At 32.7% G+C, this 57671-nt stretch carries 42 protein-coding genes, 1 tRNA gene and 16 pseudogenes (1 of these 59 running past the window's edge); 25 read left to right on the top strand and 34 right to left on the bottom strand.

Annotation, left to right across the window (positions count from 1 at the left end; all coding sequences use genetic code 11):
* Both AAIE21_RS25270 and AAIE21_RS25265 read right to left on the bottom strand, forming a co-directional pair.
* Nucleotides 1–3, bottom strand: partial view of an N-acetylmuramoyl-L-alanine amidase family protein gene (locus AAIE21_RS25270; RefSeq protein ID WP_343269268.1) — the 5' portion only. 606 nt of this gene lie to the left of the window's left edge; the window shows 3 of its 609 coding nt (coding positions 1–3); its start codon is at nt 1–3; the stop codon falls past the left edge of the window.
* A 330-nt stretch (nt 4–333) separates the two neighbouring features.
* Nucleotides 334–1974 carry a S8 family peptidase gene (locus AAIE21_RS25265; protein WP_343269267.1) on the bottom strand — a complete coding sequence of 547 codons (1641 nt, stop codon included), beginning with the start codon at nt 1972–1974 and terminating at the stop codon, nt 334–336.
* A 630-nt stretch (nt 1975–2604) separates the two neighbouring features.
* On the opposite strand from AAIE21_RS25265, the gene AAIE21_RS25260 reads away from it, so the two are divergent.
* Nucleotides 2605–2817 (top strand): hypothetical protein, encoded by a 213-nt coding sequence (locus AAIE21_RS25260; RefSeq protein ID WP_343269266.1) that lies wholly within the window; start codon nt 2605–2607, stop codon nt 2815–2817.
* 144 nt (nt 2818–2961) lie between these two features.
* Here AAIE21_RS25260 and AAIE21_RS25255 read toward each other — a convergent pair whose 3' ends face one another.
* Nucleotides 2962–3342 carry a BA_1872 family lipoprotein gene (locus AAIE21_RS25255; protein WP_343269265.1) on the bottom strand — a complete coding sequence of 127 codons (381 nt, stop codon included), beginning with the start codon at nt 3340–3342 and terminating at the stop codon, nt 2962–2964.
* A 351-nt stretch (nt 3343–3693) separates the two neighbouring features.
* Here AAIE21_RS25255 and AAIE21_RS25250 point away from each other — a divergent pair.
* Nucleotides 3694–3880: pseudogene (locus AAIE21_RS25250) on the top strand (hypothetical protein).
* 122 nt (nt 3881–4002) lie between these two features.
* Here AAIE21_RS25250 and AAIE21_RS25245 read toward each other — a convergent pair.
* The 5 genes from AAIE21_RS25245 to AAIE21_RS25225 form a co-directional block, all read right to left on the bottom strand.
* Nucleotides 4003–4284 carry a hypothetical protein gene (locus AAIE21_RS25245; protein ID WP_343269264.1) on the bottom strand — a complete coding sequence of 94 codons (282 nt, stop codon included), beginning with the start codon at nt 4282–4284 and terminating at the stop codon, nt 4003–4005.
* A 591-nt stretch (nt 4285–4875) separates the two neighbouring features.
* The gene (locus tag AAIE21_RS25240; protein ID WP_343269263.1) at nt 4876–5187 is read right to left on the bottom strand and encodes a heavy metal-binding domain-containing protein; all 312 of its coding nucleotides are present in this window, start codon (nt 5185–5187) and stop codon (nt 4876–4878) included.
* A gap of 608 nt (nt 5188–5795) precedes the next feature.
* Nucleotides 5796–6290 (bottom strand): DM13 domain-containing protein, encoded by a 495-nt coding sequence (locus AAIE21_RS25235; protein WP_343269262.1) that lies wholly within the window; start codon nt 6288–6290, stop codon nt 5796–5798.
* A gap of 99 nt (nt 6291–6389) precedes the next feature.
* Nucleotides 6390–7448 (bottom strand): sensor histidine kinase, encoded by a 1059-nt coding sequence (locus AAIE21_RS25230; RefSeq protein ID WP_343269261.1) that lies wholly within the window; start codon nt 7446–7448, stop codon nt 6390–6392.
* Complete coding sequence (locus AAIE21_RS25225) at nt 7445–8158, bottom strand: response regulator transcription factor (protein ID WP_343269260.1); 714 nt, start codon at nt 8156–8158, stop codon at nt 7445–7447. Before AAIE21_RS25225 ends, AAIE21_RS25230 begins: the two co-directional genes overlap by 4 nt.
* A 212-nt stretch (nt 8159–8370) precedes the next feature.
* On the opposite strand from AAIE21_RS25225, the gene AAIE21_RS25220 reads away from it, so the two are divergent.
* Entirely contained in the window at nt 8371–8916 is a 546-nt protein-coding gene (locus AAIE21_RS25220) for a helix-turn-helix domain-containing protein (RefSeq protein ID WP_343269259.1), read from the top strand.
* Nucleotides 8917–9176: 260 nt separating this feature from the next.
* Here the strand turns inward: AAIE21_RS25220 and AAIE21_RS25215 are convergent, their stop codons facing one another.
* The 4 genes and pseudogenes from AAIE21_RS25215 to AAIE21_RS25200 all read right to left on the bottom strand — a co-directional run bounded on the left by AAIE21_RS25215 (nt 9177) and on the right by AAIE21_RS25200 (nt 14530).
* Nucleotides 9177–10028, bottom strand: a complete 852-nt coding sequence (locus tag AAIE21_RS25215) for a phospholipase C (protein WP_343269258.1) — start codon at nt 10026–10028, stop codon at nt 9177–9179.
* Nucleotides 10029–10269: 241 nt separating this feature from the next.
* On the bottom strand, nt 10270–11031 hold the full coding sequence (locus tag AAIE21_RS25210; protein WP_343269257.1) for a hypothetical protein: 762 nt from the start codon (nt 11029–11031) through the stop codon (nt 10270–10272).
* An 802-nt stretch (nt 11032–11833) separates the two neighbouring features.
* Nucleotides 11834–13263 (bottom strand): annotated as a pseudogene (locus AAIE21_RS25205) (MBL fold metallo-hydrolase).
* 67 nt (nt 13264–13330) lie between these two features.
* On the bottom strand, nt 13331–14530 hold the full coding sequence (locus AAIE21_RS25200) for an NAD(P)/FAD-dependent oxidoreductase (RefSeq protein WP_343269256.1): 1200 nt from the start codon (nt 14528–14530) through the stop codon (nt 13331–13333).
* A 319-nt stretch (nt 14531–14849) separates the two neighbouring features.
* On the opposite strand from AAIE21_RS25200, the gene AAIE21_RS25195 reads away from it, so the two are divergent.
* The 3 genes from AAIE21_RS25195 to AAIE21_RS25185 all read left to right on the top strand — a co-directional run bounded on the left by AAIE21_RS25195 (nt 14850) and on the right by AAIE21_RS25185 (nt 16953).
* A complete protein-coding gene (locus AAIE21_RS25195; RefSeq protein ID WP_343269255.1) occupies nt 14850–15092 on the top strand; it encodes a DUF3937 family protein in 243 nt (80 codons plus the stop codon).
* Between the two features lie 507 nt (nt 15093–15599).
* The gene (locus tag AAIE21_RS25190; RefSeq protein ID WP_343269254.1) at nt 15600–15731 is read left to right on the top strand and encodes a hypothetical protein; all 132 of its coding nucleotides are present in this window, start codon (nt 15600–15602) and stop codon (nt 15729–15731) included.
* A gap of 211 nt (nt 15732–15942) precedes the next feature.
* Nucleotides 15943–16953: an IS1595 family transposase gene (locus AAIE21_RS25185; RefSeq protein WP_343269253.1), complete on the top strand. Its 1011-nt coding sequence runs from the start codon at nt 15943–15945 to the stop codon at nt 16951–16953.
* A 40-nt stretch (nt 16954–16993) separates the two neighbouring features.
* Here the strand turns inward: AAIE21_RS25185 and AAIE21_RS25180 are convergent, their stop codons facing one another.
* Nucleotides 16994–17416 (bottom strand): SpoIIAA family protein, encoded by a 423-nt coding sequence (locus tag AAIE21_RS25180; protein ID WP_243763903.1) that lies wholly within the window; start codon nt 17414–17416, stop codon nt 16994–16996.
* Between the two features lie 111 nt (nt 17417–17527).
* Here AAIE21_RS25180 and AAIE21_RS25175 point away from each other — a divergent pair, with 111 nt between their 5' ends.
* The gene (locus AAIE21_RS25175) at nt 17528–17680 is read left to right on the top strand and encodes a hypothetical protein (protein ID WP_343269252.1); all 153 of its coding nucleotides are present in this window, start codon (nt 17528–17530) and stop codon (nt 17678–17680) included.
* Between the two features lie 242 nt (nt 17681–17922).
* On the opposite strand, the gene AAIE21_RS25170 is transcribed toward AAIE21_RS25175, so the two are convergent.
* From AAIE21_RS25170 to AAIE21_RS25150, 5 genes and pseudogenes are all read right to left on the bottom strand, one after another.
* Nucleotides 17923–21276, bottom strand: a complete 3354-nt coding sequence (locus tag AAIE21_RS25170; RefSeq protein WP_343269251.1) for a trifunctional glycoside hydrolase family 18/polysaccharide deacetylase/glycosyltransferase family 2 protein — start codon at nt 21274–21276, stop codon at nt 17923–17925.
* 124 nt (nt 21277–21400) lie between these two features.
* Nucleotides 21401–21595: pseudogene (locus AAIE21_RS25165) on the bottom strand (IS6 family transposase); the annotation flags it as partial.
* The gene (locus tag AAIE21_RS25160; protein ID WP_343269250.1) at nt 21591–22829 is read right to left on the bottom strand and encodes an anti-sigma factor domain-containing protein; all 1239 of its coding nucleotides are present in this window, start codon (nt 22827–22829) and stop codon (nt 21591–21593) included. The gene AAIE21_RS25160 and the pseudogene AAIE21_RS25165, both read right to left, overlap by 5 nt.
* Nucleotides 22822–23544: an RNA polymerase sigma factor SigI gene (sigI, locus tag AAIE21_RS25155; RefSeq protein WP_343269249.1), complete on the bottom strand. Its 723-nt coding sequence runs from the start codon at nt 23542–23544 to the stop codon at nt 22822–22824. The genes AAIE21_RS25160 and sigI overlap by 8 nt, the downstream gene beginning before the upstream one ends.
* Before the next feature lie 78 nt (nt 23545–23622).
* Nucleotides 23623–24705: a DUF5667 domain-containing protein gene (locus AAIE21_RS25150; protein ID WP_343269248.1), complete on the bottom strand. Its 1083-nt coding sequence runs from the start codon at nt 24703–24705 to the stop codon at nt 23623–23625.
* A 944-nt stretch (nt 24706–25649) separates the two neighbouring features.
* Here AAIE21_RS25150 and bla point away from each other — a divergent pair.
* Nucleotides 25650–26591: a class A beta-lactamase gene (bla, locus tag AAIE21_RS25145; protein ID WP_343269247.1), complete on the top strand. Its 942-nt coding sequence runs from the start codon at nt 25650–25652 to the stop codon at nt 26589–26591.
* 572 nt (nt 26592–27163) lie between these two features.
* Here the strand turns inward: bla and AAIE21_RS25140 are convergent.
* Complete coding sequence (locus AAIE21_RS25140) at nt 27164–27307, bottom strand: hypothetical protein (protein WP_343269275.1); 144 nt, start codon at nt 27305–27307, stop codon at nt 27164–27166.
* Between the two features lie 83 nt (nt 27308–27390).
* Nucleotides 27391–28791 (bottom strand): MocR-like pyridoxine biosynthesis transcription factor PdxR, encoded by a 1401-nt coding sequence (pdxR, locus tag AAIE21_RS25135; protein WP_343269246.1) that lies wholly within the window; start codon nt 28789–28791, stop codon nt 27391–27393.
* A 119-nt stretch (nt 28792–28910) separates the two neighbouring features.
* On the opposite strand from pdxR, the gene AAIE21_RS25130 reads away from it, so the two are divergent.
* Nucleotides 28911–29822, top strand: coding sequence for a DMT family transporter (locus AAIE21_RS25130; protein WP_343269245.1), 912 nt, complete (start codon nt 28911–28913; stop codon nt 29820–29822).
* Nucleotides 29823–30300: 478 nt separating this feature from the next.
* Here the strand turns inward: AAIE21_RS25130 and hfq are convergent, their stop codons facing one another.
* Nucleotides 30301–30489 (bottom strand): RNA chaperone Hfq, encoded by a 189-nt coding sequence (gene hfq, locus AAIE21_RS25125; RefSeq protein WP_343269244.1) that lies wholly within the window; start codon nt 30487–30489, stop codon nt 30301–30303.
* Between the two features lie 397 nt (nt 30490–30886).
* On the opposite strand from hfq, the gene AAIE21_RS25120 reads away from it, so the two are divergent.
* Nucleotides 30887–30960: transfer RNA gene (locus AAIE21_RS25120), tRNA-Ile, on the top strand.
* A gap of 220 nt (nt 30961–31180) precedes the next feature.
* On the opposite strand, the pseudogene AAIE21_RS25115 reads toward AAIE21_RS25120, so the two are convergent.
* From AAIE21_RS25115 to AAIE21_RS25105, 3 genes and pseudogenes are all read right to left on the bottom strand, one after another.
* Nucleotides 31181–31378, bottom strand: a pseudogene (locus AAIE21_RS25115) (sugar nucleotide-binding protein); the annotation flags it as partial.
* A 183-nt stretch (nt 31379–31561) separates the two neighbouring features.
* Nucleotides 31562–31681: pseudogene (locus tag AAIE21_RS25110) on the bottom strand (Phr family secreted Rap phosphatase inhibitor); the annotation flags it as partial.
* Nucleotides 31678–32787, bottom strand: a complete 1110-nt coding sequence (locus tag AAIE21_RS25105) for a response regulator aspartate phosphatase (protein ID WP_343269243.1) — start codon at nt 32785–32787, stop codon at nt 31678–31680. The gene AAIE21_RS25105 and the pseudogene AAIE21_RS25110, both read right to left, overlap by 4 nt.
* A gap of 86 nt (nt 32788–32873) precedes the next feature.
* On the opposite strand from AAIE21_RS25105, the pseudogene AAIE21_RS25100 reads away from it, so the two are divergent.
* Both AAIE21_RS25100 and AAIE21_RS25095 read left to right on the top strand, forming a co-directional pair.
* Nucleotides 32874–33206, top strand: a pseudogene (locus tag AAIE21_RS25100) (RNA-guided endonuclease TnpB family protein); the annotation flags it as partial.
* An 803-nt stretch (nt 33207–34009) separates the two neighbouring features.
* On the top strand, nt 34010–34384 hold the full coding sequence (locus tag AAIE21_RS25095; protein ID WP_343269242.1) for a hypothetical protein: 375 nt from the start codon (nt 34010–34012) through the stop codon (nt 34382–34384).
* 301 nt (nt 34385–34685) lie between these two features.
* On the opposite strand, the pseudogene AAIE21_RS29690 reads toward AAIE21_RS25095, so the two are convergent.
* From AAIE21_RS29690 to AAIE21_RS25085, 3 pseudogenes are all read right to left on the bottom strand, one after another.
* Nucleotides 34686–34876: pseudogene (locus tag AAIE21_RS29690) on the bottom strand (hypothetical protein).
* Nucleotides 34877–35405: 529 nt separating this feature from the next.
* Nucleotides 35406–36494, bottom strand: a pseudogene (tnpB, locus tag AAIE21_RS25090) (IS200/IS605 family element RNA-guided endonuclease TnpB).
* A gap of 10 nt (nt 36495–36504) precedes the next feature.
* A pseudogene (locus tag AAIE21_RS25085) lies at nt 36505–36621 on the bottom strand (transposase); the annotation flags it as partial.
* Between the two features lie 156 nt (nt 36622–36777).
* Between AAIE21_RS25085 and AAIE21_RS25080 the strand changes: the two are divergent.
* The 3 genes and pseudogenes from AAIE21_RS25080 to AAIE21_RS25070 form a co-directional block, all read left to right on the top strand.
* Nucleotides 36778–39219, top strand: coding sequence for a PAS domain S-box protein (locus tag AAIE21_RS25080; protein ID WP_343269241.1), 2442 nt, complete (start codon nt 36778–36780; stop codon nt 39217–39219).
* A 550-nt stretch (nt 39220–39769) separates the two neighbouring features.
* A complete protein-coding gene (locus AAIE21_RS25075; RefSeq protein WP_343269240.1) occupies nt 39770–40000 on the top strand; it encodes an XRE family transcriptional regulator in 231 nt (76 codons plus the stop codon).
* 189 nt (nt 40001–40189) lie between these two features.
* Nucleotides 40190–40510 (top strand): annotated as a pseudogene (locus AAIE21_RS25070) (helix-turn-helix domain-containing protein); the annotation flags it as partial.
* Between the two features lie 110 nt (nt 40511–40620).
* Here the strand turns inward: AAIE21_RS25070 and AAIE21_RS25065 are convergent.
* Nucleotides 40621–42345 carry a helix-turn-helix domain-containing protein gene (locus tag AAIE21_RS25065; protein ID WP_343269239.1) on the bottom strand — a complete coding sequence of 575 codons (1725 nt, stop codon included), beginning with the start codon at nt 42343–42345 and terminating at the stop codon, nt 40621–40623.
* A 1135-nt stretch (nt 42346–43480) separates the two neighbouring features.
* On the opposite strand from AAIE21_RS25065, the gene AAIE21_RS25060 reads away from it, so the two are divergent.
* Nucleotides 43481–45181 carry a hypothetical protein gene (locus AAIE21_RS25060; protein WP_343269238.1) on the top strand — a complete coding sequence of 567 codons (1701 nt, stop codon included), beginning with the start codon at nt 43481–43483 and terminating at the stop codon, nt 45179–45181.
* Between the two features lie 881 nt (nt 45182–46062).
* Nucleotides 46063–46242 (top strand): GNAT family N-acetyltransferase, encoded by a 180-nt coding sequence (locus AAIE21_RS25055; protein WP_481858713.1) that lies wholly within the window; start codon nt 46063–46065, stop codon nt 46240–46242.
* Nucleotides 46243–46475: 233 nt separating this feature from the next.
* Here the strand turns inward: AAIE21_RS25055 and AAIE21_RS25050 are convergent.
* A pseudogene (locus tag AAIE21_RS25050) lies at nt 46476–46664 on the bottom strand (YolD-like family protein); the annotation flags it as partial.
* Between the two features lie 39 nt (nt 46665–46703).
* Between AAIE21_RS25050 and AAIE21_RS25045 the strand changes: the two are divergent.
* Nucleotides 46704–46859 (top strand): annotated as a pseudogene (locus AAIE21_RS25045) (IS6 family transposase); the annotation flags it as partial.
* Between the two features lie 77 nt (nt 46860–46936).
* Here AAIE21_RS25045 and AAIE21_RS25040 read toward each other — a convergent pair.
* Both AAIE21_RS25040 and AAIE21_RS25035 read right to left on the bottom strand, forming a co-directional pair.
* Nucleotides 46937–47071: pseudogene (locus AAIE21_RS25040) on the bottom strand (zinc ribbon domain-containing protein); the annotation flags it as partial.
* A 456-nt stretch (nt 47072–47527) separates the two neighbouring features.
* On the bottom strand, nt 47528–47671 hold the full coding sequence (locus AAIE21_RS25035; protein ID WP_343269274.1) for a deoxyuridine 5'-triphosphate nucleotidohydrolase: 144 nt from the start codon (nt 47669–47671) through the stop codon (nt 47528–47530).
* Between the two features lie 2213 nt (nt 47672–49884).
* On the opposite strand from AAIE21_RS25035, the gene AAIE21_RS25030 reads away from it, so the two are divergent.
* On the top strand, nt 49885–50628 hold the full coding sequence (locus tag AAIE21_RS25030) for a MerR family transcriptional regulator (RefSeq protein WP_343269237.1): 744 nt from the start codon (nt 49885–49887) through the stop codon (nt 50626–50628).
* Nucleotides 50629–50660: 32 nt separating this feature from the next.
* On the opposite strand, the gene AAIE21_RS25025 is transcribed toward AAIE21_RS25030, so the two are convergent.
* A complete protein-coding gene (locus AAIE21_RS25025) occupies nt 50661–52115 on the bottom strand; it encodes an FtsZ/tubulin family protein (RefSeq protein WP_343269236.1) in 1455 nt (484 codons plus the stop codon).
* Nucleotides 52116–52119: 4 nt separating this feature from the next.
* Nucleotides 52120–52542, bottom strand: a complete 423-nt coding sequence (locus AAIE21_RS25020) for a hypothetical protein (RefSeq protein ID WP_343269235.1) — start codon at nt 52540–52542, stop codon at nt 52120–52122.
* A 516-nt stretch (nt 52543–53058) separates the two neighbouring features.
* Between AAIE21_RS25020 and AAIE21_RS25015 the strand changes: the two genes are divergently transcribed.
* From AAIE21_RS25015 to mobP2, 6 genes and pseudogenes are all read left to right on the top strand, one after another.
* The gene (locus AAIE21_RS25015) at nt 53059–53211 is read left to right on the top strand and encodes a hypothetical protein (protein WP_343269234.1); all 153 of its coding nucleotides are present in this window, start codon (nt 53059–53061) and stop codon (nt 53209–53211) included.
* Nucleotides 53212–53214: 3 nt separating this feature from the next.
* Nucleotides 53215–54341 (top strand): annotated as a pseudogene (locus AAIE21_RS25010) (bifunctional lytic transglycosylase/C40 family peptidase).
* A gap of 49 nt (nt 54342–54390) precedes the next feature.
* Nucleotides 54391–54990, top strand: coding sequence for a MerR family transcriptional regulator (locus AAIE21_RS25005; protein ID WP_343269233.1), 600 nt, complete (start codon nt 54391–54393; stop codon nt 54988–54990).
* A gap of 20 nt (nt 54991–55010) precedes the next feature.
* Nucleotides 55011–55883 carry a hypothetical protein gene (locus AAIE21_RS25000; RefSeq protein ID WP_343269232.1) on the top strand — a complete coding sequence of 291 codons (873 nt, stop codon included), beginning with the start codon at nt 55011–55013 and terminating at the stop codon, nt 55881–55883.
* Nucleotides 55884–56078: 195 nt separating this feature from the next.
* Nucleotides 56079–56339 carry a hypothetical protein gene (locus tag AAIE21_RS24995; RefSeq protein WP_343269231.1) on the top strand — a complete coding sequence of 87 codons (261 nt, stop codon included), beginning with the start codon at nt 56079–56081 and terminating at the stop codon, nt 56337–56339.
* Nucleotides 56332–57494, top strand: a pseudogene (mobP2, locus tag AAIE21_RS24990) (MobP2 family relaxase). Before AAIE21_RS24995 ends, mobP2 begins: the two are co-directional and overlap by 8 nt.
* Before the next feature lie 36 nt (nt 57495–57530).
* On the opposite strand, the pseudogene AAIE21_RS24985 reads toward mobP2, so the two are convergent.
* Nucleotides 57531–57671, bottom strand: a pseudogene (locus AAIE21_RS24985) (IS6 family transposase); the annotation flags it as partial.

Genomic DNA, 57671 nt, shown 5'->3' with positions numbered 1-57671 from the left:
CATTTTCCATATCCCCCAAATATTGATTAATTTTAGTTTTTATTTCCATAAATATAATTATATTACTTAATATCTAGATATACAATACTATTTGTAATTAAAATGTAACATTTTTTATAATTTTGTCATTTAATTATTACAAAAGTAAAAAACATGCCCAAACGTTACATTTTCTTATACTTACAAGAAAAACTAATACCATAGATTTATAGACCATTATCAAGCTATATTTTGAGATATACAAAAAAGCCAAGGCTTTTTAAGCACCTGGCTGATTGGTAATATATTTACTTACATAAAATCACTTTCTAAAATCCCGAGATATCTTTGCTATTATTCTGGAAATACAAAACTCGAACCTCCTTTTTCTTCATTGTTTTTATTCTCTTCTGGGAATGTTATAGTAGATTTTTCATCTGCTCTATTCAATCCTGGATCCTCTGGGAATACGATAGGAGAATCGTTACTTAGATTCGGAGAAAAACCAAGATTTGATAAAATAGCTTTTAAATCTGGCAAAACACCAATCTTATCAGATATTGGATCCTTAGACTTTGTTCCTGTATGAGGATTACTTAAAATTTGTCTTAATTGACTTGGTGTATACATTTTACCCGAGTTCGCTTTTGCAATACCTTGAATTGATGCCGCAGCACCTGCAATTATAGGTGACGCACCTGATGTTCCGCCAAAGCTAGATGTATAAAGATTGGTCATGTATTGATTTGCTTTAGCGTCTGTTGTATCAATGGCATTTCCCCATCCGTATACATCAATCCTGCTACCATAGTTAGAGAAATATGAACGAGTATGAGGGACCCTTGCAGAAGCTGCCCCCACTATAATAGCACCTGAATCTTTAAAGTCAGGACTATTACGATTTAAAACTTGTTTACCGTTACGATCTCTAAATTGGTCCAAATCATTTCCACCATTCGCACCGGCTTCAACTATAATAATTCCTTTGTTTACACCCAAGCGAATAGCGTCAAAAATGTCTGGTTTTACTTCTACAGGTAAGTATTTTTCTCCATATCCATCATAAGTTGCTTGCGCTTCTAATAACAATATATCGCTAGCTTGTAAATTAGAAACTGCACTTAAAATAGCATCGGCTGTATTATAACTACCGTTGTCTCTTATTTGAGATACAACCTTTACTTTTGCTCTGGGAGCGATTCCAATATTTCCTTTGTTGTTATCTTCTGCAGAAACAATCCCTAGGACAGAGGTCCCATGGTCATGATGTTCGCTCTTATTTTGTCCAGATATAAGCTCAATATTTTGGTTTACTAAATCTTCATGATTTACTAACCAACCATACTCCATATCTACAAAAGTAGTCCCTTTTCCATCTCCCCCTTTAATACTCCAAGCATATGGAGCATTAATTCCTAATGGTGCTGCTTCAAGATACCCTTGCCTTTCAAGTCTAGGCTCATCATATGGATTAACAGATAAGGCTGGTAATTGTACTTCGGGTGGTGCTTGTTTTTCTTGTAAATATGCAGTCTCTACAAGAGGAGATTTCTCAAACTTTATGAGTAATGTTTGTACATTAACATCAACAGGTGCTTGTACACTATAATAATTTAACAAATTAGACGAGCTATGATCTGTTTCTTGTACTTCTTCACCTAGATTTTTTATTTCTGTGGGATTTAAAGATCTAAAGAGTCGATTTAAAGTTATATTTGGAAACTCGGTGAAAATCTCTGTTAATTTCGCATCATACTTTTCTTCTAGTATGTATTTCTCAATACCATCCTTTGACGGCAAATTTGCTTCATTTTTGAATTTTACAATTAATTGTTTAGTAGCTTGCTTATTTACATCAGATTTTATTTGTTCATTTGAATAATTGTTACTAGCAGCATACGCAATACTAGATTCTTTACTAGAAAATATATCTCCTAATCCAGTAAATGTTGTAAGCGCAATTGAAGATATTAGAATTCCCTTAAAAATTTTCAAAATGTGCACCTCAAATATATTTTTTAATATTTTTCCGAAGAATATACCAATCATAAAGTATATATTCTCTAATTTCTTTTTGAACTAGTTTCTTAGATACATAAACTTATATTTTCATCTCCTATTCGTTTTGAAATCTTTGCTCTTACCACAACTTAATGATTTATTAATTCCATCAAGTGTATAAGATTCCACCTAGCTGTAACAATTATAGTTACAGCTAGGTGGAATAGTCAACTTTATTTTTTATGTAAATTTGCATTTTTGATAAATATGATAGCAATCTTAGTTAATCTGTCCAACCTTATATTTCTACCATCCGCAGGTTTCTCATTACCATTCACTGATTACATATAAAAAAATTTATGTATTTTCACGTAACCGTTAAGAATAGCCTCGATAAACCATAGATTAAATGAATTTGAACAACTTTTTCCATTTCAGAATCCATATTTCATCATTTTCAACTTTGAATTAAAACCTATATCAATCCCTCGTTTCCCTAAATAAATTTCTTTTTATCAAGAAAATTATTTCTAAACATTTAGCAATCACAAAATCTAGAGGTATTTGTAAAACAAAAACGAATTCCTATATTTGTAAGACATAAAAATTTAGGAGGATGCTATAATGGAAAAAACAATGATGGTAGGAAAAACAAACATGATGATGTCTATGGAAAAGATGATGTGTGAAATGAAATGTATGAACATGATGATGAACAATATGATACAGATGGATGTAGAAATGGATAAATCTATGATGAATAAAATGCAAGAATGTAATGAAATGATGAATTCTACTGTGTCTATGATGAAAGCAATGAAAGACAAATGTTGTTAATAAACAAAAGATAACTCCAAAATCAACTTTTATTGTATATTTTGGAGTTACTTTACGTTTACTTCTTAAATTGATGAGCATATGTTGTGCCAGAACCAACTGGAAATGGAAACGGCAAGCGGGTACACTCCGCTTGCCGTTTTTTCATAGCTTCGTATGTATTTGAATTCCTTTCGCTTTCTCTTCTTCACCCTTCACGCGTACAATTAAATCATATGATCCGGATTTTGGCGCTTCAAAAGAAAGCAAATCTTCTTTTTGAAAAGTAAATTCTTCTTCATAAATGACCTTATCGTCTTTTGTGACTTGCAATAAAATCGTACCTTCTTCAACGGATGCCTCATAAGGAATTTCCACATTTCCTTTTTCAGCTTTAATCGTTTGCACATCGTGATACCCTTGCAGGGAGCCAATTTTTAAAGTCGTTTCGCCATTTTTTTGAACCTTTGTGACTTGTATTGCTGTATTACATGTGCTTAACAATACAACAAGAGTGAGAATGAGAAATGAACGTAGCAATTTCATAGAGATTCCCCTTTGTCTTTATAGTTACAAATTTTACCATTTTTGTAACTATTTTATCATTTTTTGATAAGCCAACATATTCATCAAAATTAAAAATTGTTATTTACTAATAACCTGTATGACATTCGCATCCTTTCAGCCTAATAAACTCCCGTAAATTTACTTAATCTACATTTATTTTTGTAAATTTTAATACAGATTCTATTGAATATTCGATTTCATTTTTATTTTCATTATAGAACTTTGACATATACTTTTTAAGTTGGAAAACTTTCATGTTCAATAGTTCTTAATCGAAAAATATTGTAGAATTTTGCTTTTCTATTATAACAATTTAAAGCACATATCATTATTAAATATTGCATATTAAAATACATTGATATTTTTGTAAGCGCTTACCATAATGGGATTATAAAGATTATCACATCTAAATAAGTAAACAAAAGGAGGAAATAAGATGGAAATCGCAATGGCAGTTTTAAAATTTGTAGGTGGATTACTTCCATTCTTACAAGAGCTTTTAAAAGCATTTGTGTGAGCAAACTATGTTGAAGGTGAGTAATTTTCTCAAAACTTAAAATCCTTTTTAGTTACGCATTTAACATTTCTACCAATAAATAAGATACAATTTCACTTGCAATATATGCATTGTATGCTCTGTCATTTTAACTTTGCCTCAGAACTAAATATAATAAAAATAAAAGGAATCAAGAATACTAACACATTTAATATTATTCCAATCTTTACTCCAATATTTTTATCTGTTTCGTAAAAGCAAATAGCTAAAAGAAATCCTATAGGACAAAGAAATAAAGGTAAAACAATAGAGACTCCCTGAAATACAGTTATAATAAATTCAATTATGAAGTTAATTATGAATGCAACCAATAAAACTGGTATTAAAATCGATATTATTGTAGCTATCCTACTTTTTTTCACCAAAATTTTCTCCTTTTAACTAACCTTAGATAAGAATCCTATCTCCTCAATTTTTGTGAAAGTACATTCCATCAACAAATAGGGTGAAGATGAATAAACTTATTACATAGCAAAACATCTGGTTTATTATATGTAATGGTGTAGAAAACACTAAACTTACTTTAAAACTCTATCCGAAAGAGTTCTCCTACCTTAAGCATGTGTAGGGTGCTGGCTCAACGATAGATGGCACAGCCAAAAGATTTTCTGATAAACTAGATACATGAAGTTCTTTGATGACTTGATATATAAGATTGCAGAAAAAAACATAGTGCAAAAACCAATCCGTTCGGGTCCTGCATAAAATTCCAATCGTAAAAAACAACGTCCAAATATTGGACATATAGGGGTAGAATAACCCGAAGTAACGGCCAGGGAGACGAAAGGTTTCCTTTCGCCGTGGACCTGAGAAGCGCCCAACTCTGAGCAGAGCGTAGGAGGCGGGTAGTTCCAGTTGATAAAATACAAGCTTCTTTCATATATTTCAACTCTCTAATTTTGTAAAAAAGTGAAAGCACCTCACTCTTGGCGAGATGCTTTCATTATGCTTTTATTTTATACACGCACAGCTGTACCACTTACAGCAACCATTAACATTCCATCACGTACTACTTCATAGTCCACATCAACACCAACAATTGCATTTGCCCCTTTTTGCTTTGCGAGAGCTTTCATTTCTTCCATTGCAATGTCACGTGCTTCTTTCAATTTACTTTCATACGCTCCCGAACGACCACCAACAATATCTCGAACAGAAGCAAATAAATCACGTACGATGTTTGCCCCCATAATGGCTTCACCGTTGACAATATCAATATACTCAATAATTTCTTTTCCTTGAATCGTTGAAGTTGTTGTTACAATCATTACTGACACTCTCCTATATCATCTAAAAATTTATTATTTCTTATACTTTTATTATTACATTGAACTAGTGAATGAACTATCTAATAAGCTTACATAAAGATGACACTTTTGTAAGATTTCATAAACGAAGAAATGAAAATAAAGGTAGATGTGATAGTTTAGGCTTATACTGCTCATGTTATTTAAAATAGGTTGAAAATTAGCAGAATAATACTGCAAGAACCGCTTCTATCATAAGTTCTCAATAATTAAAAAGATGAAATTATACTGTACATTGCTTATACTTTTTACCGCGGATAAAAATAAGATCACCTTTGATATGTACAGCATAGCTTAAATACCTTTCGATTTACTTTCATAAGTGTTACAAAAGTCTTTCGTTGATTTTTTATGCAAAAACTTCGGAGTAACTGTAACTAATCTCTGAAACTTTGACAGACTGCTAGAAGTAATTAATATGAAAAAGCACCTTAATCTCAAAGAAGGTGCTTAAACAATTATGCTTGTTATATATAGAAGTATAATTGTACTGGTTACGAAATTATTAACATTCTTTTATGAATGACCGCATAGCCTATATTCATATCAATATTTTCCTATATCTTATTTTATTTCTCAAAATGAGCCATACCAAAATTTTCATTAAATCTCTTACACCATATAGAAACTAAACCATATGCATCGATATCTACATCTTCAGGAATTTCATAGTTTTGAGATCCTTTGTTTCCCTTTAACTTACCTAATTCAATATACTGATAGTTTTTAACATCTTCATTATTTTTTAAACTTTTCGTAGGAACCAACACCACTCGAACATCTGGGCCATTAGACGTTTCAAAATTGGTAAGTCTTAGAACACGTTTCCCATCAGCTAATTGATAGATTGTTGCTATTCCAGTCGTTTCATGAACACCATTCTGAAACTGTCCTTTGCTTATTACTCGTTCTTGTTGTTGAACTTCTTTTGATTTTATTTCTGTTTGTGGCAATACTTCATTAATTTGCTTATCAATAAATAATTTTTCTGGGCGGAATAAAAACCATAAAATTCCCCCAACCATTATAATTCCCCCGATAAACAATACATTTTTTATTTTCATAAAGTAAAAATCCTCCTGTAACATAGTGCTTGCAAATATGTTAACAAGAAGAACTATCATTTCTATAACATAACTATTACAAAAGTCTTTCAACCCTTATTATTTCTTCTCTGATGTAACGGGAAGAGTAAACCAAAATTCACATCCCTGTTTCCCATCAGAACGATCTCGAACACCAATTTCGCCTTTGTGCATTTCAACTAGTGATTTTACAATGGCTAATCCAAGTCCAGATCCCCCAGATTGTGAACTTCTTGATGGATCTGTTCTAAAAAAACGTTCAAATATGCGCAATTGATCATTTATAGAAATCCCTTCTCCTTCGTCTCGTAAAGTAAATTGAACTTGCTGTTTCTGTTTATTTTCCTCTACAATCAACTCAATTGTGCCACATATAGGAGAATGCCGAATTGCATTATGTAATAAATTACTGATAACCCGTACTATTTTACATGGCATAATCCAAATTCGTGGTGTTGTATCTGAGACGCACAGTTGCAACTGAATGTTTTTATCCTTCAATAAAATAGCATGTGAATCTAGTACTTCTAACAGAATGCTGTCTACATGTGTTAAACTTGGATGAAAAGTTTCTTGTCCAAGTTCTAGCTTAGAAAGTTCAAATAAATTATTAATTAACCCATCTAATCTTTGTATTTCGTTTAAAATTGTCGTTAGATATTGCATTTTTATATCAGGATCTTCAATTAAATCATCCTGTAATGCTTCTATCATCAGTTGTATACTAGCCATAGGGGTTCGTAAGTCATGAGAAATATTTGCAATCAGTTCAGTACGTGCTCTTTCTCCTTTTTCTAACTTAGTAAAGCCCTCTTCTAGTTTTTTAGCCATTTGCTGAAAAGCTGTCGCCAATTCTTTAAATTCCTCTGGTTCTTTCCCTATAATATACATCGTCTCAAAATGTCTATCACTAAATTGTTTGGTTAATGCGATTAAATTTTGAATAGATTTCATAATTGGACGTGTCATTAACCAATAAATAATAGTTGAGAAAATCAGCGCTACAATTACAATTCCTATTAATAACCGTGTTTGTTCGGGCCTAAGTAACATTTGCCTTTCACTATACCAGATAGAAATTAATATGATACTCGTACTCAATAAATTCATTAATAACAATTGATAACGTAATTTCATATTTCATCTTCTCTATCCGGCTCAAAACGATAACCTATGCCCCAAACTGTATGAATCCAACGGTTTTTTGTTGTATGCTTCTCCAATTTTTCACGGAGTCGACTTACTAAAACTGTTACTGCATTTGTACACCCTTCATACTCAAAATCCCAAATTTGTTCAAGAAGTTGAGATCGTGAAAATACTTGTCTTGGATGTTTTGCCATTATATAAAGTACTTCAAATTCTTTCACTGTTAACTCAATTTCATGACCACAAACAAATACTCGTCTTTTCTTTGGATGAATCTCTAAATCTAGGAACTTTACCATCTCTGATACTGGTTCTTGTATTTGTACTGTTGCTTGATTCCCTCTTCGCAATATAATTTGTACCCTTAATACTAATTCACGAGGTGAAAATGGCTTTGTTACATAATCATCTGCACCCATTGTTAATCCCAAAATTCTATCTCTTTCTTCTCCCCTAGCAGTTAAGATAATAATCGGAACATTAGAGTGTTGTCGAATTTCCTCACATAATTCCCAGCCATCTTTTTTCGGTATCATTAAATCTAAAATAATAATATCTGGTTGGTATTGTTGAAATAAGTTCCAACCTTCTTCTCCGTTTACAGCGGTGTATACCTCATACCCTTCTCTTTCTAAGTACCGCTTACATATATCTCGAATATTATCTTCATCTTCTATAATTACAATTCTCTTTTTCATATATATAATCTCCTTTTTTCCTTGATCAATTACAAAAGAAATATTTCTATAATTAATCCTTGTATAACAAATGATTGCACCTATATTTGCTTGTAGCGATTAAAATGTTAAATTATAATTTAGTTTAACATAAAATTATCGCATTAATTAAATTTAATTAAATACATTTAATTAAATTTAATTTAATTCAGCAAACATTAAGGAGTATAGACGTGGAAAATATTGACATCGGTAAAAAAGTGAGAAAATACAGAAAAGATAAAGGATTGAGTAGTAGGGAGTTAGCAAAATTAGCTGCGATTACCCCTTCAATGTTAAGTCAAATTGAACGAGGATTAGCTAATCCCTCTATACAAACCCTAAAGGTCTTAGCTAAAAACCTTGATGTTCCAACCTTTAGTTTTTTTATTGAAGAAACAAACACAGATGACTTAATCGTAAGATCCAATACACGTAAGGAAATGATCGTTGGTAATTTATCATATGAGTTATTGTCACCTGATTGTACTGGCAATCTGGCGACAGCAATTATGAATGTTCCTCCAAATACCTCTTCATCAGAAAATCCTTTAGGACATAAAGGTGAAGAAGTTGCTGTCATTTTAGAAGGGAAAATTATGTTATATTTAGGTGAGGAAAAATATCTATTAGAAGCTGGTGATAGCGTAAAAATACTAGCAAATTTGAAACATAAATGGGAAAATAAATTTAATGAAATTGCAATTGTATTATTTTCAGTTACCCCACCTTCGTTTTAATTCAGATAAACGTTAAATTCTATTTAATAATTACGTTCACTAAACAATCAACATTTGTCAATTAAAATAAAGTTATATTCATAAGGACATCTTTGATACACAAATAATTTGTATATCAAATATAATTACACTATACAGATGAATAGAATTAACTTAAAAGAAACAGAAAAAGAGGGACTTTTCTAGTAAAAGCCCCTTCTCTTTCTACATTACTTTTTTGGCAGAACTAATTTAATTCGTGCTATGAGTAAATTTATTTATTATTGTTGATTCACGTACGTATCAAACCATAAATGGAGATATCCAGCTGTGATACGCTGTGATACGATTAAACGTTTTCCCGTTACCGGTGTTACCTCAGCACGCCATTTATCTGCTGAGTCTTGTGATACCGCTGCTTTTATAAACCAACTTTTCGTATTACTATTAACAATTGATGGGAAATCAGCTTTTGCAGCTGCAGCCGAAGCATGAACCCAATCTTCTGGATTTACACTTTTCCAATTCCAATAACCATTTCCATCTGTTACTCTATAATTGTCTTTCACTGTATCAACGAAATTTTCATATTTTGAGTGAAAGCCAAATGGATGTGAAATGTTAGTAAAGTTTGCTGCATGCATAGGCTGGTTAACATCCCCTAAATAATGAAGTGATAATCCTAAATAGAAGAATGCATTTTTAAAATCTTTGTTTTGATAAGCTTCACCAGCTAATTTAAAATATTTTGCACCGGTTTGTTTTGCTTGTTTAGCAAATGGAATATACGTACTTTCTGAATCCGGATCATAGAAGTGTGAAGCAAATGTAGAATTATCATAGTATGGGTTTTCATAATCGGCAGAGTAAATACCTTTCTCTAGATCCGTACGCCATTCATTTAATAGAGCTGTCTCATTGGGCTTCACAACAGTTGTATTTTGGGACATAATATCAATGGCTCTATTTACAATCCATAAATGAGAACTTACTCCTTCATTATGTACAGATTCTGCTGACCACCTTAGAGCAATTGGTGGATCTTGGTGGTTATTTTCATGTGCAAACGCCACACTTTGGATAGGAGCTGTTAAAGCAATTACAGAAGCTATAGCTAAAATTTTTCTTTTCATAAGTATTCCTCCATTTGATATATAATTTAACTTTCCTTCAAAGGGTTTTCTCTTTCATTACCGTCAGACACATCACATACTAATTTAGTGCAGTTATATAACGTTACACTTTAATCGCCCCTCAAGAATTAGGATTTTGCAGGCAATTTATCTCCTACCTTAATTCTTTGCTTTTTCCAGATTTTAAGGTGGAGGCTGACTGCACGCGAATAGCGGGATAAATTTGAATGTGATATATAATCTATGGTAAAGGCACTAATTCATAACCAGCAAGATGTGGCGGCATAGCGCTTCCCCAAAGTTTATCTTGATTTGAAAATGGTTGTCCTGAAGTCTCTAGCCCGAAATATGATGTAACTCCATACTCAGAATTTTGTGGATCTGCATTGTACCAATCAGTAGGTCTTCCCATTTTATCTCTAAGATAGTCAGTTTTACCTGTTATAAAAAATATTTCCTTTGAATGTTTTTCCTGAACTGTCAACGTACTTTTTGATTGGTCGCTAAAATAAATCCATCCACGATTTCCTGCATTAATATATTTTTTAACTCCTCCTGCCTCAGCACTTGGTCCCCCAATCCACATCGACATGGTAAGTGGCGTATTATGTCTTATATATCCATCACTTTCTACCCCATCTGGATTTTCAAAATTTATAGGTGTACCATAGTACTCATTACCTTTTGTATCCTTATGAGTTTCAGCAGTACCATAATAAGATTTGTCTTTATACTGAATTGCATAATGCCAACCCGCAAACTTCTCATAAGTTACTCCAAGTCTATTCTTACCTACAGGTGCTATACGCTCGGGAATAAGGTAACCATGCACAAATTTATTTACCAATATATAATCTTTAGATGTCTTGACTGGATCTCCATAAATATCCAGTATACGATTATCCCCAGCTGCATAAGCAGAATTTGTAGGAAAAACAGTAACGATTAAACTAAATATAAATGCTAAGAATGTAAGTATAGGTAGTTTTCTTTTCATAAACATGCCTTAATCCCTTCTTATTTTCACTAATGTTTTTACTATCTGCGCGCATCACATGCATCATATCTAACAAATCTTTCATTTCTCTCTCATAAATATTACAAAAGTCTTTCAAGAATCTTATTTCTTTGTTGATGAATCTGAAAATCCTACATAAAACCCTGCATGATTATTGGCTTTTTAATCCACCTGTTTAACTAGATATACAAAAATTCATTTTAATATGTAATATTGCATATTAAAATGAATTGATATTAATGTAAGCGCTTACTATAATGAAAACATAAGGATTTACCACATCTTACTAGTCAAAAAGAGGAGGGAATTATATGACAATCGCAATGGCAGTTTTAAAGTTTGTAGGTGGAGTACTTCCATTAGTCGCAGAGCTTTTAAAAGCTGTAATGTAATTTCACCGTAATTATTTATAAAAATTATCATACAAATGATCTGTCTATCATAGATACATTGATATGCAGATCATTTGTGTGAGTAAACTTTAGAAAAGAAAAAGAGACCCTTAATGAAAGGATCTCTTTTTGGGTTTTTAGAGTGTACACAAACTTCTGATACAACGCTGCTGCCAATGGCGACTGAAATCACACCATTTCATATTTTCATCTAATATAAATTATAATATCCGGCCAGGACTAACCAGAATTTCACCTCCCACTTCTAAGTGGGATTTCTAACCTTCACACTCAGAAGTGAGAGACTTCTTTCAGAAAAATGTTAAATTAGAGTTACCTAAATCAAAAGATTAAGAACACTGCATTGTATCACCTAAAAAGTCCAAGACTTTTTCCTATTTTGTTAAATTACAATTAGAAAGTCCCTCCTCTAACCAAGCAATATATCCACCTTGTAAATTAATTACTTCCTTTATGCCCTTTCTTTGTAAAATACTGGCCGCAATAGCAGAACGTATACCAGAACGGCATTGTACAATAATAGGACCTTCTGAAGGTATTTTTGCTAAATGATTTGTGAGATTGCCCAGCATAATATGCATAGCATGTGGAAGATGCCCTTCATCCCATTCCCTTTTATTTCGTACATCAATAACAGGATACTTCCCAGATTGTATATCCTGATATAATTCAACAACTGTACTTTCCCTATACTTTTCCAAATTATCGATACCTTCAAGTATTTTCGAAGATACATAGGCAATGGTACAGTCTAATCCGATTGATTCAAGATTTCTAATAACTTCGTTTATGGTAACTTGACTTAAGTCTATAACTAACATTGTGTCTTTTTGATACTCTAATAGCCAACCACACCACGTTGTAAAAGATTTATTATAAGGAATATTAATAGTTCCTTCAAAATGTCCAGAAGCGAAGTGTTTAGGTTCTCTTGTATCAATAATTTGTTCAAATCTATGTACTACATTTTGAAATTCATCTAGTGAATCAATTTTTTTATTGTATTTTTTTTGCGAAGTGGAGGGCCAAACTTATTCAATTTTTTCATCATAGAAAAATATTTTGGTGGTTCGGGTTGTCCAGCTAATAAAGCTGTCACAAAATTATTTTCTTCTTCAACTTTAAATGCCCAGTTAAACATTTTTTCATACCCTATTGTAGAAGAAGGAATTGCACCTAATGCTTTTCCACAAGCGCTTCCCGCCCTATGTGAAGGCCAAATTTGTAGATAATCTGGGAGATTTTTAATGCTTTGTATAGATTTAAATAACTGCCTAGCACTTATGTTGGCATTATCTTTAATACCGACTGCCCTTTCTAATAAATCTGGTCGACCTACATCTCCAACAAAGACAAAATCACCTGTAAAAATGCCCATTGGCTGTTCATTTTTATTATTATCTTGCTTAGTATCGGTAACTACAAATGAAATACTCTCTGGTGTATGTCCCGGTGTATGAATTACTTGAAATTTTATATTACCAATTTCAAATTCATTTCCGTCTTTAACTAGTTGATGTTGAACCTGATGGAGATACTGATACTTCCAATCATCGGTCCCTTCATCAGATAAATATAATTTTATATTATAGAGTAACGCAAGTTCTTGAGCACCAGATACAAAATCAGCATGAATATGCGTTTCCGCAACAGCTACTATGTCTAACTCTTACTGTTTTGCAAATTCCATGTATTGTTCTATACATCGTCCTGGATCGATAACAATTGCTTTCCCCTTTTCTTGACAACCAACTAAATAAGAAGCATGAGCTAATTTTTCATCATAAAAGTACTCTAATAACATGGCTATTCCTCCTCATGTTTAGACTAATTTAAAACTACTCATCTGTTTAAATTTATTTATTAAATACTTATACAATACCCTTCAACATATAATTCCAATACATAAAAGGCAGTGCATACCTTTTTAATATAAACATACTATACCTCTCTTTTGATTGATTAAATGGAAAAGTTTCTTGTTCCTCATGTTGATAATTAAACTCAGCTAAAATAAGACTTTTATAGCCAGTAACAATGGGACAAGAGGTATAACCATTATATTTAGCTTGCATTTCCCGTCCATTTAATAATGCCATTACATTTTCTTTTAAAACGGGTACTTGCTTCCTAATGGCTGCCCCAGTTTTAGATGTGGGAAGATTTGTACAGTCTCCAATTCCGAATATGTTTTTATAACGTACGTGTTGTAAAGTATAAGGATCTATATCTAGCCACCCCTGTTTGTCACCTATCACGCTATTTTTAATAAAATCTGGTGGTCCCATTGGTGGGACTACATGCAACATACTATATGGCATTGCTTCCCTTTTGAAGGTGTGCACGTCTTCAAAAATCGCTTTTTTTTCTTCTGATTGAATTTCTATTAAATTTCTATGATAGTTAGTTATAATTTCTTTTCTCTCAATAACTTTTTCTAATGAAGTAGCATACCGAGGCACTTGAAAAATATTAGAATTGGCTGAATTAAAAATGATTTTACTTTTATCTCTTATACCTTGTTTACAAAAATATTCCTCAGCAAGATACATAATTTTTTGTGGTGCACCACCACACTTAATGGGTGTATTAGGATGCGTAAAGATTGCATTCCCCCCTTTAAAACTTTGTATTTCCCTCCATGTTGAATCAACATAATTATAAGAGTAGTTACTGCAAACACCATTTTTTCCAATTGCCTCTTTTAACCCTTTAACATTGTCCCAATTCACTTGTATCCCCGCAGCTACTATCAGAACCTCATACTCAATAAAAGTTTGATCCTCTAGAAGAATTTTATTTTCTTTGGGGATTAATTCTATAACCTTTTTGGGAATCCACTTTGATCCATTAGGAATAAGAGTTTCTTGATCACGTATTGTAGATTCTTTTGTAACTATCCCACCACCTACAAGAGTCCATAGTGGTTGAAAATAATGTTTTTTTGATGAATCAATAATAGCTATATGCTCTTTTAGTATGGGTACATAACGCAGTAAATTCGCGGTAAAAGAAATTCCAGCTGTCCCAGATCCAATTACAACAATCTTATAATAGTCTTCGGCTTTCATTATCCTCTTCCAATCTATATTTATTTTATAAAAAACGAATCAATAGCATTATGTAAGTTGAACTCCCCCATCTCTACTCCGCTTAAATTGATAAAATATTTAACCTTATGTACATAATACAGCGAAATGATTCACTAAATTTCTGTTTTTATTGAATTTTTTGTTAATTATAACTAACTGCCAGTAAGAATCCCTTCCCTAATTGTTAATATATGTGGTAGTAATTTACTATGCATTCCCAATATATTGACAGAAAATTCACCCTCTAGTAAGATAACTTAATATATAGATATAACATTTAAAAAAAGGAAGGATAAACATGTTTACAAATAAAAAAAGAATTCGAATTGGCTTATGGTTTTTTGCCTTTTTATATTTTATTGAATGTACTATTGGCTATATACAAGGATATTATAGGTCTTCTACAGGTAATGAATTATTAATTTCAGAAACTTGGCAAACTGTATTAATAGATGTTCCTGAAGATATACTTGTTATTCTAGGAGCAATTACGTTATATCAATTTACGAAAAAATCACCAGAAAAAACGCCATCCATGTAGATGCCGTTCTTTCTGGTTCTCTACCTAATTCTACGCTTTCGAATTTGTTGACTTTTTTCCTAAACTAATTCGTGCTGCTTCTACTTCATTTTGCGCTAAATTATCCAAGATATGATTAAGCGCAATAGAATATTTGCACTTATTATTCAAAGGCGGTTTTGTATGCAAATTTTACACCCCTTCATAATAATAGTAAAAGACAACTCAATTAGCTCCTTATACATAATTCCCCTGTTTTATACTCTTTCTAGTATGTAGTCTTTTATTCTTAACTAATTTATTATTAAAAGATTATAGAAACATCCTGACTTTATTTCAAATCCGGGAAACTGAAACCTGTCTTCCCATGAACAACTATGGAGAGATGAAAATATCATTTTGGGGGTATTTACTTTTCTTAGCTTGATTATGATGGTGTTTTTAGAGTAGTTTTTATTATTTCCAAAAAAATATGTCATTCATTTTATTTTAATATTATAATTTATATATTTAAGGAGACTAAAAAATATGAACAGTGAACAAGAAATGGTTGCAATAGCATTAACAATAGAAGTAATTGTATCAGCTGTGGTAGCATACGGAGAAGGGCATACAGAAGAAAGAGTACAGTTAACTTCTGACTTACCATTCGAACATTGATAGGGATACCTTCCCAACGTATGTATATCGGGGGTAGTGCCATATGATCATCAACTAAAGTTTTTAAAATACACCAAAATGAAGGAATTTTATTTTTGGAGGACACCTTGAGGATTTTGTTTAAAAAAGGCTCTTTTCTGAAATATTGTTGCTATTAAAGAGCCTGTGATATAATAAAACCAGAACATTCGTTTGTAAGGAGCTACTTACAATGAACTGGCAATCTGTATACGGCGATTTTAGTGATTTAACAAAGTCTGAGCAACATTCATTATTTCAGGCTATTAGAGATACGTTATTTCCAGAGCCAAAAGATGATAGTGCTAATATGGTTGGAGAAATTCGGGAAGTTCGTTTTAGCAATGGTTTGGCTTGTATTCACTGTGGAAGTGTCGGCATCAAACGAAACGGAAAGTATCGTTCCCGTCAAAGATATTTATGTAAGGACTGCGGGAAGACATTTAATGACATGACCGCCAGCCCTATTTCAGGAACACATCACCCTCATAAATGGCTGAAATACTTTCATATGATGGTTGAAGGCGTTACACTGCCTAAAATTGCAGAAGAATTAAAAATCCATATTTCAACTGCTTTCTATTGGCGGCATAAGATATTAAACGCCTTGCGTTCTCTTGGGTTTGCGAAGCTAAGAGGTATCATTGAAAGTGATGAAACTTACTTTCTGGAAAGCGATAAAGGTAAGAAAGACGTAACTCATCGTAAACCCCGAAAGCGAGGGGGGAAAGCGAAGAAGCGTGGTATCAGTTCAGAACAAATAAGTATTGTTGTTGCTCATGACCGTAATGGTAACGTATTATCCAAAATGGCTGGGCGTGGACGAATCACTGCTGATGAAATTGACCAATCTCTTGATGGATTCCTTGATGAAGAAATTGTGCTTTGTTCAGATTCAGCCACTAATTATAAAGCATTCGCAAAAAAGAAAGGCATACCACATGAGATTTTAAATGCCCATAAGGGCGTTCGTATAAAGAAAGGTGTTTTTCATATCCAATACGTTAATGCCTATCACCAGCGGTTAAAGAAATGGATGGAACGCTTTAATGGTGTGGCCACGAAGTATATAGACAACTATTTGTTTTGGTTTCGTTTTTTAGAATTGCACAAGCAATTGGACAAGAATCTGCGAAGAAAAACAATGGCGTTGGAAGCTTGTAAGCAAGTGAATTTTATGACAACGGCAACATTACGGGCATAAAAAAACCAGTTGATTGAGAGCAACTGGTTCAATAAAGGTTTTATATTGGATATTCATTCAACCAAATTAATGCTTGTTCATAATCATCAAAAAATTTTACGGATTCTTTTGTATTGGATTGTTGTAAATAATTCATTATCTCCCCTTCTTCAAGGAGAAATGCAATTGCCTTACTGTGATTCAAAATGGTTTCATTGAAGAACTTATCTTTCCATGCTTTTTGAACAGAAAAATGATCTGGCGTGTATCCTTTTCTATCCACCAACAATTTGTATTTCCGACCCTCGGAAATGAATTGCTGACAAACCTGCTCGAAGCCATTAAACCATTCATAAACATCATCTGTTTTAATCTTGCCAATTAGATGGGTAACAATTAAATCTCCTGAAACTGTTGTGCTGATATTCTGTTTACTCAACTTGGAATCATCTCCCTTAGTTACAATTATGCGTAAAAATCTCATAAAATCAATAAGGATAAAATTCTTACGCAATAAAGCAACATTATTTACGAAAAGAGCCTTAAAAAAAGAAAATGTTTAACTCTTAAATGTGCATATACGAGGAGTACACCAATGAAGGAAATCGAGAAATACATGTTTTTGATAGAAGTCGCTTTAAAGTATAACGTGTTGTATGAAACTTTAAAAAGTCGTGTCAAACCATCTCGTGCTAACCAAGATCAATTAAACAATATGATAGAACGAGGTATTATTGGCAATTTTTAAACCACCTCGTAATCCAGATAAAACATATCAACGAGTACAATGGTCTTAGACAGTGACCAATGAAGCAATGCAAAATGGTTTCCTAAGAAAAGTTAATACAAATGAAAAAGCCCCCACTTCAAACAGTCCGTAAGGACATTAAGTGGTAAGTAGTTCAAAAACTTGCTTATAGAAAACCGTATAGAATGTTAAGTAAATTGCATTCTTTCTTTTAACAAAAAGAGAGCAGATTATCTGCTCTCTTATGACGCCTCATTATGTTCAGAAGAATGCTTAACACTCCCCATTCTCTTTAGTTTATTCCATCCTACCGCTACCCCTTGAATAGATGAAAATACAGATTTAATTACAACATAAGTCATAAATTGACGATAAATAAAGCGTTGTAAAATTAACCAAACTAATGGTTTAGGATTCTCCTTCTCTAATTTAAATGCAAAAAGAGAAGCGATAAGATCTATTGCAAAGAACACAAGGTAAAATCCTAAAACTTTTAGAGGATTGCTACCAAATAGCCCCATAATCATTAATATATCTGCTAAAGGAGCAATGAATTGCAGGACATATTGGAACAACCACATATTAGGTAATGCAACAAACCCTAATGTTTTATGCTTTGGATTAAACAACGCCTTTCGATGTTTCCAAAGACATTGGAGTGTACCATATGACCAACGATATCGCTGTTTAATGAGACTTTTCACATCTTCAGGCGACTCCGTATAAGCATAGGCTTTTTCTTCATATACAATTCTATGCCCTTGACGTAAAAATGTTATAGTAAGATCCGTATCTTCTGCAAGTGTATCTTCGCTTAAATATCCAGATTCAACTACATTTTTTTTACGCCATGCTCCAATAGCCCCAGGAACTACCGTGATACAATTCAACTCATCAAAAGCTCTACGTTCTAAATTAAATCCTGTAATGTATTCAACATGTTGCCAAGTAGTTAATAAATTTCGTCTATTTCCCACTTTGACATTACCTGAAACTGCCGCAACATTATGATCTTCAAAGTGTCTAATCATTAGAGTAATAGTATCTTGCGCAATAATAGTATCCGCATCTAAAGTGACAATGATTTCTCCACGTGATTTTTGAAATCCTAAATTCATTGCGGATGATTTCCCACCGTTTTCTTTCTGAATTAAACGAACTTTAGGCTGTTTATGGAATGCTTCTTGAATTACTTTTGACGTACCATCTTTCGATCCGTCATCAACAACAATAACTTCAAATTCTCTATAATTACTATCCAAAATTGAGCGAATCGTCTTGGTTATAACCTTTTCTTCATTATATGCTGCTATTACAACACTCACGAAAGGTTGATAAGATGAATTGCTAAATAAACGAGAGCTTGTTCTTCTTTTTTGTTTGAATGCAAAATAAATTAAAAATAGAAATCGGAAAATCCCTAATCCAATAGCAATATAAAAAATAGTTGTTAATATATGCTTAAAATATCCCGCTCCTGAAAAAACAGCTTTATTGTAAAGTAAATATTGCTTATCCTCAGAAGAAACGGGAGGCATAACTTCATCTCGTTCTTTATTCATTAAATCTGAAATTGTTACAAAGCTATATCCATGCTTTTTAAGGTCTTTAATAATAATTGGCAGCGCTTCTACCGTATGGGTACGATTCCCTCCTGCATCATGGAGAAGAATAACATTTCCCTCCCCCTTATAAATGGGAGTAAGAGTACGCTTTACCAATTCATTTGGTGATGGCGTCGCCCAGTCCTCAGGGTCAACTTTTTCTGCCACCATTGTATAGTTCATATTTTGTGCACGCAAAATCGGCAATATTTCATTTGGTGAATCCAGCTCAGTATCTGCTTCATATGGTGGCCTAAATAAAACCGTAGAGTGTCCCGTTATTTCCTGAATCAGGCGCTGAGTTGTATTCAACTCTACTTTTGTTCGTAGTAAAGACGTATCAGCTACGTTAGGATGCTTGAAGGTATGATTGCCAATTTCATGCCCTTCATCGTATATTCTTTTAACAATACTAGGATTTAGTTGAGCGTTTTCACCAAGTACAAAAAAGGCAGCTTTTATTTTATGCTCTTTTAATATATCTAGAATTTCCGGTGTGTATTTAGGATCTGGTCCATCATCAAATGTTAGTACTACTTGTTTTCCTTTTGGTTTTCCATAGCGCTGCACTTGATATGCAGATGGTAGTGATTGATATACTTCATCTGTAAGATAACCATCTTTTCCTACTTTAAAATCTCTCAATCCATTTTGTCTTTCATTCTCAATCTGCAAAATTTCGCCTTGTCCAGAATAATTTACTTCATCTAAACTAGCGATTTTATGTAATGCATCAGGATTTTTTTGGACTTCAATAGGATTTTTTAAAGCTTTCCATACAGTAGGATCTTCTGCTCCTAGTCTCCATAATGCAAACCCCTTTGCATTGTTGTTCATTGCGATTTTTACTTGATTATAAAGAGTAACACCATCTAAGAACCAAGCAGTATGTTCTTTCGCTCCCTTTTCATATCGAAAATAAGGATTTCCACTAATCTTATCCCATTGAATTTTTATATTTGAATCATGAGCCATTGTCATCACATCTGAGAAAGTTAAAGGCTTCGCAGGTGCTTTGCTGTTTACTTCCCAATCATACCCATAACTCCCGAAAGCAACTATAAGTTTCTCGGAGGGAATGTTTAGATTATTGAGCGTATGTTCAAACCATTTATTTGAAGCAATTGGTCCTGGTGTCCCTGTTCCATAGTGTTCATCATACATCATTACAATCATACGATCTATTACTTTAGCTAATGCACCATAATCAAAAGCTTTATCATTAGCAGGGACATCTTGCGTTACGAGCAAATGATGTTTATGAAAGACCGTAGTAAGTTCTTTCATGAAATTTGTTAATTTATCTCTATCGCCTTCAGGTATTGACTCAAAGTCAATATTAATACCCGCAAATTGATTCTCTTCAACTCGCTTTACTAAATCATTAATAAACTTTGTCTTTACATTATCCGGAGCATTCAGTAACTTATGAATAAGTTTACTATCAGGACCAGAAGCTTCTTGAGTATAGTTAGTAAGTAAAGGCATAATTTTTACATGATTTTTTTTTGCTAACTTTACAATGTCAGGCTTAATCTCACTACTAATGGTTAAGTCTGTTTTTAAGTGATACCATTCTGGTACTAACATGGTTAATGAATCGATATTTTCTTTTAAAGAAGCAGTACTATTTTCATCCCAGTTTACATAAAAACCATAAACTTCTTTAGGTTGTTCGCCATTGCCTGTTAAATTTCCCGAATTTTCATTATTATCCATTTCGGTATTAGGAGATTTGAATTCTTCCTTCTTTAACTGCTGGTCACTGAGTTTTTGATTAATAGGTACAAATTTAGTATCTTGCTTTACAGAAGGATTCATATTTGGAATTTCTGGTGTTGAAAAAATACTTCGGAAGAAAAAATATAATACAATACTTATGCTAACTATTGAGATACATAGAAACCAACTGAAAGCTATTTTTCTTCTTCCTTTAGGATCATAAAAAACGGGTTTTGAGTTATCTTTCTCTTGTTGAATTTTTTTCTCCATTATATTTTTTACATACTCCTTTTCTTTTTATTCTAAGCACAAACACAAATTATTTTAATAGATAGACCCTCTAGGTTTTTGGTGCGAAACTAGCTTAATAGGAATATAGAACAGTAATTTCCTGTTAATTTTGAGATCTAACGACTAATCCAAATAACTTATGAATGACTTCAACCTCATTTGGGGCAGATTTCACCCTTTGATGAAGTTGCCCTTTTTTCATCATATGCATGGCTTCGATACCCCTCAAAATCAAGGTTGCTGTACGAAATGATTTCAATCCTAACATGGAACGAACTCTCTTCTTCAATATTCTATGGATTTTTCTTTTCTTTCCCCTGATGTTGCGTTGCAGGAACGTTTTTGTCCTCTTTTTTACGCCCGTTGTTTTCGTTTATATTACTGTTATTTTCTTGCTGAGACTCTTTATTTTCTTGTTTATATCCTTTACCGTTGTTTTCTTGCTGAGATTCTTTATTTTCTTGTTTATACCCGTTACCGTTATTTTCTTGCTGAGACTCTTTATTTTCTTGTTTATACCCGTTACCGTTGTTTTCTTGCTGAGACTCTTTATTTTCTTGTTTATACTCTTTACCGTTGTTTTCTTGCTGAGATTCTTTATTTTCTTGTTTATACCCGTTACCGTTATTTTCTTGCTGAGACTCTTTATTTTCTTGTTTATACTCTTTACCGTTGTTTTCTTGCTGATGCCCATTATTTCCTTTTGATTGCTGGGGTTGCTGTTCCTGGGATTGTTTTTGTTCTATTTGCTCTTGCTTCTCATATCTTTCTTCTTTTACAGGAGACAAATTCGATGATGCATCCGGTGATGACTCTAGTTGCGAATGTATCTCCTGAAGGTGTTCCTCCTGATTAGACGGCGATGCAGGAGGAGTAAGCGATTTCTTCTTCTCATTCTCTTGCTTTATATAGACACCTGTGCCGACTCCTGCTTTCTTGGCATTCTCTCGCACTTGCATCGTACTGCTTTGATATACGACTGTAACATATTTTGTCTCATACTCTTTCTTTAATTCTTGCATAGCCTTTTCCAACTGTGGTTCTAGTGATTTGTCCTTTGTAACACCTGTTAGTATAACTTGCTTGTCATTTGTTAAGTATCCATCCTCTTGACTTTGCTTTACAATGGTACGTACTACGTCTTGCAAAGGTTCATCTTTCCATCGTTTCATTTCTTTTAAAATGCGCTTTCCATCATCATTACAAGCTCGCAAATCTATAACATGAAGATTCTTTGTTACGCTCGCCTCTAAACTTGGATTAATATCAATTGAGACATAAGCGAGTGCTTTTTCTTCCGGTTGATTGTAGAAAAATAGAAACACACATAGAAAACAAGCAACAAGTAATGATGCAGGCTTTAAGAAAGAAGGGATTGAAAAACGCGATACTCTTTGTTCTTGTTCGTTAAACGAGATTTCCTCTCCAATCATATAAGAGTGCGATTTTCTTTTAAACGTAATAAACTCTCCATCTGGAGTTAAAACAACTACGCTATGTTTTTTTATATCCATCACAATCCCTTTATTCATCATGTTTCCCCCCTCTTATATAATCAAGAATATATGTATAGTTGTTTGTAAAGATAATACACATTGCAATAATGTATTTTCTATGCCGCTCCAACGTTTTCCGACTCGCCCTAACACGCGGTTCAATGTGTTTAAGCGGTAACTTTTTCTTTCGGAACAGCTCTTCCATCATTTTCTCTTCTTTTATAATAATCTTTGCAATTTCTATTAAGTGCTCACGTGTATCACGATGCTTTGGAGATTCCTTAGTAAGCTCTGAAAATGTGATTTTAAACTCAGCTAGCACAATTTGAAAATGAAGAATTTCCTCCTTACGGTTACTGTTTTCCATCTCTTTCATATACTCCGTAAGCGATACCTGCATTTCTACCATTTCCTCTTGTTGGTCTTCTTTTAAAAAGACGAGATTATGCTTAGACTCCTTGCGTATATAGTCAATTACATCTCTTTTTATAAGAAGCTCAGCAAACGCTAGAAAAGATTTTCCTTTTTTATATGAATACTGTTCAATTGCTTGATTAAACGCAAACAATCCAATGCTATATTCATCATCCTGCTCCGTAATATACCGGCGGCAGACAGACGAGATTGATTTTCGGATAAAAGGCTGATACTGTGCGATAAAAGCCTCCTTATCTCCTCCATTGTTTTGTATACTAAATACAATATCTTCCATTTTAGGTTTTTTTATGATCTTCATCACTAAACTCAACACTAGTAATCCCCCTCCCTCCTTTTGCTTCAAATAGCAAAATGGTCACTAAAGAAGTGACCATTTAACCACATTTTCTTACTACTTTTCTTTGTGCTTGTCTTCTTGCTGTTGTTCATGTTTTTCGTGACCGACTTTTTTACCGTTGTCTTGATGATCATTCTTTTCTGTTTGACCCTTTTGGTTTGATTGCTCATGCTTCTCATGAGAAACCGCTGGTTGTGCTGGTTGCGCCGGTTTTGCTGGTTGCGCTGGCTGTGCCGGTTTTGCTGGCTGCGCTGGCTGTGCCGGTTTTGCTGGTTGCGCTGGCTGTGCCGATTTTGCTGGTTGCGCTGGCTGTGCCGGTTTTGCTGGCTGCGCTGGCTGTGCCGGTTTTGCTGGTTGCGCTGGCTGTGCTGGCTGTGCTGGTTGTGCTGGCTGTGCTGGCTGTGCTGGCTGTGTTGCTTGTTCTGGTTGCGTTACTTGTTCTGGTTGCGTTACTTGTTCTGGTTGCGTTACTTGTTCTGGTTGCGTTACTTGTTCTGGTTGCGTTACTTGTTCTGGTTTTGCTGGAGTTACTTCTGTATTTTGATCTGCTTTCTTGTTTTCTTTTGCAATAGCGTCCGCTTGTTTTTCTTGCTCTTTCTCTATTTTAGCTGCAATCTTTGAAAAACTCTTCTCTATATTTTTGGTAATTGCAGCTTTTGCTTTCGGATTTTTCACTTGATCTAGCACCTTTGCTAATGCTTCGATGTTGTTTCCGATGTGCACTTTTACTTTCGCTGCTTCTTTTTCTTCTTCGCCAGCAGGTTTTTCTGTTTCTGCTTTCTCTTTGCCAGAAAGCTTATCTGCCTTTTCTAAGTCTTCCGCCGCTTTTTCTAATGTATCTTGTGTAAGATCGCCTTTTCCTTTTTCAATTAGTACACTTGCTTCAGCAATTCGTTCCGCGGCTTGCTCAGACAATAACTTCGCTTTTTCTAAATCGTTTGTCGCAAGAGCCATTTTAATATCTTCAACCATAGTTTTCACAAAATAAAAAACGTCACCTTGTATAAAAGATGGTTTTTCTGTTTCCGTTGTTTTTACCGCACCTGTGTTTTCGCTAGCATACGCTGCTGTTCCCATCAGAAACGGGCTGCATGCCATCATAGTTACCATAGTGCCTTTTAATAGTGTTTTTTTCATAATGATTTCCCCTCCATTTTCTTTCTTCACTATACATATTCGGAGGAAATAAAAATTTTGTGGGGGTCAAAAAAAATTTTTTTATAAAAATAGATAAACAATTTTTTCTAAAAATAAAAAGCTGACAATTTCATCAACTTTTTCATAGATTCATATGTAAAAATACTCGTATTCATTTTATCTCGCTATTCGCGGGCAGTAAAACCATCACATATCAATATTCTTTATACCGTTTCATCCCACACCGACCAAGCCGCTTCGAACATATTTCCATCTAAGTCCCAAAAATAAAAATACTTAGCTTCATTATTCCCTAGCGTTACAATTTTTTCTGCTCTTACTCTGGCTTTGAAATAAAATCACGATGTTTTGAATAAAGACGCGAAGATGCGATTCTTTATCTCTTCAATTAAAGAATCCTAAATGAGTTTTAATCAAACTTTTTTACAAAACTAAATGTTCATTCAAAAAGAAACGAATCTAGTTTAATTAAACTTTTTTCAAATTGGATTTGTTTTATTTTCTGTAGAATAAGGATTGGTGAGCTGTTTTTAATTAAATTTTTTTCCAAAGCTACAAATACTCTATAAAACTCTTTTTTAATACATTTCAAAATACAGATTATTAAATATTATATTCTATTATCATAGCATCAAAAGATGACCTACAAACTAATACTAAACATAACCTAATACATAGAATTATCTTACATTGCTACCACAGTAAAATATAAAGGATTGCCAAGGCCACCCATGTTCTTGTTATTATGTGTAACATAAAATCCTTATCTATATAGATTCTATTTTATTTGAAATTTAATTATTTTTTATAAATTATGGAACAAAATCATTACTCGGATTGTCTATTAGGTGTACTTTTAAAAACTGGTACTCAAATTAGATACATTGTATCCAATTTGATATCCATTTTCTGTATTACAAAAGATGAGAGGATTGATTATTTTGAAAAATACGAGGATGTTAAAAATAGGAATGTGTGTTGGAATACTGAGTTTAAGTCTTGCAGGTGTAAAACAATTTACAGGTGAACCCTTGAAAGTGCAAGCAAAAGAAAAAATAGATCAAACAAAACATACAAATTATGCGACTCATCGAGAGTTTGTTCAACTTGAAAAAAAGTTTGATGCTCGGATTGGTGTCTATGCTATTGATACCGGTACAAATCGAACAGTGGCTTATCGACCTGATGAACGTTTTGCCTACACATCAACCTTCAAGGCCCTGGCTGCAGGTGCCATGCTCCAGCAAAACTCAATAGACAAACTTGATAAGGTTATCACCTATACAAAAGATGATATAGTTACGTATTCACCAATTACGGAGAAACACGTGGATACTGGTATGACTCTTTGGGAAATTGCAGATGCTGCGATTCGCTACAGCGATAATACAGCGGGGAACCTTTTACTTAAAGAATTAAATGGTCCAAAAGGGTTTGAAAAAAAACTAAGGCAAATTGGTGATAGGGTTACTAAGGTTAATCGCTTTGAGCCAGATTTGAACGAAGCTACTCCAGGAGACATCCGTGATACAAGTACAGCAAAAGCGCTTGCTACTAATCTTAAGGCTTTCACAGTTGGAAATGTGCTTCCAACTGATAAGCGTAAAATCCTCACAGATTGGATGCGTGGCAACACTACTGGAGACCAACTAATCCGTGCTGGTGTACCAAAAGACTGGGAGGTAGGTGATAAAACTGGGGCCGGAAGCTACGGAACACGAAACGACATTGCCATCGTTTGGCCACCAAATAGAGAGCCAATCATCATTGCAATTCTATCCAGCCGTGATACAAAAGATGCTACCTATAATAACGAACTTATCACTCAAGCTGCGAAGGTCACAATCAATGCTCTCAAATCATAATAGGTTCTGTTAGATCAGCGTGTATGACTAAATATTATACAAAAGCTAGTAATTGTTGTGATTCATTGTATGCCAAAGAGACGAAGTCTGTTTGAAGACTTCGTCTCTTTTTATCATTCTCCGACAGAAGACTCCCTCCTCAATTTGCGTGAAGGTGCGATAGCACCCGCAAATAGGTGGGAGATGACTGTCGGTTGGCCTAAGTCAAAATGTTTGCTACTATATACTTGTACAGATTGCTCTTTGAAAACTGAAGATATGAGGTTGGTTGCAGAAAAATCGTTGCAATCGTAAAATCTTCAACGTTCTATCGCCCCACGCTTACCGAAGTTGCGAAAACCAAGCTAAAGTAGGAAGCGTGGTGAGTCAACTTACAAGATACTTAAGTTCTCACCGTAGGAACTACGGGCAGAGCCTGCTAAAATAACTAGTGGATACATCGGTGTTCGCAGGAATCTCCCACTTCAAACAGACCGCAAGGTCGTGGGGGTAGTTCAAATAAGGCATGTATACAGTAACTCACCCTTGCTCTATTAAAGTTTATAAAAAAACCAACTAATTAGTTGGTTTTTTTATTTCGAAATAAAATCTAATTTTCTTAATAAAAATCTCCATATAGGTTCTGATCCTGTTACAACAGACACTTTTCCAATCACTCCAGAAGGTAAAGGTTGAAATAGCTCAAATAATTCGTATTCATCATCTTGAATGTACAATTACATGTCTTCTTTCCTGATAATAACTAATATCAATTAAATGTATCATTAAAATAAAGTAAAATTGTTTACTTCATTTCGATTTAATTTTTCTCAAGCCATATATTTGCTAACTTGCAGACACCTTCAGTAATCTCAAGTTCACTTAAATTTCCTAAACCTAATTGAATGTGTGGATATTTAGGTGCGTTTTTCACAAAGTATTGAGAGCATGGATAAACAGTAACTCCATTGCTAAATGCTTTACTTACCAAATCTTTTTCGCTCATTTGAGTTTTCACTTCAATAACTACATATATACCGGAGTAATAACCCTTGATTTCTATATTGTCTTTAAAATGCTTATTTATCTCTTCACATAATACTTTTATTTTGCGTTTATAAAGTGCTTTCATTTTTCTTAAATGTGCATACCAATATCCCTCTGATATAAAATGAGCCAGCGTTCTTTGATGAAGAGAAGAAGCAGTTTGTTCTAGTAAAGACGAAATTTTCTCATACCTAGAAAGTAATCGTTTAGGTAATACCATATAACTTACACGGATTGAGGGTAATAATGCTTTAGAAAATGTGCTTAAATACACAGTTCTTTCATTGGAATCTAAACTATGTAAAGAAGGAACAGGTTGATGAATATAACGAAATTCACTATCATAATCATCCTCAATAATATATCCATTAACCTGTTCAGCCCAGTTAATGAGTTTTAACCTTTCATTAACTGGCATCGTTAGTCCTAATGGAAAATGATGAGTTGGTGTAACGTATACTAATCTTGCATCTGTTGTATACAATTGATTAACGTCAAGGCCATTTTCAAGAACAGATATAGGTTCAACCGAGAATGATTGTAAGGAAAAAAGTTCCCTTGCTCCATTGTAACCGGGATCTTCTACAGCTATCCTATTAAGTTCTTCTTTTAAAAGAAAGGTCAAAATCAATAACAAATGTTGTGTACTGCTGCCAATCAGTATTTGTTCATTAGAAGCACTTACACCTCTTGATTGAAACAGATAATCTGATATAGCTGTCCTTAACAACATATCCCCTTGTTTTTCCCCGTAGGAATACATGATAGGATCCATTAAAGCTTTATTTGCTAAGCTTCTCCATTTTGTAATGGGAAAGTTCTCCCTGTCTACCGTACCAATTTTAAAATCAATGGTTTTTCTTATATCGTTTTCTTTTTCTCTATGAGCTACTAAAGTAGGCTCATATGTAAGTACTTGATTCGACATATTTGCCTGTACAAAATAGCCCTTTTTACATTCACTTCGTATATAGCCTTCTGCTAAAAGTTGTTCATAAGCCACTTGTGTAGTATTTCTACTTACATTTAAAAGTTTTGCTAATTCTCTAATAGAAGGGAGTTTAGTATTATAGGCAATTTTCCCTGCTAATATTTTCTTCCTTATATAAACATATATTTGCTGATACATTGGAACATTCCAACTCTGATCTATATTAAAAATGAGTTCTTTCACTTAATCACTCCAACTGTCATTTTGAATTATTGTAAACTGTACCTTTTACAAATGACAATAAAAATTAATATTAAGTATAGAAATGTGTACAGTATTTTTTTAACAGGAGTGATGATGAGTTGATTAAAATGATGTATTTATTTTGTTTAATTGTTTGGGGCCTTAATTTTATTGTAGTTAAGATTCAAGGTACCCCAATTAGTCTAGAACTTTCTTTATTGTATCGTTTAGCTCTAACAGCAATCTTATTTTTAGTTCTCTTATGGTTTATTAAACCTAATGGAAAACCTAATATAAAAGATATTCCTTTTATCGTTTTATTTGGAATTTGTAATTTTTCATTGAGTTATTTATGTCTCTATTATGCTACCATAATGAGTTCTGCTGCTATCGTAACTTTGATTTTTTCCTTGAAAGTCATTTTAACTCCAATTGCACTCCGGATATTTCTCAAAGAAAAACTGCATTCAAGAGTTTTTATTGGAGGACTTTTAGGTATCTTAGGTGTTTGTATACTCATCTATCCAACAATAAATGAATTCAAAGGAATATCTACTATTGAAGGAATTTTGCTAGCTCTCTTAGGTACGTTTCTTACCGCAATAGGGGATACGTGTTCTACCAGGAATGCTATTAAGAAGATAGACCCTATCTATACAAATAGTATTGGCTTTACAGTAGGAAGCTTGTTAATTGGTTCCATTGTATATGCTCAAGGACAAATGATTATTTTCCCTAAAACCGCTACATATTTATCAGCACTAATTTATCTAACATTTATTGCCTCTTTTTTAGCTTGGTTGTTTTATTTAAAACTTGTAGAAAAAATAGGAGGAGGAAAGAGTGGTTACATGGTCGCTTTATTTCCTGCAATTGCTGGAGTAGCATCTATAATAATTGGAGAAACAGAGTTATCAATGTATTTAGTTATGGGGTGCTTATCTTCTTGTATTGGAGCTTTAATCGCTTTGGGCTTTAAGATTAATTTATATAAATTAATCTCCTTTTCAATTGTTAGAATTAAAAAGTGAACTACTCACCACTTCAAATAGTTCATAAAGACAAGTAGCCTTCACAAATTTTAAAACAGTCTATCAATAAACTTCAATACACTGTAGGGAAAAACACTTGAGAAGGTTACACGATGAGTTATTGATAATACGTTCTTCATCCTTCAGAAGATGCAAAGCCTGTTGGATAATAAAAAATATAAATAAAACATGTATGTAATATACTTTTTATATAATATTCATTTTCCAAAGATATAATATATATATTATATCGATATTTAATTGATATTTATCAGCTTTTTATCTCTATCTTACGCTATAGAATAAGATCGAACTCCCTTATTTCATTTAATTTTTGCATGTATTTAATATAAAAAAGAACCCTTATAATAAGGGTTCTTCAATAGGAAATTGAAATATGTAAAAATAAAAAGAATTACTTATTATTATACCTTATATATTAAAAATGAAATATATAGAAATATTAACATAATATGTATTACTTAACAATTGTAGAAATAGCTTGTTTGTACATCATGTGTTGCTTACCATGAACCATCATAAGAACAGTAAATCTATCTGTCGTAATAATTTGTCCAGTTATCCGAACACCAGTCTTTAATACTACCGTTACTCCTCCATTTTCATCTTTCAATTGTTTATACTTATCTTCTTGTAGATTTTGCACATAACTTCCTCCTTTTTAAAAATCGTAACACATTTTTAATGAAGTGCGGTCGTATAAGTATAATTCATACTAAATTTATCTTTACTCGACAACAAAAAACCCTCATCTCCAAAACATACGAGTATAAGCTACCCCTATCTCTGATTCCATACCTACTCCAATATCTACTGCTATAGCTAATGATGAAATTCCCAAAGAAATTAACAAACAATCCTTTTATATATGTAAATTTGCATATCAACTGCAAATTCATCCAAAATAGATTAATAGTATGCTATAATTTTGTTTGTTACATTCTATGAAAAATTTCTGTTTAAAAAAGATTTATAAACAAACACTTTGCAGAAATAGCTAACTTTTAACACTTTTTATACACTAATTTATCGTATTCATTCATGGACCTTTAGCTCAGCTGGTTAGAGCAGACGGCTCATAACCGTCCGGTCGTAGGTTCGAGTCCTACAAGGTCCACTTAACCACCTTTATCCGTATAATCTATAAAAAATTATCATGAATTCTAACTAACTTTAGGTAATTCACCTCCCTCTTGATTTGTTTGAAAGTGCACTACACTAACAAATTGACGGAGGTAAATTATCTTTTTGCATAGCATAACAAATCACACGTTTCATTAGTTTTTTTGCTAACGCAAAAAGCCAATTTATCTCCCTCCTACTCAATGAGATACACCCTACAAGTTTTTTGAGGAAGGAATTTTCTTGGCTAGTATGATAAACTCTTTTAATGTTTCCTTCCAATGTCTTAACTCTTGAATTCCATTAACTGAAATACAGTCTTTATTTAGTACTGAATATTTAGGGCGCTTAGCTGGTCGAGGAAACTGTTCAGTCGTTAACGGTATTACTCTTACATCTTTATTAGATTTTTTTAAAATTTATTTGTTATAATATAAATCTTCCATAAATTTCAAATCTATACGATTAACATAATGATATTCCATCTAAATACATCTTATTGATTATATTCTTTAACGAGAAGAATATAGTCAAATTCTTCCAAAGTTTATTTACTTATCCTGTCAGTAGTTTAATGGTTCCTAGGCTACAAAAGATCTTTCAGACGTTGGAAAATCTGCATGCCCTCCTTGATGTGTGAAGGAACTATTTAACCCAATACAAACCACACCAATAACAGATAGACCTAAAATAATTAAACTAATCTTTTTTTTCATTTTTCTCCCCCTCCCTCATACGTTTTCTCTTTGACCTGCAAGCTCATTAAAAAATACTTAGCGGCTTTCTGGTAATGATTTTCGTTATAAAACTTCTTTGCCAAAATTTCTGCATATTCTTGAGTGTAGTTATATAGCAATTCTTTGTCGAAATAAGTAATTCCTGCAAGAATAATCTTTTCTAGTTCCTCTATTGATATACCCTGATTTAATCCTTTTAAAATAGCATAGTGGTGTACATACTCTTTATTTCCTAATTCTACACAAATATTTAATCCTCGCTCTATTAAATCATTTGCTATAACATTTTCACCTAATTTGTAATGCTCTCTAGCTTGTAAAAATATAGCTTTGAAATGTTTTGGCATTTTTGTTGTTACTTCATATAATTGACGAATAGCTAGCGTAGAAAAATTTTGAGTTCCATACAACCAACCTAAGTTATTACGTACTCTTAAAAGTAATGACTCCTCATTTTCCTTTTGTAAAATACGGATTGCTGAATTGTAGTAATCCTCTGCTTGCTCGTATTGATGAAGATATACGCTTGAAGCACCTAATACACTTTGACAAGCAGCAACATTCTTTTCATATCCTTCATGATAAGCAAATATCTCTTTTGCCTTAAGAGCATACTCAATAGATTTAATTGGGCGGTAAAACTGATAATAAAAAACAGCGACTCGATAATAAAATTCTGCCTTTTCTAAAGCATTAGGTATATCCATTAATAATCTTTTAGCCTTCTCAAAATATTCACTTGCTTCTTTATAGTTTGTTGTTACCGTAGCATGTATTGCCTTAAATAAATGATAATAATAATATTGAAGCTTATCTGATGGTGTGTTATAAGAATTAATAACATCAAAACTCTCTTTTGTAATACTTAAACTGTCTGTTAAGACTTTATATCTAAACTCTAATAAAGAATAGTATAGTAATACGTTTTGATCTATTTCTTTTTGTACGTTTTTTAATTGCTCTATTTTTTCATCTATATCTTTTTTTAGATTCGTCGCTGTTGTAACTTGTTGAGATAGCATTGATTGATACCAGTTATTTAATAACTTAGTAATTCCTCTTTTTGTGACAATATCTATCTCCATAATGTGAGCATCCTCCCTACTTTTTGTTGTAATTTTATAAATATTACCACTTTTATACAAATTTACCTACATATTACTATTTGATACACATTGATAAATACGCGTCTGAATATTCCGTCTCTATGATTGAGGACTTGAAAGTGAAGAATATGAAAAGGAATCACAAGTTAGCCAAAGCAATCAGCGAAGTATCTTGGTCTAAATTCAGAGACTACCTTGACTATAAAGCAATATGGAAAGGGCGTGATTTGATAATCGCACCTAAGAATTATGCAAGTAGTCAACTATGTTCTGGCTGTGGCTATAAGAATAAGAAAGTCAAGAATCTAAACCTTAGAGAATGGACTTGTCCTGAATGTAATAGTCATCATGATAGAGATGTAAACGCAAGTATCAACTTACTAAAACTAGCCATGTAACTGGTATTTTCTTTAGGGGCAGGGACTGCCCTTATAGCTTGGTAAATATAGATAGCTAATAAAAGTATCTACTTCCCAAGAAGCCCCCACTTCAAACAGTCCGTAAGGACGTTAAGTGGCGGATAGTTCACTTACGGGGTTCTTTACGGAAAAATCCCCCCTTAAATTCCTATGATTTTTCTGTTCATAATATTGTAATATAAATCTATAAAATTATCGCTAAGTTTATGCTACGATTTAAAAGTCAACTAATTCATATATTTGACAGTCATACAGACAAACACCCTAGAAACCCTAGCTAAATATTAGCTAGGGTTTCTCTTGTTCATTAGAGCTGATTCCACAATGATTATAGTTTTTTGAGAATGTATATGATTTTTAAAAAAAATTATCTTAGTAAATAATTTACAAACTTAAATAAATAATTTTAGCTTTGAAATTGCTTTAAATAAGCCTCAATTTCAAGTTAATAAATTAAAGTATATTACTCCTTTTTCTAAAAAATATTGCATTCTTATTTTTCCGAATCGGTCTTTCAATATAGATTTTATCCAATTATTTTAGAATATTAAAACAATTAATAATAATACAACCAACGAATATACTATTCATTTTTTTGTTATTATTATCATTTTTTATTTGTGACGACTTTTTGAACAACGGATTATTATACATAACTTAAGAAAAACAGAGAATAATGTTGGATTTTGTCTAATGATATGTATGTACACTTCCTATCTACCAGATATAGACTGTGAAGTGTAAGAACCTATCTTACAAAAAAATTAAAGGAGGCTTATAAAATGAGGAAATTCAAAGGATTTTCAAAGTTTACACTTGCTACATTAATAGGAATAGGTAGCTTAGGTGCCTTTTCTCAAACAGAAGGTGTAAAAGCTGAAAGTTTGGATCGTATTTCTCATAAAAATGTTGAATTTAATTCACCTTCTACTATTACAAAGACTTTTGAACAAAGAGCTAATATTGTCCCGGAATCAAAAGTAATTACAAACCATTATGTAAAGTACTCAAAAACTAATTATCAGGCTGTAGAAAGTATTCCAAAAGAAATTTATTATTCATCAAATGGTTTTAAAGGTTATATACAAGCAACAACTATAATTGATATTGGTGACCATTTCCTGACTCTCTATTCCGGAACTGTAATTCGATGTTAATTTCATGATTACGTTTATTAAAAATCGTTTAAATATAAAAAATAAACCACAAAATTATTCAATTTTATGGTTTATCAAATAAAAGATAATGCTAAGACTATGTCTAATACTCTCACATTACCTTCCCCAAAGTTAATTATAGAGTATTAAAGTATTACTATACAATCAAAAAGCACTCGAATGAGTGCTTTTTTAATTGCTATTGCGCTTGTAATTCTGCTTCTTTTCTACAATCTGTTCATACTAATGATTTACAAAGTACTTATGCACTGGTCTCAAATCATTGGTATGAAATATAAACTTACATGAATGCTTTTAAAAGCTCTTGTACTAATGGAAGTACTCCACCTACAAATTTTAAAACAGCCATTGCGATTTCCATGTTACATACCTCCCGTTTAATTACATTATATAAATATAACGAATATTTGTACCCCTATTATAGTAATCAATTGCATTTATATCAATACATTTTAATATGCAATATTTCATGAAAACAACTAGTTTATTTCTGTTATACTCTAATAGACTTTTAAAAATAATTTCTTCACTAAGTAATTCCTAAAAGCGCATATCTAATGATAATGCTGCCCCTAAAAAACATAAAGTGGAAGACTGATAAACAGTCTTCCACTTTATGTTTTTTAGGGTTTTCTCTTATAATTTCCCAACTGAAATGCTATTCACAAGCTTGAAGTGGAAGCATTCCTGGCAAAGTCAATAACAATTAAGAACTATATACTTTTGAAGGAGTTAATGTTTTATGAACACCAAGAGATAAAATTCCTTTTTTGAAATGCTCACAACCTTGTTTAAATTCCTCTTCTTCTACATAACATTTAGCCAACTCTATATGCAATATCCCTAATGAATTTTTATCATTAAGTTCTGTGAACTACCCGCCACTTAACGTCCTTACGGACTGTTTGAAGTGGGGGCTTCTTGGGAAGTAGATACTTTTATTAGCTATCTATATTTACCAAGCTATAAGGGCAGTCCCTGCCCCTAAAGAAAATACCAATTACATGGCTAGTTTTAGTAAGTTGATACTTGCGTTTACATCTCTATCATGATGACTATTACATTCAGGACAAGTCCATTCTCTAAGGTTTAGACTCTTGACTTCCTTGTTTTTATAGCCACAGCCAGAACATAGTTGACTACTTGCATAATTCTTAGGTGCGATTATCAAATCACGCCCTTTCCATATTGCTTTATAGTCAAGATAGTCTCTGAATTTAGACCAAGATACTTCGCTGATTGCTTTGGCTAACTTGTGATTTCTTTACATATTCTTCACTTTCAAGTCCTCAATCACAATTACTTGATTTTCGTTTGTGATTTCATTACTTATCTTGTGAAGAAAGTCATTACGTTGATTAGCAACCTTCTCATGAAGTCTTGCGACTTGTAACCTAACTTTGTTTCGATTGTTTGAACCTTTCTTTTTGCGTGATAAAGAGCGTTGCAGAAAGGCTAATCTTTTTTCAAGCTTTCTCAACCATTTAGGGTTTTCATATTTTATACCATTAGACAGTATCGCGAAGTCTTTCAATCCTACGTCAACACCAACTTTTGTGTCGATTTTCGGGAATAGTTGTTCATTTTCTTCTACCAAAGCCGATACAAAGTACTTACCAGTAGGCGTTTGAGAAACTGTAACGGACTTTATGAATCCAAAGAATTGTCTATGTTGTTTAATCTTTACCAGTGTCTTTAATTTTGGTAGCTTGATATAACCGTTCTCAATGCAAACTGTTCCTTTTTGGTTATTTGTTGTATAACTACGGTGGTTATCTTTCTTACTTTTGAATTTTGGGAATCCAACGGATTTATCACGAAAAAAGTTAGCATATGCTTTGTTCAAATTCATTTGGGCATTCGCTAACGCAAGGCTATCAACTTCTTTTAGAAACGGAAAATCAGCTTTATACTGTGCAGGAGTAGGATATTTGATAGATTTATCAGGTTTATCTTGTGATTCTTGATAAGATTCGATTCTATCAGCAAGCATCTTGTTATATACAAACCGAACACATCAGAAAGTTTTTGCAAAAAACATTCGTTGTTCTTTATTTGGATAGATACGATATTTGTATGCTTTCAACATTTTCTACACCTCACTTTTCGCCTTGATTTTCAATATATTTCTTTACTACGTCTAGTGGTGATCCACCTGTAGTAATCAAACAAAAACTTCTTGACCAAAACATTTCTTTCCAAAGCTTCTTTTTTAAATTACATAATACACATATGTATAGATTATAATAATTTCTTGTAACGAAATACCGACACCCTATCTTATTATTCCGAATTTTCAATCTTATAATTGCTATCTTTGTAGGATTTCCTCACTTTTTGTCGAATACATACAGTTAAAGGAGGAATATCACATGCTTTTCAAAGAATTTTTCATTAACCTATCTATTTTTGCTTTCCTAATGAGTTCAGCTATATTTACCCGAGTATTTATACTGGATATTAATACTAAATTAAACCATCTATTTGGAGGAATATGTGCAGGTATTTTAGCCGCTATTTTAATGTTTTTTAATTTTCAATACATGGGAATGTTCTATGACCTTCGAGTAGTTCCTCTTATAATTTCATTTATTTATTTTGGCCGTGCAGCCGGCTGGATTACGTTAACGTTTATTTTATTTATGCGCATTTTCTACCTTGGTGGTGATTGGGGGCCAGCTTTGATAGCTACCTTCGGAATAGCCACTATATATAATATATTTAAAACATATCTAAAAAATATTCATCCTTTTAAGTGTATCTTTCTTTATCTAGCTGTCTATATAGCTATAATCCACTTGGTATTTGGATTCTTTTTTTCTTCTACACCACTTGTACTTCTTGATATTCAAGGTACTATATTTATATCTTCTGGACTATTAATCGGTATTTTTCTTATGGAGTCCTATCAAAAATTATATGGTTTATCACAAAATTTAGCTAAAGTGAATGAAACATTACTAGAATCGAAACAAGAGTTAAGAGATACCGTACATGAATTGCAAGGTGGCATTTTTAAATTTAAAAAAGTAAATGGGCACTTTATTCATACTTTGTGTGATGGCCAATTATTTTATGAACATGGATTTCACTCTGAACAAGTAGTAGGGAAAAGCTTACTTATGATAGATTCTTCTATTGTTCCATTCCATTTAATTCCTCGACTACTAAAACACTATCAACAGGCATGGAACGGTGAATCAATCACTTTCGAACTACCATGGCCAGATGATCAAACTATTATACTATTCTCTCTTAGGCCTGTTAAAAAAAGGGGAACGGTTATTGAGGTGGTTGGTTCTACTGTTGATATAACTAAAAGAAAAAATGCGGAAGATGAATTAAGGCTGACTAAAGAACGGCTGGAATCGTTTGTTAATCACAATATAGATGCTATCACTATATTTGATTTAGACGGACATATGATACAAGCCAATAAAGCTTATGAAAAGATATTTGGTTGGTCAGAGAAAGCAATTTTAGGAAAAAAATTACCTTGCGTGCCTGATTTTTTAATGGATCAAACTTTAGAAAATATTAAACATGTTAAAAATACGAATACAAAAGATCCTGTTATTACTCAGTTAGAAACAGTTAGACAACGAAAAGACAAAACTCTCATTGACGTAAGCTTGACGGTTTCGCCCATTCTAGATTTAAGAGGCAATGTAATTGCTTTATCAGGAATTTGTAGAGACATTTCTGAAAGGAAGCAAGCAGAAAGAGAACTACATCAATTACATCGGCAGTTAAGGGACAGTGAAATGAAGTACCGTGCGCTAATTGAACAAGCGACTGATGCAGTATATGTAGTAGAGCTGAATGAGAAGAAGATTCCAACTCAGTTTATTGAAGTAAATCCTGTAGGATGTAAAAGATTTGGATGCAGTAGAGAAGAGCTTCTCTCCATGCCATTTCCTTGTGCTGTTCCGCAAGATTCTCCAATGCTCACAAGGCTATTCGAGAGAATTAGAGATGGACAGACCTCTTTCACTTTACAAGATGAATACATTTTTCCGACGGGAAAAACAATAACAACTGAGTTAAGTGTCCGTGTTTTTAACTTGAATGGCAAAAACGTTTTCTTGAGTATCTCTCGAGATATCACTGAACGTTTAAAAACAGAGGAATTATTACGAAAATCCGAAAAACTTGCTGTAGTAGGTCAATTAGCTACTGCAATTGCCCATGAAATTAATAATCCTTTAACAGCAATAAAAGGATTTATGCATTTACTAAAGTCACCAGAAAATAAGAAAAATGAGCATTATATAGATATTGTTTTATCAGAGGTTGAACGAATAAGTAGTATTACTAATGAATTCATGGCGTTAGCAAAGCCTCAAGCATTAGAATTTAAAACTAACGACCTTAATATATTAATTAAACAAGTTGTAATGATACTTCAGCCCGAAGCAATGATGAATAACATACAAATTACAACTGAGTTCACATCTGACACTTCATTTATACTTTGTGAAGGAAATCAATTAAAGCAAGTGTTTATGAATATTTTAAAAAATGCCATTGAAGCGACGCCGAGGTGGGGAGAAATTTGGATTCAAATCGAACATGCGCCTGATAAGCATGAGGTAAACATTCGATTTATTGATCACGGATGTGGAATTCCACAAGACCGTATACCTTATCTAGGAGAGCCCTTTTATAGTATAAAAGAAAACGGTATCGGTTTAGGGTTAATGATCTGTTATAAAATTATTGAAAAGCACTACGGAAAGATATTTATTGAAAGTGAAGTAGGTAAAGGAACGACAATTCATGTAAGCCTTCCTGTATCTCCTCTCAAAAATTAAGGTCCTTATTCATCTTTTTAGGTTCGTCCTATTCATGAATTTAAAAAGAAAAACATCCCACAGGTGTATCAACAAGTTGGACTCAATGCCATTCATTCATTAATGAATTATGTCAACGTATAGTCCATTGAAAAGAATCTAAGCAGATGCTTTCTGCTTTCTTTATATTTAGGGGGAATAGCATTTCCATCTTTCTTTCTCCTATCATTTACAACAAATTTCGATTTTCACTGGTTTACCTTTTAAATGTATCGCTACACTTATCTAGAAAGAAAAAAGAAGCTTAATCCCTTATATATCAATGGGTATAAGCTTCTTACTTTTTAGGAATATGTTTTGCAACAAGTTGCCATTAGAATAGTGTATCAGCAACTTGTAGCTATTACTATGAATGCTATATTCTCAAAAATTATTACACTTTTTTTGATTTTCTTTATATTAGTCTATTATTCATTACAAAATATAATTCCATATTTATGAACAAAGGTTTGTTTTTATGGAATTTTGTACAAACTGTTAACATGATATTATCCATTTGGAGGGACGATGCATGTTTGGACTTGGAAAAAGGAGAACCCAGTTTGGCAACTATTTGGATCATCGGGGAATTAAACAACAATGGTTAGTACAAAAAACTGGATTAAGCAAATCATTAATAAGTGATTTAGCAAATAAAAAGGATCGTGTTCCTACATTAACATCTGCAACTAAAATAATTAAAACACTGAGAAAATTTGATAAGAACATTGATTATCATGATTTTTGGGATATAGAACTTTAGCATCTCTAACAACTCCCGTTCATACTAAAAGTGCTTGTAAACCAATTTCTCTTTATCATGTTCCGACCTAAGGCTCCTTCCTTAAAAGTGTGGAGGTGTGAAACACCTATTTTAGGTGGGAGATGAATGTCGATAGGCGTAGTTTTTTTGTATACTGTAGTCATCCTACTAAGAAGTGAAGTGCAACCCATGTTAGTAAATAGGGCATATCAATTCCGTATCTCTCCAAATAAGAAACAAAAATATTAATTGCTAAGACAATCGTGTATAGTCGCTTTGTATTTAACCATTTTCTTGCTCGTTGGAATGATACCTACAAAGAAATAGGAAAAGGATTAACCTATCCTTCTTACTCTGCCGAGCTCACTCAATTAAAGAAGCAACTGGATATGATTGGGTTAAATGCAGTCAATAATATTGCCCCTCAATCCACATTAAAAAACCTCTCAGATGCTTTTTCACATTTTTTTCAAGAGACAGAATGATATTCCACAATTTAAATCTAAAAAAATAAAGTTCAATCCTATATAAAACAAAAGTAGATAATTAATCAAAGAGCCTATTTTATATTCACAATAAAATAGGCTCTTATTACATGCTTATAAATTTCCATTTGACTATTACATCTTTTCTAAAATCATTTGTCTCTTATACCATTTAGACATCTTTTCAACTGCATTCGCAGATAAACGTTTAGTTTGCTTGTTACAAAATCTCGATAATGTAGGTGCAGATATTTTTATTTCTTTTGCTAATTCCCGTATACTAATATTATCAACTTTATGTCGTCTTAGTATCTTTTCTCGAACAGCATCTTCATCAAAAATATCAGGCTCTTTACTAATTTTTACTCGTGGCATATCAATAACATCTTTATTTTTTTCACTATATTCTATTGTTGTTCCATTATTACTTTCTACTTCTAATATTTTTTTCTTTGGTAAATTGTACATAGACGTAATTAATTCTTCTGGTGGAAGAATAGTAATATTTAAATTTATCCAATAATCCTTAAACCAGTTTTTCTTACTTAAACGTTCTTCATCTAATTTAGTCGAATACTCCCAATTAGAAATTACTTTCTCTCTTTCTAAGTCAGTGAGAACGTTCTCTAAATGTTCTCGAATGCGACTTGGTTTCCAAGTAAGCGGAATCCCCATGACAGCTAATAATCCTTTATCTCCCCCGATGGAGTATGGTCGCTTTAAGGTTGAATAAATTTGACGGATTCTCCACTGCCATGTTAAATAACGAATTAAGCGTTTATGATATTTATGGCGATAACTATTATATTCAAGTGCCTTTTTAGATAATAAAGCTGTAGTATTATTTGAGCCATATAAATAACTTGCCAAAAAGCTTCCTGGTTTAATTCGACAAGATTCAATACCCATATACTCATTTGTTGTATTATGTCTCCATAATACAACTGAATCTAAAACAAATAACCTTTTAATTACTTCCCTCTTTACTTTATATTCCTCATCATGTTCGTTTTCATCATTTAAAACTACTACTTCATTATCATCATTTAAATATATAAAAATGCTTGCTAGCGCAGCAATCCTCTTCGCAACCTTAATTTTGTCTTCAGGTCTATAGTAGGATCCTTTACTTACCTTCTTTTTTGGTACATTACACATATCTAATACTTGCTCATATGAAAATTCAATAAATTCATCAGGTGACTGCGCCTGAGCTAACCATTGTATAGTGATTGAATCTAATACATCCGCCGTTAAATCATCCATATTGCTCATTACATCATTAACTAAAGTATTCCATCGTGAGGCCTCATCATCTTTAATAAGCTTCAAATCTTCATCCCTATGTGAAGATAGTTGGGCAATAGCATTACTATCCTTTGTTTCAATTGGATAAGACTTTACCCCCATATTTGAATCCTCTTCAAAATGATTCTTAGAAATTCCGTCACGTAACTTAAAATAAACTGCGGAATTATTGACCTCAAAATACTCTTTATCCTCTGTGCCATCTTCATTTTTTTCTACATGAATGATTGTTTCATCATTTAGTTCATGTTTTTTATCATTCTTGAACTCATCTGCTAAAAGATGTTCTATTTCTGAATGAATTTCATCCTTATACTGATTCAACTTAATAGCAATTTGTAGTGACGTGATTCCCTTTTCATTCTTTTTACTCAGCCATGATATTAGAGCTGAAAAAGATGGTGAAATATATTGAGAAGTTACGACCTTACTATTATCTTTTTCTACATCTGCACAAAAAGAAGTCCATTTATCCCAAATTGCTTTATTGTTTCCATATAAGGGTTCAGATATTAACAAAGCATCTGTAAACAATTGTACTAATCGCTCCACTTTGTCACTCCTTCCTTCTTTGTCTTCATAAATCCCTTTCAAACAAACTAATGCTTTTATATCTCATATATTACACATATTATATATATAGATGTAAGACCTTTTCCAGTTCTTTTATATGTACACAAATTATGAAACACTTTTTTATTGTTTGTACGAATGAAATAACATTTATTATACATTACTTCTCAATGTGCCATCAATTGCTCTCATGAAATTAATGTATGTAACACTTTTGAACATATTGTGAACCTTTGTTATAAACATGAAACACTTTTTTCCTTTTTATTTCCCTTCCCTACTCTTATACAAGCTCAAGAATGCATAGTCTCAATACAGTACAAGCGTTAGATTCATTCATTGGTATTTGAAACATAAACTTGAAACACTTTTGCCATATCCTTAACCAATAACTTGAAAAATGAAACAATAGTTAATGTTTTTTTATTTTAATTACATGATTTTAAAATTTTCTCAACATCCCACAACTCCTTATATATCAACGTTTTATCCTTCTTTGTCTAAAAACAGCTTCTGGACTATCTTGAAACATTTTTGCCATATCCTTGACCATTCAATATATAAGAAACGCTCATAAACCCTTATGTACCAAAGGATTAGTTCAATTTCTCTATTTCTCTTGTTTCACATCAAACATGAAACACTTTTGCCATATCCTTGACCATTTAAATTTTGAAACACAATTTTTTTTTTGCCATATCCTTGACCTAAAATTCTTTCTATCACTCCTATAAACCTTTGTATTACTACATTTAATATAAATTCCCACAATAAATGACTTATAGATAAACATGAAACACTTTTGCTATATCCTTGACCTAAAAATGTATCACATCACCATCAAATCCTTTTATACCAATGGTTATGACGTTGTTTCATCAATATTTTCATGAAACTAATATATGAAACACTTTTTCCCATATCTTTGACACAAATTTTTTTAAAGAAATTCTTGTATCCCTTGTGGCAACTGGCTTTATAAAGTGTTTCATATTAGAAAAATTCCTCTTAAAGGAGCATGTTTCAACATTTTTCGATTTGCTATAATCAAAATTGGTATATTTTATAGTATCCTGGCATATATTTCTGAGTTTACAGGTAGGAGGTGAAAAAGATGGAAAAATCATTTATTATTCATAACCAACGTGGTCTAAATGGACAAGCTACAAATGCAGTATTAGTAACACTGAAGTCTTGGCAAAAACTTGTTGAAACTTTCGAAGAGAAATACTACAGCTATAAAGATACATACCTTGAAGATTTACTGGATCAAATGGCATATGAAGAACGTGTTGCAGATGTAGATGGCTTTGTAGAACAAGCGAAACCATCTTTTTCCCGTCGTACCCTGTCTGCTGTTTCTGAAACAATGGGAAGAAAACATAAATTATATGGTATTACAAACGCCGATTTAGAAGTCTTCTTATACCTACACAAGAAATGTTACACAAATGGGGTCATTCCAAATGTAACAGTACATATGATGTGGGAAGATTACAAGCAATATAAAGAAGAGTTTGCTTATATACAGCATTCTCAATTCTATATTGCATTAAAAAAATTAAGTCTACATAACATTGTCACGATTGAAAAGGAATTAGATGGCCGATATACCATTAAGCTAACTCATTTTATGAATGAAGAAACTGAAAAGGCAAACCCTTATGTTTATATTAGCCCAGTGGTATTTACAAAGGCTTTCTTTGAGCTGTCAGTTGCAGCTAAGAAACTATTCTTGGACATTGCTATGCAACAGCACAGAGAAACGACACTAAAACGTTCCTTAGACAAACAGGATGAAAGAGGAAATAAAACTCATTTTGGTGGGATGTACCGCTTTTTACATAAGAAATACCCGCATCAAATACGCGCGGTTATGGCAGAATTAACAACTGCATTACCATGTACAGGAACTCCCCTATTCAAAATTTGCAAATTACAAAAAGGGGTTAATAATAAAAAAAGATATACGACTTTATATCTCTCCTTACATACGGATTTCTTATGTACAAAAGAAGCAGGAGAAGTACAGTATCGCGATCCATTCACCCCAAAGGTTACGTATGCTCGTAAAGCTCGTTTTATTGAATCTGTTCTACAAGATATGAATATTGGTGAATTTACAAAAGACATGAATAAGTTTATTCATGTACTTAAATATACATGCCACCGACAAATTCGTAGTGTAATTCATAGCTTGCGTGACATGATAGATCGTAATGAAGAATATCCAAATAAATTAGTATATACATTGAAGAAACTATTAAATCAAACATCACAATATCAAATTCTTGATACAGCAGCTAAGGAAGGTATCTATCCTCTTATTACACAACATGTACCAAAAGAGCAAAAAGAACAAGCTGTATTTGATTTCGGATTGCATTTCTCTATGTACTCTCTTCGAAACATCAAAAAGTTGTTCCGTAAAACGTATGAATTACTAAAATACAAATTTGCTGTACCTGTTACAGAGGAATCATATCACCGCAACTATCTAAAGTATCAAGAAGAAACGTTGTTTAGAAAGTACGCCTATGAACAAGGTACAAATCTAAATGCTTATATGGCTTTAGAAATAGAAATACGTGAACTCCTAAAAGCAAGAGGACATAAAGAGCGCTTTATTCCTAGTGATGTTCGCGAATTGTTCATTGAAAAGATAGATAGATTACCTAAAGAAACACTTCGCGTTATTGAAGTACCACATGGCTTCAATTTGATTACATTTATGCGTGCCTTTGAAAAGTTAATACGCGCTGGTATTCAAGTAACAACAGCTGAACAAGTACTTGAAGTAATAGAAACCAATTAACAATACTCCGCTCTCTATTTTTGAAAAAATTAAAAGTAGAGGGCTATTCGTGTTGGTTCTGTAATTTGAAAGCCTTGCACTGATTCTTTATAACAGTCACCCTTACCCGATTCTATTAATAATAGAGTCTTTTTTTATGCACTCTTATACAACAACTGTACTGTAACTAACTAAATTTCCACACATACTTTCATATAAACACGTTATGAACTGCCTTAGTGCACTCAAATATCTACAAATAATCGCAAGAAAAAAGTTAAATTTTGTGTATAAGTAGATAAATATAGTCGAATGTGAATAATATAATACTATATTTACTGATATAAAGGTATTCTAGTAACTTATCTATCAAAAATCATCAATATTTGTGTGAGTTATGTGATAAATCTGGATTATGTTAATGACTTAGTACCTAATGTGAATTGGTTGTGGGTAAATAAAATAAAATTGTGGAAATAAAGTAGATTAATACGTAATTAAGCACTTGAATAAACATGCTCAATAATGTATTAATTTGTTTCGTTTTTTATGTAGAAATACATGATTTTGTTTATGATTATTTGTAGTTTTTATATCAATATTATGCCTACTTTTCCGTTGTTAAATACTACTATTTCTGATTTTTTACGCTATGGTATGTCTAGAGTCCTTGTTACAGTAAGAGCTCTTCCCTATTTACTCGTCCTATATAAGTTTTATCTTTATATTTTAAATATATATAAGATATATCTTTATATTAGATTTTATTACAAAATTAGTTTTTTACTTGGGATAATTTAGACTTCATATAAATATATGCATAACTTAGAAAAATATTAAGTTTAATGATTGAACAGGGGAACAATAAGTTTAAATAGAACACTTTGTAACTAGAAAATAAAATCATTAATATATTAGGAGATTACTTATTTTCTATCTTCCATAATCAAAATGTGGTTGGAATGATTTGGCTTGCACAAAAATCTCCAGAAAATGATTTGCAAGGTTATATTTATGATTTTATTATCTTTGAGCAATTTCAAGGATTGGGATATGGGAAGAAAGCTATGTCACACAATTAAAGTGATCTTTATTATTAAGGAAAAAGTCGTGAGCATTTGTATGGCCACGACTTTTTCTTTTTAAGAAGTTCGGAGTGAATGTTGAATAACCTCTTAGATTTTAACAAATTAATTGTCACATATACCGTTGGCTAAGAATGGTACGTTTAAGTGTTTTGATTATTGACACTCCCACCCCCACCCCTAAAGGGGGCGCTGGCGCACCGTAGTGGGCTCTCTTATTCGGAACATCTGTAACCATCCTCATAGTATGTAATTAGTATCTCCTCTTCGGTTAGTAATGAAGTTAATAGACGGATTTCCATTCGTTCTTGAACGTCTTGCGTAGCAATAGGGCGTGGCACTCTCGCATTCTCCTTAATGATAGATCTGATACCAACAAATTGTTCCGGCATACTGGCAAATTGTTGCCATTTAACCATTCCTCTTCCTTGTTTATGATTTATGTCTCCCTAATAATGTATATTAAGAAACGTGTGCGTTCTATGTTAGGATTCAAGTCATATGAAACAGCCACTTCTATATTGAGTGGCGTTGAAACCATGCATATGATGAAAAAAAGACAACTTCGCTTACAGGTGAAGTCTGCCCCAAATGAAGTTAGGTTCCATATTTGAACTACTCACCACTTAACATCCTTACAGGCTGTTTGAAGTGGGAGATTCCTAAGCTAAGTACAGAGTTCTATCGAACTCTAATGAATTAGGGCTATCCCCGTAGTTCCTACGGTTAAGAGACGAATTGCTGCATTCCTATCTCTATCGTGATGTGTACCACAAGAAAGGCAATCCCACTCACGAATTGTTAGATTTTTAACTCCTTCTTTCTGGATATATCATGGTCCAATTCGAACACATTCCTTTCCACAATATATACATATTTTCGCTTTCGGTCCGCATTTGCGAACCGTACTAATATTTTTCAGTCCAGCTCTCTAGCCCCATTGTTATTTCACGCTTTCTATTCAAAAGATTATTTCGTCGAAATTATTCTTAATTTTCACTTAATTAATATTAAAAACTCTTACTACATTTAAAAATCATAATATAATGAACGTAATCGAAATATTAGGAGTGTTGAAAATGCCAGATAGAATACGCCTTATTCTTTTTACATTTGTAGCAATTAGTTCAATTTTTTCCTTAGTAAAGGAGTTTAAAAAGCCCAAGAAAAATGGATTTTTAATTTCAATTTCGGATTTCTCCTTGCACTTCTCGCAATACACCATATCTCCAATATCAATTGTATCTTCTTTATATTATGGGATTCCGCATCCGTATTCCCATCACCATCCGTTATCTAAGTATGCTTGTTTCGGAATTAAGTGTTCACGTTTGTATTGATCCGCCCATTTAGTTCTTCTCACTTCTACAAAGTACGCTGTTTCTACTGGCGCTATAAAGTCTTGCGCGATGCGTGTCTCTCTCAATTACATCCACCTTAAGTATGTAAATTATAAGTTTAGATACTGAGTTTATTCATTGGAAATAAATCATAATAATTATTATGTAAACAAATTATATTTTTTTCAATCTCTAATACACAAAATTCTTCAACTAATCGGTTATATTTACACATACGATTGGAGAAAATAAATATTAATAGCTTACAAATATAAATATCTATTTTCCAAGAAACCTTCACTTCAAAAAAACAAAGGTGTTAAGTGAGAAATAATTCACAAAATATCAATGTCTTGTAAACAATTTTACTGATTACAGTACGATGGTTAGCATTAACATATCAACAGACATTAACATATCAACAGACATTAACATGTTAACGAAAACAAAGATAAAAATGTTAATTTTATATCAACAGTAACTAAATGCATTAAACTAATATTGATATAAAGTTAATGCATTTATTAATAGAAGGATATTCCTCTCAACTCGTAATAAGTCATAGGCCATTAGTACTGATTGAAAAAACTATAAAAACGAATAGCCCCTTGTAAAATATATATAGTTGTAAAAAAGAAAACACATTCACAGATACTCTATAAATAATTCACTAAATAAAAAAGTATTAACCATTCTCTACAAATAACCTCTGGTAGATTACTTCTATTTGTTTAAATAAACTATAAAACGTAAAAATCATTATCAAATACTGTTTTGAATCACTTTCAATTTTAATGAAAACTCAAGAGTTAACTGTATATAATCTCCACAGAACGAAAACATCGATATTTATATATTTATAATTGATATAACATCAACAACTAAAGAGGCTTGCATCACTATAGTTAATGTCTTGTCAATATCTGCTCTATTACATATCAATTTCATATTTCATGTTAATGCCATTCCCTCTGATGAACCTAAGTTATATACAAAAGTACCATTCAATCCACAGGCTAAATAACATTTAGTACTCAATTGCGTAAAAATGCTTACCCATACACGAATATACTATTTATGAATTTTTACATCTAACGTATCAATGACAGATTCTAGAAGCACTGGATCGATTGTTTTTTATTGTGGTAAGACATACTTAACGATTAATATCACCCAGGAAGAATACTGTATTAGCAGCGTAGCAATCTGTATCCATCTTAATGTTATTACAAAGTTTTAATATCATCATATTTTATGTATAAACCTCTATTTTTCTTTTTATACATCTGTACAGATTGTTTTGTTAATCTCATAGTAACTTTAAGTCGTTTTACTAATGCAAAATAAGCTCACTATCATTAATGTTATATTGATGTGCATGTAGCCTTGGTTGATATAACATTAACAATGATAATATATTTTGTTTTTATAGTAGTGTCTTGTTGATTTACTCTTCATTACATGTCAATTTCATATTTCATGTTAATGTCTGTTTTTAAGGGTGTTTAAAATAATAGAGAGCCCAAGTATCTAACATGTCAATCTCAATCCCTCTAATTTATTTAAATCATCCTATAAACAACAGTTAAGTTCGCACTATAAGCTAAACAATATCTATACTCAATTACATATAAGCACTTATCTGTGCATAAGCATAATATTTTGTGCGCTTTATATAAGCTTATTCTTGGTAAATTAGATTCATTAAACCAACTAAATTCTATATCATGACAAAATACAAATAAACAATGAATTCAATACTAAAAATAACAGGGCTAGATAAATATTAACTCTATTTAAAGGATTAAAGGATCATTAACTTACTAGTATTTTATTAAGCTACTAGCATCATCACATTAGTAGTGTTACCTTCTTGTATCTTTTTATACATTGAAATTGGAATTTAATAACCTGCTTTTCTCATTTTCCACAGTACACAGTCATTATATCCTCATAATTTGTTTACAAAACACTTATATTTCCTTATCATTAATAATAAGCAATATAATATGTTAATCTCATGGCAACTATAAGCCATATTTCTAGCACAAAATATACTTATTATCATTAATATAACATTGATATTTATATGTTTTTAGTTAACAAAACATTAATACTTTTAACAAATTGTAGATTTATAGTCAATGTTTTGTTAATACACTCTTGGTTATATGTTAATCTCATATTTCATGTAAATACCTAAATTGATAGGTATTTACATTGATATCATCGAAATAACTATTAACATGTTAATTTCAATTCAAGTGTGTATTTGAGGATTTTTCAAGGAGGTAGGACAATGATTGATCAAAAAAGCGATTCACGAGACCATCAAAAAAACGATGATGATATATTAAACGATAATGTTTTTGAGAAGGCATGGCGGATAACAGAATTCTCTAAATTAGTCGGTCGTCACCATAATACAGTGTATAATTGGTTCAATATTTTAGAAGAAAAAGGGCTACATGAAACTTTAAGAACCAATAACACAAACGAAAAGCTCTATAATACTTTAGACCTTGAAATCGCTCTTTTTGTAAAGCAAAAAAGAGATGAGAAGTGGTCTTTAGATGCTATTATTGAACTTTTACCACATCAATTTGATTTAAGACCAGTACCACTAGAGAATCAAACAAATGAAGTATCTACCCAATTAAACCTTCAAGCAACTGCAGAAATCATTGAAAAAATGGTGAATAAGCAGATAGAAGAAAAAATAAAAAATATTGAATCTCAGTATGAGGAGAAGATAGGAAATATATTAAAACGGCTACCACAACCTGAAGATGCAGAAGCTTTAAAGATACGTCATCGTCAAGAAAGACTAGATAATTTCATTATTGAACATAGAGCACGCCAGGAATTAAGAAAGCAAGCAGAAGGCCTCTGGAATAGTAAACCTGATGACGAACGTATTAAAAAGGTAGGATGGTTTAAAAAAGAAGAAGATTTAGCTAAAAAACAACTCTTTATTGAGCAGTACATACATGATAATATCATTGATTATATGAAATCTCTCGTGAATACGACGGTGGAATAACAAAAAGTCTGGAGCGAGCTCCAGACTTTTTGTTATTTTGTAGTACCAAACATCTTATCTGGATCTAAAAAGTCCGCTAATTCAGCATCTTCATTGGCTCCAGCTTCTGTATTTTCTTCGTCACTACCCATATCAATAAAATCACCAAAGGCAAAACCTAAGTCCTCATCCTCATCTATACTTTCTATCGTACTAATTTGAGACTTTTTGTACTGAATTTGACTTTGCTTCTCTTTAAATTCATTAAATTCTTCAACTAATCCCTTAGATAATCTTGATGGTAATGCATCAGTTTTATAAAACGTATATACACTTCCCAAGAAATCATTCTTACTTACTAAATATCCATTAAAAACAGTACCGTTTATAGGTAAATTATTTGAAACTTCTACTTTAGCATCATCCATGAAGGAATCATCAATGTTTTTTTGTTCATCTAGGATAGCAAGCATACCAAAATGATGCACTTTTGATGCCTCAACAGAACCATCGTTATTCTTTTTCATCAAATCAATTGGATGATGGAAAGAGCTTCCACTTAATGATTCTTGAAACATTTCTACAATTGCATGGCTATTTTCAATCTGGTTCATATTACGTGAAATCTTATTAATTACTAAACAACCTGTTTTCTCAAGTAAAATACGTTTAAAGTCTTGAGAATCAAGTATTACAGATGTTCCAGAACCATTTGCAGCTGTATTTAATTCATGAATAATTTCACTAATGCGTTGATTTGCATAATCACGTGCATTGGCAATACCTTTTTTCTCATTCTCATTTAGCTCTTTAAATTCATCATAAAAGTGCTGATTATCAGCAAATACTACAAATGCTACACCTTTGGATTTATCATTAGCTAATTTCCAAATCTCCTGAGAAAATTTATTTACTTGCCTTAGTACATCCGGGCCATCTGCTCTTACTGGAAGTGTTACAACAATCCCCATTTTAATAAAATCTTTACGCTCAATAGCGTTTTCAAAAGCGATTCTTGCAAATTTTGCTTGATTTGCTTTTATCTCTGCCATAGGGTATTGTTGTGCAACTTTTTGTAATTCTTGTCTAATTACAGGCTTGTTATGAAAAGCAGAAAACTCTTCAATCGCCTTAATGATTGTAGAAGTTCCTGTTCCTCCACCTAGGCCTGCAAAGAATAACACAAGTTCATCGGATGGTCTTACACGTTCCGTGATAAATTCTTTTAATTTTTCTTTTGCCTCATCATTTGAATCAAGCACCTTTACTGCACGCTCAGGATTTTTACCTAAACCACCTAATTTAAGTGACACTTGGTTGCTTTTTGGTACATTTTTTAGTTCTGCTAGATCTCCATCATTACTGTTTAATGCTAAGCAGTTATATACTGATGTTCCATCTGTATGTTTATATTCAGCAAATTTATCTACCATTCTAGTACCAGCCTGACCAAAACCAACCATCGTCATCTTAACTGCTACTTCATTCTTCAAGAAATTTTTCGCCATTATTTTATCTCTCCTTATTTACTTTTTTTCTTTTCCCTAACTCAATAAGTACTTGTTGTCCTCTATAAGTTGAGATTAAAAATTTATACGGGTGCATAGCCTTTTCATAGATTAAAGACATTGATGATAATGTACTAACACTTATTTCAGCTGAACGTCTTGATATATTGGTGCGTTCAACTTCTAATGAATAAGATTTGCCTTTTGTTTTCTTTACTCTCCTATCTATGACTACATTTTCTACTATTTCATTAATTGATATGCCCCTCATGTATTTGGTTTCTTGAAATTGTTTATTAACGATGTTTCCTATGTATAGAAATACATTATATAGTATCTCGTCTTGTTCAAGAATATCTGCGAACATGTTTACTACTTCATCTGTAAATTTTATCGTTTGATACTTTCCGCTTAAAACCTCGTTCAAGTTTCCCCCCCCTTAAACCATTGGTTAATTATTCCTAGAAACATAGTACATCATTATAAGGCGTATATCAAGTCGTTATATATAAAACGTATATATAGAACTTATAAATCCTTTTTTTAGAAAACCCTTCATTTTACAAGGTTTCATTTATACAGCGTATATATACGGCGTATATATAATGTATTAATCTTATATTTCATGTGATTCACATTCTAGACTTTTAATAGAATAGATTTCACTATCATTACTATATTGGGTAAACGTATTCCCAAAAAAACAGCACTATACGTTAACATGAAACTCACATATTAAATAACAAATTTTACATACGTTGTATATATACATTTTATTTATACAACGTATAATAAAACCCTTTTATAAAAGGGTTTATACCTTTAACATATCAATTTTATATCAATATTTATGTAATAAGCAGTTTATATAAGACTTATATATAAAGCTTATATAAACTGCTTATTGTTGATAATAAAAAATCGAATGCTGTAGTTACGACGAGTGTTTGCGGGACAAATCAGTACAAGTGAACTGAATGAAATACCGTTTTTATCAACAGGAGATGTTCTCTTATGCATCAGTGCTGTGAAGAACATTTTATTTAAAGTCGATGTAACAGAAGAAGAGTTAGCGTTGTTTGGAGGAGGGGCATAATTCATGCATCTTGTACTGAAGATCATTCCGAAAAAGTGGCTCATTGTGATTGCTCTTAGTCTACTTTTTCTCCTTGGAACCTTTCTTATAGGAGCTACAATGACACTGATTGGTGGAATGGAAGGGAAGGGAATAAAAAACAAGGGGATATTACATACCCACAAGGTGGTATGGGGACAGCAAATGTTTCGGCTGAAGTGTTGAAATGGGAACCTACCATTCGGAAGTATGCGCAGGAATTTAGCGTAGAAGCGTTTGTCCCTCTGATGTTAGCTCAGATGCAACAAGAGAGTGGTGGACGTGGGCTGGATCCCATGCAATCTTCTGAAGGTGCGTATAACACAAAATACTGTAAAGCACCCAACTGTATTACAGATCCTGATTACTCCATTTGGGCGGGAGTACAGGAATTTAAGCATGCGATTGAGCGAGCGGGTGTAACGGGACCAGGTGATATGGATCACATAAAAACCGCTTTGCAGGCCTACAACTTTGGAACGGGATTCTTTGATTTTATTACAAAAAACGGTGGGAAATACACAAAAGAATTAGCCATTCAGTTCTCCGCAGAAACCTATCAGAAAGTAAAACATACGGGTATGTATCGTTGTGTAAGACCTGAAATGATCCCTTACGGCGCGTGTTATGGCGACGCCTTGTATGTTGATGCGGTGCTGAAATACTATATACCTGGCGTACCAGTAAATGGCGGTGGGGGAAGTACTGGAGGCGGTTCTTCTGGCTCGCAAGTTGCTGATGTAGGGCGTCAATGGATTGGACGTTCTACGTATGTATTTGGTGGCGGCCGAAAACAATCTGAAATTGCTGTAGGTATATTTGATTGTTCAAGTTTTGTCCGCTGGGCATTTGAGCAGGTCGGAATGAATGTGGGTTCTGTGGGACTGGTGAGTACAGAAACTTTGAATAAAATTGGTACACAAATTTCACCAATGGAGATGAAAGCTGGTGATGTTATTTTCTTTGATACGTATAAACATGATGGTCATGTTGGGATTGTCATTGACCAGAATACATTCATTGGTTGTCAAACAAATAAAGGAGTTTCAATTGAAAATCTATCGGATGCATATTGGAGTCGAGTCTTTAAAGGACATGTGAGACGTTACTAAAATGATAACAAAACTGGATAAGAGATTACAAGTTAAGGAGGCAGAATCAGTGAGTGAAACGAATGAAAAAGATAAAAGAAAAGTCTGGTTTGTAACGCTTGCAATTGTCATTGCAGGCGTTACTTTTTTAAACATCTTTTTGTATTCTCGTAACGATGAAACGGGTGATGTAAAGCAATTAAAAGTTCGTAACCAGGTGTTACAAACTGAAAATGAAGAACTGAAAAAGAAAGTGAAGGAAACTCTTCCTTCGGAACAAGAACAAGAGCGACAATCGTATCTTTCAGCAGTCGAGAAGTTTATTCAGTTATCCTTTCATCGAGAAAAACAAGGATATGAGGAACGAAGAGAACAAGCGAAAAAATTGATGAAGGAAGAAGTGTTTCAGCTCTTTTATCCAACGGATACATTCGAAATGGAGGACACATACGTATCAAAGCCATCTGATATGAAGTTATACTTACAGGCTTATAAGATTGGTGCCTCTCAGGTAGAAGTGATCGCAGAATTTCAAAATACCGTAACCATTGGAGCGAATGGGACAACAGATAAAACGAAGAATGTTATGAAAGTAACGGTGCAAAAAAATCAAGAGAGTTGGCAAGTAACCAATGTAGAAGAATTAGCGGTTCAGATCATTACATCTTAAAAAAGCGAGGTGTTCAGTAAATGGAAGTTGTAAATAATGGTGTGAATTTAAGACGTAAAAAGTCATGGATATATGGATTAATTGTAGGATTTATGTTTGTTGGTTTTTTCGGTTTTTTCACTTCGAAATTATATTTACCTTATGAAGAACCAGTCTATCATACAGAGCTGAAAAAGTCGGTTGCGTTATTGGGAAATCGAACCATGACAATAGAGAAAAGAGCGTATGATCCAGCTTCTCATACAATAGAAATGTTTCTTCGTGTAGAGGGAGGAGATGGAGAACAATATCAGTTCCAGGCACAGGAAAAAGCAAATCCAGACCTTCAATTACCAGTAAAAGTTGTGTATCAAGATGATGAAAATATGGTTGTACAAGTGAAAGAATTATCTCCAAAATGGCAGGCAGTTGCGCTTGATGTATTTGAAAAAAATAATCGAGATGTAACAGTAGAGACAAAACAAAAGAATGAAGAAGAAAAGGAAACTTCAAAGGAAGATGAAAAGCAAACATTCTTAAAATCATTCTTCTCCGATCAAAAGAAAACGGAAATAGAAGAGGGCATTACACAAAAAAGTAAAGGCTCGTATGCAAAAGTATTTATCGGTATGGAACAAAAAATATTAAAAGAAAAAGTAAAACAATATGATGAAGCCATGAAACAAGAAACGTCTAAGCAAACAGAATGGCAAAAGCAAATCACGGAATGGAAGAACGATTCTAAGTACCAAACGGAAACAGAAGAAATGGAAACAGATGCAAAAATCAATTCAAAAGAAACGAATATTAACCAGTCAAAAGAGAAGGTTGAGCTATACAAATGGGAGCAAGGTCAAGTGAAAGAAAAGATTAAAAAATTAGATGAGAAGGCCAAAGATGTAGAGCGTTTATGAAAAAAGTGTAGTGTACCTTGAATGTACTTTCGTGGTTTTTAGGTGTACCTTGAGTGTACTTTTGGTTACTTTTCTTGTTCCCATCGTTTTGCTAGGCTTTGCCTAGCTTCACACCCTAGGTGGGAACAAAAACCCCTTATGCTCTTCTCACTATTTTTTGTTCTCTACCCGGATTTGCAGAAAGGAGAGGGAAAAGTGGAAATAAGAATTAGAGAAGTAGATCCAATTGTCGTAAAGAAAATAGATGAGATGGCAAAGAAAAAAGGATTATCAAGGCAGCAATTTTTAAAAGGTCAAATAGAAATGATTGCATTTTTTCAGCAACAAAATAAAAGAGAAATGGAGTTAGAAAATCTGATACAAAAAAACATCCATGTAATGAATGATTGTTATAACGAAATGCAAAAAATGAATACGTTTATCCAAATGATGATGCAGGATGATGAACATGAGTAATACGGCTCCTGTTCCATCTTCAGTAACGCCTGGTGTTGTGTTAAAAATAAAATTTGTTTTGCCAAATTCCGATGCATTTCAAAACTATATTGAATACGTTGATCGGGAGGAAGCGAAAAGTGAAGTGAAGCTTAATCAAAAAATGTTTGAACTGTATCAAGATTACATGGGGGATTCAGAAAAGACTTCAGCTCTTTTTACGGAACACTCAAACCGATTAACAGAAAGTGAAAAAAATCCTTAAAGGAAATGTTCAAAACCGCTCATGAAAATGGAAGCATTATGTGGCAAGATGTGATCTCTTTTCATAATCCTTGGCTCGAAGAACAAGGCATATATGATGCAAGAACCAAAACACTGGATGAAAAAAAGTTAATGGATGTCACAAGACTTGCGATGAAGGAAATGCAAAAACGGGAGGGGATAGAAAAAAGTTCGATTTGGTCGGCAGCCATCCATTTCAATACGGATAATATTCACATTCATGTCGCAACAGTTGAACCCTTTCCAACAAGAGAGAGAGGCAAAAGAAAGCCCAAAACATTGGATGCAATGAAGGGGAAAGTCGTAAACAATTTGTTAGATCGAAAGTTAGAAAAGAAGCAAATTAATGATCTGATTCGTAACAATATGGTAGCAGGGAAAAAAGAAGATTCTACTTTTAACTGGCGAAATGGTCATTTGAAACCACTGTTTCTCCAAATCTATAAACAGTTACCACAGGATAAAAGACAGTGGCAATATGGATACAATACAATTCAGCCATTAAAGCCTCAAATAGATGAACTAAGTAGAAGATACATCCAACAACATCATAAAAAAGATTATGAACAGTTTCTTCAAAAATTAGATAAGGAAGTTCAAGTTTTTAAGAAAGCATATGGAGAAGGTAAGCAAGATAAAAAGTTGTATGAAGACTATAAAACGAATAAAATAAACGACCTTTATAAAAGGATGGGGAACGCTTTTTTACAAGAAATGAAAGTATACGATAAAGAACAAAAAAGAATTCAGCATATGAAAAAATCAAAGCCGTATCAGAAATTTAAACAAAGTGTTTCCATTCAATACTCGATGAAGAAAATGGAACGTGCTTTTAAAAGTGAATATGAAAGTTGGAAGAACCAAAAGGGTTCTGGTGCAAATAATATGTAGATTAGAAATAGCAGTGTAGATTCCTAATGAAATCTACTACTTTGCGGTGAGACCGAAGAGTTGATTGATTAACTTGATTTGTTTTTTGACAGACTTCTCCCCTTGCAAAGTCTGTCCTTTTTTAATCATTCTCATCGCTTCCAGTCCAGCCAACACTCGTTTAGCTGATTGAAAAGA

The sequence above is a fragment of the Paenibacillus sp. 102 genome (assembly GCF_039549175.1).
GTDB lineage: Bacteria > Bacillota > Bacilli > Bacillales > Bacillaceae_G > Bacillus_A.
This window is presented reverse-complemented; position numbering and strand designations above follow the sequence as displayed.

Coding starts and splice junctions, on each gene's coding strand:
- AAIE21_RS25260 (WP_343269266.1), top strand. CDS start 2,605: ATGGAAAAAACAATGATGGTAGGAAAAACAAACATGATGATGTCTATG.
- AAIE21_RS25255 (WP_343269265.1), bottom strand. CDS start 3,342: ATGAAATTGCTACGTTCATTTCTCATTCTCACTCTTGTTGTATTGTTA.
- AAIE21_RS25240 (WP_343269263.1), bottom strand. CDS start 5,187: ATGATTGTAACAACAACTTCAACGATTCAAGGAAAAGAAATTATTGAG.
- AAIE21_RS25235 (WP_343269262.1), bottom strand. CDS start 6,290: ATGAAAATAAAAAATGTATTGTTTATCGGGGGAATTATAATGGTTGGG.
- AAIE21_RS25230 (WP_343269261.1), bottom strand. CDS start 7,448: ATGAAATTACGTTATCAATTGTTATTAATGAATTTATTGAGTACGAGT.
- AAIE21_RS25225 (WP_343269260.1), bottom strand. CDS start 8,158: ATGAAAAAGAGAATTGTAATTATAGAAGATGAAGATAATATTCGAGAT.
- AAIE21_RS25215 (WP_343269258.1), bottom strand. CDS start 10,028: ATGAAAAGAAAAATTTTAGCTATAGCTTCTGTAATTGCTTTAACAGCT.
- AAIE21_RS25210 (WP_343269257.1), bottom strand. CDS start 11,031: ATGTTTATGAAAAGAAAACTACCTATACTTACATTCTTAGCATTTATA.
- AAIE21_RS25200 (WP_343269256.1), bottom strand. CDS start 14,530: ATGAAAGCCGAAGACTATTATAAGATTGTTGTAATTGGATCTGGGACA.
- AAIE21_RS25195 (WP_343269255.1), top strand. CDS start 14,850: ATGTTTACAAATAAAAAAAGAATTCGAATTGGCTTATGGTTTTTTGCC.
- AAIE21_RS25190 (WP_343269254.1), top strand. CDS start 15,600: ATGAACAGTGAACAAGAAATGGTTGCAATAGCATTAACAATAGAAGTA.
- AAIE21_RS25185 (WP_343269253.1), top strand. CDS start 15,943: ATGAACTGGCAATCTGTATACGGCGATTTTAGTGATTTAACAAAGTCT.
- AAIE21_RS25180 (WP_243763903.1), bottom strand. CDS start 17,416: ATGAGATTTTTACGCATAATTGTAACTAAGGGAGATGATTCCAAGTTG.
- AAIE21_RS25175 (WP_343269252.1), top strand. CDS start 17,528: ATGAAGGAAATCGAGAAATACATGTTTTTGATAGAAGTCGCTTTAAAG.
- AAIE21_RS25170 (WP_343269251.1), bottom strand. CDS start 21,276: ATGGAGAAAAAAATTCAACAAGAGAAAGATAACTCAAAACCCGTTTTT.
- AAIE21_RS25160 (WP_343269250.1), bottom strand. CDS start 22,829: ATGAATAAAGGGATTGTGATGGATATAAAAAAACATAGCGTAGTTGTT.
- AAIE21_RS25150 (WP_343269248.1), bottom strand. CDS start 24,705: ATGAAAAAAACACTATTAAAAGGCACTATGGTAACTATGATGGCATGC.
- bla (WP_343269247.1), top strand. CDS start 25,650: ATGAGAGGATTGATTATTTTGAAAAATACGAGGATGTTAAAAATAGGA.
- AAIE21_RS25105 (WP_343269243.1), bottom strand. CDS start 32,787: ATGGAGATAGATATTGTCACAAAAAGAGGAATTACTAAGTTATTAAAT.
- AAIE21_RS25095 (WP_343269242.1), top strand. CDS start 34,010: ATGAGGAAATTCAAAGGATTTTCAAAGTTTACACTTGCTACATTAATA.
- AAIE21_RS25080 (WP_343269241.1), top strand. CDS start 36,778: ATGCTTTTCAAAGAATTTTTCATTAACCTATCTATTTTTGCTTTCCTA.
- AAIE21_RS25075 (WP_343269240.1), top strand. CDS start 39,770: ATGTTTGGACTTGGAAAAAGGAGAACCCAGTTTGGCAACTATTTGGAT.
- AAIE21_RS25060 (WP_343269238.1), top strand. CDS start 43,481: ATGGAAAAATCATTTATTATTCATAACCAACGTGGTCTAAATGGACAA.
- AAIE21_RS25030 (WP_343269237.1), top strand. CDS start 49,885: ATGATTGATCAAAAAAGCGATTCACGAGACCATCAAAAAAACGATGAT.
- AAIE21_RS25025 (WP_343269236.1), bottom strand. CDS start 52,115: ATGGCGAAAAATTTCTTGAAGAATGAAGTAGCAGTTAAGATGACGATG.
- AAIE21_RS25000 (WP_343269232.1), top strand. CDS start 55,011: ATGGAAGTTGTAAATAATGGTGTGAATTTAAGACGTAAAAAGTCATGG.